Origin of the sequence: Faecalibacterium sp. BIOML-A1 (assembly GCF_009679715.1) — a bacterium.
Classification (GTDB): Bacteria; Bacillota; Clostridia; order Oscillospirales; family Ruminococcaceae; genus Faecalibacterium; species Faecalibacterium taiwanense.
Genome location: NZ_WKZJ01000002.1, coordinates 229,417 through 281,975, shown reverse-complemented (window position 1 = coordinate 281,975; position 52,559 = coordinate 229,417). Strand labels below are relative to the sequence as shown.

At 56.1% G+C, this 52,559-nt stretch carries 67 protein-coding genes, 5 tRNA genes and 1 pseudogene (1 of these 73 running past the window's edge); 4 read left to right on the top strand and 69 right to left on the bottom strand.

Annotation, left to right across the window (positions count from 1 at the left end; translation table 11 throughout):
* Positions 1 to 348: 348 nt before the first annotated feature.
* The 58 genes and pseudogenes from GKG36_RS03685 to GKG36_RS03395 form a co-directional block, all read right to left on the bottom strand.
* Entirely contained in the window at positions 349 to 627 is a 279-nt protein-coding gene (locus GKG36_RS03685; protein ID WP_154259227.1) for a hypothetical protein, read from the bottom strand.
* Positions 628 to 631: 4 nt separating this feature from the next.
* Positions 632 to 937, bottom strand: a complete 306-nt coding sequence (locus GKG36_RS03680; protein ID WP_154259225.1) for a hypothetical protein — start codon at positions 935 to 937, stop codon at positions 632 to 634.
* An 11-nt stretch (positions 938 to 948) separates the two neighbouring features.
* The gene (locus tag GKG36_RS03675) at positions 949 to 1,155 is read right to left on the bottom strand and encodes a hypothetical protein (protein WP_154259223.1); all 207 of its coding nucleotides are present in this window, start codon (positions 1,153 to 1,155) and stop codon (positions 949 to 951) included.
* 13 nt (positions 1,156 to 1,168) lie between these two features.
* The gene (locus GKG36_RS03670; protein WP_154259221.1) at positions 1,169 to 1,393 is read right to left on the bottom strand and encodes a hypothetical protein; all 225 of its coding nucleotides are present in this window, start codon (positions 1,391 to 1,393) and stop codon (positions 1,169 to 1,171) included.
* 13 nt (positions 1,394 to 1,406) lie between these two features.
* Positions 1,407 to 3,053 (bottom strand): collagen-like protein, encoded by a 1,647-nt coding sequence (locus GKG36_RS14665; RefSeq protein WP_194167071.1) that lies wholly within the window; start codon positions 3,051 to 3,053, stop codon positions 1,407 to 1,409.
* 3 nt (positions 3,054 to 3,056) lie between these two features.
* Positions 3,057 to 3,392, bottom strand: a complete 336-nt coding sequence (locus GKG36_RS03660; RefSeq protein ID WP_154259219.1) for a phage holin, LLH family — start codon at positions 3,390 to 3,392, stop codon at positions 3,057 to 3,059.
* Positions 3,376 to 3,765, bottom strand: coding sequence for a hypothetical protein (locus tag GKG36_RS03655; RefSeq protein ID WP_154259217.1), 390 nt, complete (start codon positions 3,763 to 3,765; stop codon positions 3,376 to 3,378). Before GKG36_RS03655 ends, GKG36_RS03660 begins: the two co-directional genes overlap by 17 nt.
* Entirely contained in the window at positions 3,762 to 4,415 is a 654-nt protein-coding gene (locus tag GKG36_RS03650; protein ID WP_154259215.1) for a GH25 family lysozyme, read from the bottom strand. Before GKG36_RS03650 ends, GKG36_RS03655 begins: the two co-directional genes overlap by 4 nt.
* 10 nt (positions 4,416 to 4,425) lie before the next feature.
* Complete coding sequence (locus GKG36_RS03645) at positions 4,426 to 4,572, bottom strand: hypothetical protein (protein WP_243145071.1); 147 nt, start codon at positions 4,570 to 4,572, stop codon at positions 4,426 to 4,428.
* 31 nt (positions 4,573 to 4,603) lie between these two features.
* On the bottom strand, positions 4,604 to 4,996 hold the full coding sequence (locus GKG36_RS03640; protein WP_154259211.1) for a hypothetical protein: 393 nt from the start codon (positions 4,994 to 4,996) through the stop codon (positions 4,604 to 4,606).
* An 18-nt stretch (positions 4,997 to 5,014) separates the two neighbouring features.
* Positions 5,015 to 5,920, bottom strand: a complete 906-nt coding sequence (locus GKG36_RS03635) for a hypothetical protein (protein WP_154259209.1) — start codon at positions 5,918 to 5,920, stop codon at positions 5,015 to 5,017.
* An 18-nt stretch (positions 5,921 to 5,938) separates the two neighbouring features.
* Positions 5,939 to 7,426 (bottom strand): phage tail protein, encoded by a 1,488-nt coding sequence (locus GKG36_RS03630; protein WP_173012871.1) that lies wholly within the window; start codon positions 7,424 to 7,426, stop codon positions 5,939 to 5,941.
* Between the two features lie 152 nt (positions 7,427 to 7,578).
* Positions 7,579 to 8,319, bottom strand: a complete 741-nt coding sequence (locus GKG36_RS03625) for a hypothetical protein (RefSeq protein ID WP_154259205.1) — start codon at positions 8,317 to 8,319, stop codon at positions 7,579 to 7,581.
* Positions 8,319 to 11,090: a tape measure protein gene (locus tag GKG36_RS03620; protein ID WP_154259203.1), complete on the bottom strand. Its 2,772-nt coding sequence runs from the start codon at positions 11,088 to 11,090 to the stop codon at positions 8,319 to 8,321. Before GKG36_RS03620 ends, GKG36_RS03625 begins: the two co-directional genes overlap by 1 nt.
* An 11-nt stretch (positions 11,091 to 11,101) precedes the next feature.
* Complete coding sequence (locus GKG36_RS03615) at positions 11,102 to 11,386, bottom strand: hypothetical protein (protein ID WP_154259201.1); 285 nt, start codon at positions 11,384 to 11,386, stop codon at positions 11,102 to 11,104.
* Between the two features lie 23 nt (positions 11,387 to 11,409).
* A complete protein-coding gene (locus GKG36_RS03610; protein WP_154259199.1) occupies positions 11,410 to 11,775 on the bottom strand; it encodes a hypothetical protein in 366 nt (121 codons plus the stop codon).
* 16 nt (positions 11,776 to 11,791) lie between these two features.
* Positions 11,792 to 12,382: a hypothetical protein gene (locus GKG36_RS03605; RefSeq protein ID WP_154259197.1), complete on the bottom strand. Its 591-nt coding sequence runs from the start codon at positions 12,380 to 12,382 to the stop codon at positions 11,792 to 11,794.
* A gap of 13 nt (positions 12,383 to 12,395) precedes the next feature.
* Positions 12,396 to 12,779 (bottom strand): hypothetical protein, encoded by a 384-nt coding sequence (locus GKG36_RS03600; protein WP_154259194.1) that lies wholly within the window; start codon positions 12,777 to 12,779, stop codon positions 12,396 to 12,398.
* Positions 12,779 to 13,147, bottom strand: a complete 369-nt coding sequence (locus tag GKG36_RS03595; RefSeq protein ID WP_154259192.1) for a hypothetical protein — start codon at positions 13,145 to 13,147, stop codon at positions 12,779 to 12,781. Before GKG36_RS03595 ends, GKG36_RS03600 begins: the two co-directional genes overlap by 1 nt.
* 1 nt (position 13,148) lies before the next feature.
* On the bottom strand, positions 13,149 to 13,559 hold the full coding sequence (locus GKG36_RS03590) for a hypothetical protein (protein WP_154259190.1): 411 nt from the start codon (positions 13,557 to 13,559) through the stop codon (positions 13,149 to 13,151).
* A 27-nt stretch (positions 13,560 to 13,586) separates the two neighbouring features.
* Positions 13,587 to 14,480, bottom strand: coding sequence for a hypothetical protein (locus GKG36_RS03585; RefSeq protein ID WP_243145070.1), 894 nt, complete (start codon positions 14,478 to 14,480; stop codon positions 13,587 to 13,589).
* Between the two features lie 3 nt (positions 14,481 to 14,483).
* Positions 14,484 to 15,071, bottom strand: a complete 588-nt coding sequence (locus tag GKG36_RS03580) for a hypothetical protein (RefSeq protein ID WP_154259188.1) — start codon at positions 15,069 to 15,071, stop codon at positions 14,484 to 14,486.
* A gap of 75 nt (positions 15,072 to 15,146) precedes the next feature.
* Positions 15,147 to 15,223, bottom strand: a tRNA-Lys gene (locus GKG36_RS03575).
* A 46-nt stretch (positions 15,224 to 15,269) separates the two neighbouring features.
* Positions 15,270 to 15,587 (bottom strand): hypothetical protein, encoded by a 318-nt coding sequence (locus GKG36_RS03570; RefSeq protein ID WP_154259186.1) that lies wholly within the window; start codon positions 15,585 to 15,587, stop codon positions 15,270 to 15,272.
* A gap of 2 nt (positions 15,588 to 15,589) precedes the next feature.
* Positions 15,590 to 16,042 (bottom strand): HK97-gp10 family putative phage morphogenesis protein, encoded by a 453-nt coding sequence (locus GKG36_RS03565; RefSeq protein ID WP_154259184.1) that lies wholly within the window; start codon positions 16,040 to 16,042, stop codon positions 15,590 to 15,592.
* Positions 16,043 to 16,045: 3 nt separating this feature from the next.
* Positions 16,046 to 16,456 carry a hypothetical protein gene (locus tag GKG36_RS03560; protein ID WP_154259182.1) on the bottom strand — a complete coding sequence of 137 codons (411 nt, stop codon included), beginning with the start codon at positions 16,454 to 16,456 and terminating at the stop codon, positions 16,046 to 16,048.
* A complete protein-coding gene (locus GKG36_RS03555) occupies positions 16,440 to 17,078 on the bottom strand; it encodes a DUF4417 domain-containing protein (protein ID WP_154259180.1) in 639 nt (212 codons plus the stop codon). Before GKG36_RS03555 ends, GKG36_RS03560 begins: the two co-directional genes overlap by 17 nt.
* Positions 17,079 to 17,094: 16 nt before the next feature.
* Positions 17,095 to 17,241, bottom strand: coding sequence for a hypothetical protein (locus tag GKG36_RS03550; protein ID WP_154259177.1), 147 nt, complete (start codon positions 17,239 to 17,241; stop codon positions 17,095 to 17,097).
* Positions 17,238 to 18,266, bottom strand: a complete 1,029-nt coding sequence (locus tag GKG36_RS03545) for a phage minor head protein (RefSeq protein WP_154259176.1) — start codon at positions 18,264 to 18,266, stop codon at positions 17,238 to 17,240. The genes GKG36_RS03550 and GKG36_RS03545 overlap by 4 nt, the downstream gene beginning before the upstream one ends.
* Positions 18,247 to 19,080 carry a hypothetical protein gene (locus GKG36_RS03540; RefSeq protein ID WP_154259174.1) on the bottom strand — a complete coding sequence of 278 codons (834 nt, stop codon included), beginning with the start codon at positions 19,078 to 19,080 and terminating at the stop codon, positions 18,247 to 18,249. Before GKG36_RS03540 ends, GKG36_RS03545 begins: the two co-directional genes overlap by 20 nt.
* Complete coding sequence (locus tag GKG36_RS03535) at positions 19,067 to 20,449, bottom strand: phage portal protein (RefSeq protein WP_154259172.1); 1,383 nt, start codon at positions 20,447 to 20,449, stop codon at positions 19,067 to 19,069. The genes GKG36_RS03540 and GKG36_RS03535 overlap by 14 nt, the downstream gene beginning before the upstream one ends.
* Before the next feature lie 2 nt (positions 20,450 to 20,451).
* On the bottom strand, positions 20,452 to 21,699 hold the full coding sequence (locus GKG36_RS03530) for a PBSX family phage terminase large subunit (protein WP_154259170.1): 1,248 nt from the start codon (positions 21,697 to 21,699) through the stop codon (positions 20,452 to 20,454).
* Positions 21,686 to 22,180 (bottom strand): hypothetical protein, encoded by a 495-nt coding sequence (locus tag GKG36_RS03525; protein WP_154259168.1) that lies wholly within the window; start codon positions 22,178 to 22,180, stop codon positions 21,686 to 21,688. Before GKG36_RS03525 ends, GKG36_RS03530 begins: the two co-directional genes overlap by 14 nt.
* Before the next feature lie 43 nt (positions 22,181 to 22,223).
* Positions 22,224 to 22,297 (bottom strand) — tRNA-Ile (locus GKG36_RS03520).
* A gap of 76 nt (positions 22,298 to 22,373) precedes the next feature.
* Complete coding sequence (locus GKG36_RS03515; protein WP_154259165.1) at positions 22,374 to 22,601, bottom strand: hypothetical protein; 228 nt, start codon at positions 22,599 to 22,601, stop codon at positions 22,374 to 22,376.
* Between the two features lie 52 nt (positions 22,602 to 22,653).
* A tRNA-Lys gene (locus GKG36_RS03510) sits at positions 22,654 to 22,789 on the bottom strand.
* A 122-nt stretch (positions 22,790 to 22,911) separates the two neighbouring features.
* Positions 22,912 to 22,984: transfer RNA gene (locus GKG36_RS03505), tRNA-Trp, on the bottom strand.
* A gap of 485 nt (positions 22,985 to 23,469) precedes the next feature.
* A complete protein-coding gene (locus GKG36_RS03500) occupies positions 23,470 to 23,925 on the bottom strand; it encodes a DUF1492 domain-containing protein (protein WP_154259163.1) in 456 nt (151 codons plus the stop codon).
* Entirely contained in the window at positions 23,903 to 24,181 is a 279-nt protein-coding gene (locus tag GKG36_RS03495; RefSeq protein ID WP_154259161.1) for a hypothetical protein, read from the bottom strand. The genes GKG36_RS03500 and GKG36_RS03495 overlap by 23 nt, the downstream gene beginning before the upstream one ends.
* Positions 24,174 to 24,554 (bottom strand): RusA family crossover junction endodeoxyribonuclease, encoded by a 381-nt coding sequence (locus tag GKG36_RS03490; protein ID WP_154259159.1) that lies wholly within the window; start codon positions 24,552 to 24,554, stop codon positions 24,174 to 24,176. The genes GKG36_RS03495 and GKG36_RS03490 overlap by 8 nt, the downstream gene beginning before the upstream one ends.
* Positions 24,551 to 25,135: an ASCH domain-containing protein gene (locus tag GKG36_RS03485; protein WP_154259157.1), complete on the bottom strand. Its 585-nt coding sequence runs from the start codon at positions 25,133 to 25,135 to the stop codon at positions 24,551 to 24,553. The genes GKG36_RS03490 and GKG36_RS03485 overlap by 4 nt, the downstream gene beginning before the upstream one ends.
* Positions 25,132 to 25,620: a hypothetical protein gene (locus GKG36_RS03480; protein ID WP_154259155.1), complete on the bottom strand. Its 489-nt coding sequence runs from the start codon at positions 25,618 to 25,620 to the stop codon at positions 25,132 to 25,134. Before GKG36_RS03480 ends, GKG36_RS03485 begins: the two co-directional genes overlap by 4 nt.
* A 174-nt stretch (positions 25,621 to 25,794) precedes the next feature.
* Positions 25,795 to 26,175, bottom strand: coding sequence for a hypothetical protein (locus GKG36_RS03475; RefSeq protein WP_154259153.1), 381 nt, complete (start codon positions 26,173 to 26,175; stop codon positions 25,795 to 25,797).
* Complete coding sequence (locus GKG36_RS03470; RefSeq protein WP_154259151.1) at positions 26,172 to 26,363, bottom strand: hypothetical protein; 192 nt, start codon at positions 26,361 to 26,363, stop codon at positions 26,172 to 26,174. The genes GKG36_RS03475 and GKG36_RS03470 overlap by 4 nt, the downstream gene beginning before the upstream one ends.
* Complete coding sequence (locus GKG36_RS03465) at positions 26,360 to 26,929, bottom strand: hypothetical protein (protein ID WP_154259149.1); 570 nt, start codon at positions 26,927 to 26,929, stop codon at positions 26,360 to 26,362. The genes GKG36_RS03470 and GKG36_RS03465 overlap by 4 nt, the downstream gene beginning before the upstream one ends.
* Entirely contained in the window at positions 26,926 to 27,789 is an 864-nt protein-coding gene (locus GKG36_RS03460; protein ID WP_154259147.1) for a DUF6291 domain-containing protein, read from the bottom strand. Before GKG36_RS03460 ends, GKG36_RS03465 begins: the two co-directional genes overlap by 4 nt.
* A gap of 51 nt (positions 27,790 to 27,840) precedes the next feature.
* The gene (locus GKG36_RS03455; RefSeq protein WP_154259145.1) at positions 27,841 to 28,371 is read right to left on the bottom strand and encodes a single-stranded DNA-binding protein; all 531 of its coding nucleotides are present in this window, start codon (positions 28,369 to 28,371) and stop codon (positions 27,841 to 27,843) included.
* Positions 28,368 to 29,222: a phage recombination protein Bet gene (gene bet / locus GKG36_RS03450; RefSeq protein ID WP_154259143.1), complete on the bottom strand. Its 855-nt coding sequence runs from the start codon at positions 29,220 to 29,222 to the stop codon at positions 28,368 to 28,370. Before bet ends, GKG36_RS03455 begins: the two co-directional genes overlap by 4 nt.
* Positions 29,223 to 29,240: 18 nt before the next feature.
* Entirely contained in the window at positions 29,241 to 30,170 is a 930-nt protein-coding gene (locus GKG36_RS03445) for a DUF1351 domain-containing protein (RefSeq protein ID WP_154259141.1), read from the bottom strand.
* Between the two features lie 6 nt (positions 30,171 to 30,176).
* Positions 30,177 to 30,350, bottom strand: coding sequence for a hypothetical protein (locus tag GKG36_RS03440; protein WP_154259139.1), 174 nt, complete (start codon positions 30,348 to 30,350; stop codon positions 30,177 to 30,179).
* A 349-nt stretch (positions 30,351 to 30,699) separates the two neighbouring features.
* The gene (locus GKG36_RS03435; RefSeq protein WP_154259137.1) at positions 30,700 to 30,984 is read right to left on the bottom strand and encodes a hypothetical protein; all 285 of its coding nucleotides are present in this window, start codon (positions 30,982 to 30,984) and stop codon (positions 30,700 to 30,702) included.
* Complete coding sequence (locus tag GKG36_RS03430; protein ID WP_154259135.1) at positions 30,981 to 31,217, bottom strand: hypothetical protein; 237 nt, start codon at positions 31,215 to 31,217, stop codon at positions 30,981 to 30,983. The genes GKG36_RS03435 and GKG36_RS03430 overlap by 4 nt, the downstream gene beginning before the upstream one ends.
* Before the next feature lie 114 nt (positions 31,218 to 31,331).
* Positions 31,332 to 32,198, bottom strand: coding sequence for a hypothetical protein (locus GKG36_RS03425; RefSeq protein WP_154259133.1), 867 nt, complete (start codon positions 32,196 to 32,198; stop codon positions 31,332 to 31,334).
* Positions 32,191 to 32,754 carry a hypothetical protein gene (locus GKG36_RS03420; protein WP_154259131.1) on the bottom strand — a complete coding sequence of 188 codons (564 nt, stop codon included), beginning with the start codon at positions 32,752 to 32,754 and terminating at the stop codon, positions 32,191 to 32,193. Before GKG36_RS03420 ends, GKG36_RS03425 begins: the two co-directional genes overlap by 8 nt.
* A 371-nt stretch (positions 32,755 to 33,125) precedes the next feature.
* Positions 33,126 to 33,827 carry a hypothetical protein gene (locus GKG36_RS03415; RefSeq protein ID WP_154259129.1) on the bottom strand — a complete coding sequence of 234 codons (702 nt, stop codon included), beginning with the start codon at positions 33,825 to 33,827 and terminating at the stop codon, positions 33,126 to 33,128.
* A gap of 25 nt (positions 33,828 to 33,852) precedes the next feature.
* A pseudogene (locus GKG36_RS03405) lies at positions 33,853 to 34,653 on the bottom strand (antA/AntB antirepressor family protein).
* Between the two features lie 14 nt (positions 34,654 to 34,667).
* On the bottom strand, positions 34,668 to 34,874 hold the full coding sequence (locus GKG36_RS03400) for a hypothetical protein (protein ID WP_154259123.1): 207 nt from the start codon (positions 34,872 to 34,874) through the stop codon (positions 34,668 to 34,670).
* 109 nt (positions 34,875 to 34,983) lie between these two features.
* Positions 34,984 to 35,235 (bottom strand): hypothetical protein, encoded by a 252-nt coding sequence (locus tag GKG36_RS03395; RefSeq protein ID WP_154259121.1) that lies wholly within the window; start codon positions 35,233 to 35,235, stop codon positions 34,984 to 34,986.
* A gap of 157 nt (positions 35,236 to 35,392) precedes the next feature.
* On the opposite strand from GKG36_RS03395, the gene GKG36_RS03390 reads away from it, so the two are divergent.
* Both GKG36_RS03390 and GKG36_RS03385 read left to right on the top strand, forming a co-directional pair.
* Positions 35,393 to 35,767, top strand: a complete 375-nt coding sequence (locus GKG36_RS03390) for a helix-turn-helix transcriptional regulator (protein ID WP_154259119.1) — start codon at positions 35,393 to 35,395, stop codon at positions 35,765 to 35,767.
* A 187-nt stretch (positions 35,768 to 35,954) separates the two neighbouring features.
* Positions 35,955 to 36,671 (top strand): SHOCT domain-containing protein, encoded by a 717-nt coding sequence (locus GKG36_RS03385; protein WP_154259117.1) that lies wholly within the window; start codon positions 35,955 to 35,957, stop codon positions 36,669 to 36,671.
* 146 nt (positions 36,672 to 36,817) lie between these two features.
* Here the strand turns inward: GKG36_RS03385 and GKG36_RS03380 are convergent, their stop codons facing one another.
* Positions 36,818 to 37,030, bottom strand: a complete 213-nt coding sequence (locus GKG36_RS03380) for a hypothetical protein (RefSeq protein WP_154259115.1) — start codon at positions 37,028 to 37,030, stop codon at positions 36,818 to 36,820.
* 272 nt (positions 37,031 to 37,302) lie between these two features.
* Between GKG36_RS03380 and GKG36_RS03375 the strand changes: the two genes are divergently transcribed.
* Both GKG36_RS03375 and GKG36_RS03370 read left to right on the top strand, forming a co-directional pair.
* Positions 37,303 to 37,890: a helix-turn-helix transcriptional regulator gene (locus GKG36_RS03375; RefSeq protein ID WP_154259113.1), complete on the top strand. Its 588-nt coding sequence runs from the start codon at positions 37,303 to 37,305 to the stop codon at positions 37,888 to 37,890.
* Between the two features lie 3 nt (positions 37,891 to 37,893).
* Entirely contained in the window at positions 37,894 to 39,027 is a 1,134-nt protein-coding gene (locus GKG36_RS03370) for a tyrosine-type recombinase/integrase (protein WP_154259111.1), read from the top strand.
* Between the two features lie 111 nt (positions 39,028 to 39,138).
* Here GKG36_RS03370 and GKG36_RS03365 read toward each other — a convergent pair.
* The 10 genes from GKG36_RS03365 to GKG36_RS03320 all read right to left on the bottom strand — a co-directional run.
* A tRNA-Thr gene (locus GKG36_RS03365) sits at positions 39,139 to 39,213 on the bottom strand.
* 324 nt (positions 39,214 to 39,537) lie between these two features.
* A complete protein-coding gene (rsmA, locus tag GKG36_RS03360) occupies positions 39,538 to 40,392 on the bottom strand; it encodes a 16S rRNA (adenine(1518)-N(6)/adenine(1519)-N(6))-dimethyltransferase RsmA (RefSeq protein ID WP_044954033.1) in 855 nt (284 codons plus the stop codon).
* Positions 40,393 to 40,736: 344 nt separating this feature from the next.
* Entirely contained in the window at positions 40,737 to 42,080 is a 1,344-nt protein-coding gene (locus tag GKG36_RS03355) for a S41 family peptidase (protein ID WP_154259109.1), read from the bottom strand.
* Between the two features lie 150 nt (positions 42,081 to 42,230).
* Positions 42,231 to 43,547, bottom strand: coding sequence for a M23 family metallopeptidase (locus tag GKG36_RS03350; protein ID WP_154259107.1), 1,317 nt, complete (start codon positions 43,545 to 43,547; stop codon positions 42,231 to 42,233).
* 16 nt (positions 43,548 to 43,563) lie between these two features.
* Positions 43,564 to 44,472, bottom strand: coding sequence for a permease-like cell division protein FtsX (locus GKG36_RS03345; protein WP_120020906.1), 909 nt, complete (start codon positions 44,470 to 44,472; stop codon positions 43,564 to 43,566).
* On the bottom strand, positions 44,469 to 45,236 hold the full coding sequence (ftsE, locus tag GKG36_RS03340; RefSeq protein ID WP_120081169.1) for a cell division ATP-binding protein FtsE: 768 nt from the start codon (positions 45,234 to 45,236) through the stop codon (positions 44,469 to 44,471). Before ftsE ends, GKG36_RS03345 begins: the two co-directional genes overlap by 4 nt.
* Before the next feature lie 108 nt (positions 45,237 to 45,344).
* On the bottom strand, positions 45,345 to 46,430 hold the full coding sequence (locus GKG36_RS03335; RefSeq protein WP_005944450.1) for a helix-turn-helix domain-containing protein: 1,086 nt from the start codon (positions 46,428 to 46,430) through the stop codon (positions 45,345 to 45,347).
* 264 nt (positions 46,431 to 46,694) lie between these two features.
* Entirely contained in the window at positions 46,695 to 47,396 is a 702-nt protein-coding gene (locus GKG36_RS03330) for a pseudouridine synthase (RefSeq protein ID WP_154259105.1), read from the bottom strand.
* A gap of 251 nt (positions 47,397 to 47,647) precedes the next feature.
* The gene (gene purB, locus GKG36_RS03325) at positions 47,648 to 49,093 is read right to left on the bottom strand and encodes an adenylosuccinate lyase (protein WP_097775220.1); all 1,446 of its coding nucleotides are present in this window, start codon (positions 49,091 to 49,093) and stop codon (positions 47,648 to 47,650) included.
* 167 nt (positions 49,094 to 49,260) lie between these two features.
* Positions 49,261 to 52,559 carry the 3' portion of a phosphoribosylformylglycinamidine synthase gene (locus tag GKG36_RS03320; RefSeq protein ID WP_154259103.1) on the bottom strand. 394 nt of this gene lie beyond the right edge of the window, so the window shows 3,299 of its 3,693 coding nt (coding positions 395-3,693); the start codon falls outside the window, past its right edge — the gene reads right to left on this strand; its stop codon occupies positions 49,261 to 49,263.

Sequence of the window (52,559 nt, the reverse complement as noted above, 5' to 3'; positions counted from 1 at the left end):
ACAAAGGCTGTAGCCTTTCAAACATCCACCCTAATGTGCTTCTTCGAGAGGCCGGGTGGATTTGTTGAGATAATTATACCACAAATCGTGAAAAAAGAAAAGCGGCAGACCCGAAAGCCTGCCGCTTCAATGCGTTTCGTGAGAAATCGCACCCAATTAGGATTATGATATCACACATCCAGCATTTTATCAATAATTTTCAGCCTATTGCCGATTGATGTCCGACAATACGGCACACGCGCTGCAATATCAACTTGGCATAGCTGGTCAACGTACCGCAACCGGGCGATTTTCCGGTCATACCTCCCAAGCGGCGCACGTTTTATCACAGCTTTTATCTGTTCTGCATTAAGCCCTTGCAACGCTGGCGGAAAGACTACACGAGCCGCCGCCACAGGCAGCACCGAGCCAAAAAGGCTGCGGCAGCTGTCCGGCGTTGCGCACCATATTGCCAATGACGGCGAAACGGTGACAAAACGTTACCAGTTTGTTGACATTGCCGAGATGGTATGTTTTCGTAAGGCCACGAAAACGTGCGCAGACCATTTTCGTGATGTCACGAAATTGCTCTTGTGCGGCGAACATCCCGGTGACGTCACCGAGATGACGGTATGTAGTGCTTGCCATGATATCACTCCTTATTGTGAACAATGAGATAACGAATTGCGGAAATTTTGACGATAACGCCATCATTCGGGTTGTTTTGTTGCACACCGCTGAACGCAACGTATTCGCCATTTAGCCACAAAATATTTCCTTCCAACCGCATGAGCCATTTTCCGCTGCCATCGAAATCAGCGGCATGATTATCCAAGTCGATTTCGAGGTAAAAACCATCGTTCTGTTTTGCAAAGTATTTTTGCAGAACAGAAGTGATTTCTTCCGTACTCATGTTTTCGGAATCAGCAATGACTTTAATGTAGTGATAATGAAACATTTTTTGTCTCCTTACTCCTTGCTATCCAAAACGGTTACTGCATACACGCGGAGGTTTTCCAACTTTTCGATAACAGCCATATAAGTTGCTTCCGTTGCGATGTGCGCGATGCGCTCCAGCTCGTTGTTCTCCTTTGATGCAGCGATAATTTCATCCGCAGATATGCGTTTCATGGATTCAATCAGATCGAGCAAATCTTCGATATTTACTGCGTTCATGCGTTATGTCTCCTTACTGCGTAATTTCCTCAGCGTTCGCCTTGTCCTCAGCATCCAGCGCATCGTAGTACGCCTGCGCAAGGGCTTCCACCTCTGCGATGTCGCCCTCCGTCAGCAGGCCACTGTCCAGATGGGTGTACGCCTTGTCCAGCCAGTATGCCACGTCGCGCCCTGCGGAAATCTCCCGTTTGATGGAGCGCAGGGTCAGGTCATGCCGGGCTTTGCTTTTGATAGCCATAGTCAGTCCTCCTTTAGGTCGTTGTCATGGACGCAATGGCGTCCTCAAGATTTTTGACGACGATATTCACATCCCTCTGATACTCCAGCTTGACCCCCGCACCGTCACTCGCCTGCACCACAGTATCAGGGCCGTACACTGTGAGGGCTTTGTAGGCGGCAATTTCGTCAGGGGTGAGCGGGGTTTCGATAGGGGTGGCTAGTATTGCATTCTGCTCAGTCAACGGTTTTGTGGCATCGAAAGCCGCTTTATCCACCCTCTGCACCTTTACATTCTTGCCAAAGTCTACCTCGTCGCACACCCACTGCTGGCCCTGCGAGTCAGTGTAGTTGCCGCCAGAGGTGACAGGGATGCCGGGCAAGCCGTTGGGAGTGGAGAGGGTAAGGAGCTGTTCACGGTAGGGGGAGTAGGCAGTGGATGAATCCAACGACACCATTAACCCACTAAAAGCTGCTTCATCCTCACATTGAATGACCATGTACTTGGATGTCGCAAAAATTTCTGCTTGTCGTTTTGAATCTGCATTTATAGCGCTGGACGGACGAACCACAGAGCCTTTAGTGGGTAGTGCATCTACGACCGCAACACGGAATTTAGTTCCAATTTTGTTTCTCGTAACATAGTATTTAGCTCCTGTAACCACTTGCAAAACACTTGATACATTTCCGACGGCCAAACCAACACTGTCTGCTGCCGAGTTGATAAAATATTGTTGAAACCCCTGTTCATAAAACAGATTCTTCCCCGTCACCTTCACCGCCACGCTCCCGCCGTCGCCTGCGCTCACGATAGGCACAGGCGCATCTGGCGTGGGTGTGCCGTCCTGCGTGCTACGACCGTACACGGTCAGACCACACAGCGGCGCAGGGAAAGCGTCGTCAACGCTGAGCGGGTTGCCTGTCTCACTGCCAGCAAGGACGTTCTGCCGCGCCTTTACTGCGCTGATCGCGTCACCTGTGGCTTTTGCGTCAGCGGCTTCGCCCTCGTGGGTGAGGGTGGTGTCCAGTGCTACGGCAGGGCCGGTCTCGCCTTTAGGGCCTTGAGGGCCTGTCTCACCCTGCGGGCCGACCGGGCCGATGGGGCCGGTGTCGCCCTTGTCACCTTTCTCGCCTTTGAAGTCACCGCTTGCGATACCGTTCTTCAGCTCCTGCAAGCTGTCAGCGGCTTCCTGAGCGCTCTGGTCTGCATTGCCCGCACTGGTGGCAGCTTGCTGCGCGGTGGCCTGTGCATCGGTCTTGGCCTGCTCTGCGGCGGTGGCATCGGCGTGGACGGCATCCACCAGCTGCTGCCATGCAGGGGTGCCCGGCTCCGGCTCTGTGCCGTCCTCTGTGCCGGAGTTGGCACTCACACGATACCGCAGGTCTGCGCTGGTCACGGTCTTGGTGCCGTTGCTGCCCTCAAAGGTGATGCAGCCATTGCCGGGCTGTGCGGTCACGCTGGCGGGCACGTCCACATAGCCGTCCACCAGCGAGGATGCCGGGTCTTTACCGTCCGGGACGTGCCAGAAGCAGCGGATAGCCAGCCCTTCCCACTCGCCGGAAGCGGTGACGGCAAGGCGGTACACGCCCCGGTTCTTGGTGTAGCCAAAGCGCACCAGCTGCTCATAGCCCGGCACTTTGACAGCTCCATTGGATGCGAGAGATACGCTTTGCTCGATCATAAATTACTCCTTGTTGATGGTAGGCTTCTTGCTTTCCAGTGCCTTTTTCATCATGCTGACGGCCTTTTCGATCACGCTGTCCAGCACTTCATCGGTGATGAAAGGCTTCAGCCAGTCCGGCAGTGCGCCGCGCAGCGCAGCAAAAACCTGAGCCTTTTTCTTTGCGCCTTGACCGCTGCCCATGATTCTGTCCTCAGCGATGGTCACGAGTTCCAGCGCCCACTGCTTGACGTACTGCTTGTAGCCCAGCCGGATGGCACCAACGGCCAGCGCGGCAAAGCCGATGAGCATCAGTACCAGTGCGATGGGTGCGGGGATAAAGTTAAACATTGCTTCCATGATTTGTTACTCCTTTCAGTAGGTAGTTGTTGATATCGGATTTGCTTTTTTGCATACCTTCGCGGTTATTGCCGGACAGCTGCGAGTCCAGAAGATTTTGCACGCCAACAAGGACGAGACGCATCTCTTCATCGAGGCCGTCAAAGCGGCGCAGGTCTCTTGCAAGGGCCTGTGCGTGCTGAAGCTGTCCCTGTTCCAGCACGCCAAGCCTTTTTTCGAGCGTATCCATTCGCTTGTTCTGCGCATCGTCGGGGGCCTGTGCCTTTTTGATGTACTTGTGGATGATGTCCAGCACCTTGTCGATCGTGATGGCCGCAGCGCACAGGCTGCCCAAGATGCCAAGCACCCACAGTAAAGCTTCTTTTTCGGTCATTTACCCTCCCGGAGACGGGTCAGACCCTTCTTGCTGATGATACCCGCATAGTCCTTGTATGCGTGGGACATGTCCACGTTAGTGGCCACACCGGGTACACGCGCCTTGCTGGTGTACTGCCACATGCCAAAGGGCCAGCCCGGGGCGGGCTTCTTCGTGCGGTAGGCAGCCAGCCACACGTCGTAGGGCTTCAGCGCCGCGCCGCCCATGTACAGGAAGGTGTTGCCGAACCACAGGCCGGCGTACAGCATGGCGTACACGCCCCAGCTTTCCACCGTGCTCAGCATGTAAGCTGTCAGGTCGGTCAGCGCGGCCTTGCCTAGAGGCTTCTGCACCTCGTCCTCGATGTCCACCGCCACCGGCAGCTCAAAGCTCCGGCCGGTGAGCAGCTTCTTGAAGTAGGCCAGTTCCTTGTCGGCCTGCTCCCGGTTGACCGCCTTGAAGTAGCCATACACGCCGCAGGGGATGCCCAGCCGCTTGCACTTGGCATAGTTGCGGGCAAACTGCGGGTCAGTGTAGGGGGCGCTGGGCCGGCCCGCTGCGCTGTTGCCCATGGCGCGAATCATTACGCCGTCTACCTTGCCGCTCGCCTTGACCTTCTCCCAGTTGATCGTGCCCTGATGCCGGGACACATCCATGATTTCAGCCATAGCGTCCTCCTTACTGCGTGATTTCCTCAAAGCCGCTCTTGATAAGAATCGCCTTGACCTTCTCCTTCAGCAAGCGGGGGCAGCGCTCATACAGCGCCTTTGCATCCTCCATAGTCTCAGCAGACATGATTTCCTGTGCCCACAACATTGCCATCATACGTACCATCCTTTCTAATTTTTGTGTGATTTTATGCATAAACAATCTCGCTCATTTCAAGCAAGCATTGCCTGAGCATCTTGTTTTCTTCCTGCAGTGCCGCCACTGTCTCCGGCAGCTTCTTCCGGGCTTCGGCCTTTTTGCGCTCTTCTTCCTGCGCGGCCAGCTCTTCGGCGGTGTAGCGGATGTATCTCTGCACCGGCACCTGTTCCACCCATTCCTCCTGCGCCTTTACGCCGGGGCGGTCAACGATCTTCTGCACGTCCTTGCCACCGTTCGGATACTCGGTCACGGTCTCCCAGTGCCACTGCTCCTCCACGCCCTCTACGGCGGGGTGGGTGACTTCTTCAGTGTCGTCCACCAGATACCCAAGGGTCAGGTCGGGGTTTTCCACGACCGCGCCGGTCTCGTCAATGATCTTCATGGTTCAAAACCTCCTTTCTCATGCCACGCGCCGCCAGATGTGCACATAGTAGGCGGCAGGTTGCACGGTGGCGCTGCGGCCGTAGATCGGGTTCGAGCGGGAAGCGTCGAAACAAAGGTCTTTGCCGGGGGTGCTAGTGCCTGAAGCAGCCCAGTCGTAGGATTTTCCACCTCCATAAAATGCACCGTATGCATTTGGTCTATTGACGTTATAAAAACCAGCTTGCTCATCTGGGCCAGCACGGCCTGTGATGTTGGGCAGACCGGCTTCCACGGTGGTGCCCGCTGCGTGGGCGTAGGACGCACCCATCAGCACCCGGTTCTGCGCGATCTCCTGCCATGTACCTCCAAACAGTGCGGCGGGGCTGGTCGTACTAACTGTTTGAAAAATACTGTCCACGGGGTAGGCAGCCAAAGCGCTGTCCGCAGAAAGTGTTCCGTCCGCATCGACCGTCAGACCGCTGCCCACCTTCACGCCGCCCAGCGTGGTGGCGGTGGCAATAGGGAGCTTGATGCCTTTCAGCGCATCGCCAACAGCCTTTCCGTCAGCCGGAGCACCCTCAACGCTCAGCGTCTTATCAGTGCTTACAATGGCCGCGGCCTTGTTCGCACTGTCTTCAGCAGAAGCGGCAAAGTTTTCCGCTTTCTTTGCGTCTGCAGATGTTGACTGTGCGTTTTTGGTTGCGCTGGCGGCGGCAGTCTGGGCCACGCTTTCGCTCTCTGCAGCTGCTGCGGCCTTTTTCGTCGCGGTGCTGGCTGCTCCGGTGGCGGTCTGAGCGGCTTGCAAAGCAGCCTGCTGCTGGCCTGTCACTTCCTCGGCATACTGCTTGACGTACTCCATGCCCTGTGCGATGTCCTCACGGACTTCCACGCCGCGCTCAGCCTTACGGATTCCCGCAATGGCTTCATCAAAAGTTTTATCCATAAAACACCTCCTGTCTTATTAGCCTGACATGTACCCTTTGAGCGATCGACTCAAATCGTAAGCATCGGACGCTTTGCGTGCACTCAAAGCCTGCAGGTCGCTGATGCTGGAAAACTCAGTGCCAAATGTAAACTCCTTTTTATCCGGCGAATCCAACGGCTCAACAAGCTTGGAACACAGCAGCCAGGTATCTACACCATGCGGTGCAGAGAAAATGTGCGTTTGCTTTCCAATTGCAATACGGCTGACATCAATATCAGCGTCTTTCAAATCGACCGCTTTGACTGTCATGCCGTTCAGATAGCGCAGATTTTTGGCAAGTTCTTCCTCTGCCGCATCCAGCAAAGACTGCGGCGTGCTTTCGATGCCTTCAATAAAGATCACTTTTGTGATGATGCCAAAAAGCTTTTGTGCAGCCAGATCGTTTGCGGTTTCTGTAATGGTTTCTCCCCATGAAAAAACAAGCCATGTTATCTTTTTGGCACCTACCGCGATCACCCGCGTGTAGATATCCTCTGCTTTGACGTTGTTGGTCAAATCCAGCAGGTTTGTTCCAAAAGCCACCGTCTGGCTGTTTTTATCGGTGATCGCCTGCAGATAGTCCAGATACCGGCGCGGTTTTCCGTCAGGATCTTCTGCATGGCGCAGCACCAGATATCCGCCGTACTTTTCCACCAGCTCACTCTGCAAGATGTCCCATGTAACGCCATAGTTTTTTCCATCGCCAAAGCTGTATGTAGGTTCCTTCACATCAAACAAAAAGCGAGAATCAGTCTTGCCGTTGATAGCAAGGATGTATTTCCCGTTTTGCTCGGTGATCTTAAAGGTCTTGGATTCAGATGCCTGCTCAACGTTGTAAATGGAGTACGTGCCAAAATTCTTGTTGCAAGTACCGCAGACGATTTCGGCTTTTTTCACTTCGACCTTTGCAGCGTACGTTTTGCCCTTTACATAGGCTGCAAACAGACGCACGCGGAAATTGTTGCTTCCAATCCGTGAAATAATGCGACCTTCCGCAATGTGCTCTTCATCGATTTCCCAGCTCAGGCAGGAAGCTTTGTTGATCTCTGTTTCCTCATAGAAAATATTCGTCTTTCCATCCACGGGGTCTACAATTCCCCAATGGTAAATGTAATCTCCATCATTAGAATCGTAGCTGTAACCCACCTGCACGACTTTGATGCCGTCGATATAGGGCACGATCATGGGAATGTCCATTTGCACATTGCCAGGAGTAAAAGCTTTGTATGCATCTACCATTCCGTTGTGGTTATCGCAGATCCATTCCAAAAATTGCGAAAAGCTCACATTTTTTGCAGCGTACGGCGCAATGCCGCTATCATTCAGATATGCAAGCTCCCCTTCGCAGTAGATTTTCTGACGCATCAAAAAATCCTGTTCATGGCTCATGGGACGGCCCTGCCAGATGGAAACGCCGTCCTGTTCCACCTCTACCGTAGTGCGCAGCTTTTGCAGCGCAGAGTGTGCCACATTGCCCAGCGGCATGGTAAACTCAAAAGAGCCAGCTTTACCCACTTCGCGGGTCAGCGTGGGGCTGATGAGCTTTTTCGTGTCGGTAATGTCGCTGATATCGTGGATACAGACCCTAGTTTTCCATGTGTCTACATCCGTCTGCACACCAGCATAAACTTTATAGCTCATAGGCTTGCCCCCAGATATTTAATACTAATGCTGCAGTCTGCCGATGCAGCGAAAACAAGGGTGCCCACCACACCGTCCGGCATAGTAAGCCCCTCGATATACTGCCAGTCGGTGGACTTGGCCAGAATGCCCACCTCAAAGCCATTGAGAGACACCGCGATGTTTGCGGCGGTCTCGCTGCGCTTGAAGTAGATACCGGCCGCACGCGGTGCACCGGTGATGGACACCTCTTTGTCCTCGCCCGCCTTGAGCGGGATATTCGTGTAGTTGCGCACGATGTCCGTTTCAAAGTTGAAGTCATCCCACAGCCAGTCGTTGGTGCCGTCGTAGACGCTGCGCTTGAAGGGGTTGCAGGTGCCGGTGATGGTAAAGGCGCTGGAAAGCCGGTCGCGGGATGGTGTGACTTTCCAAAGCCCTTCCCAGTACCACGCCGGGTCTTCATCAAAGCGGCACTGCAGCCACTTGCCATGAATGGCATTGGCAATGGTGCTTTCGATGCTGGGCCACTTGCTTTTTGGCGCGTTGCACAGCAGTTCCATGGTGATGGTGCGCTTTTTATAGTGCACCTTGCCATCGTCCCATGTGGTCAGGTTCAGCAGTGAATCAGATCCGGTGACCTGCACAAGGTATTCTTCCGGTTCTGCCGCGCCGATTTTAGGGCTGCCTACCTTGAGGTACAGCCCCCAATCTGTCAGGGTGTGAAAATTGCCGATTTTTGCCCCCAGAAGCTTTGCCATTACACACCCCTCGCTTTCCGTTCCACTGTCACGCCGATGCGTGCATCTACGTTGGTCGCCATGCGGGTCGACAGCACGCCCACCAGTTCACCGGAGTCCATGACCACCTGACCCTTTCCGATGTCAGGCAGATGCTCGTCCAGCATCCCCTCGATGCGTTCCAGGATGCTGGTCTGCCGGTCAACAATGGACTGCTGGCCGGTGACGCGGTACTGCAGGGCCGCACGGGTGGAGAAGGTGCCAAGACTGTCATACATGCCGGTTTTGTCAAAGGGGCTCTGGTAGTGGCTGACAGGCTTCTGATTATTCTTCTTGTCCATCCACATGGCAAGGCCAATGCCGCCAGCGACAGTGCCAACGCCCAGGATCAGGGCAAGAATGGGATTTGCTGCAACGAAAGACACGATAGTGCCCAGTGCAGAGGTGATGCCACCAGCCATGCCGGAAAAACTCTGCACGATGCTGCCCAGAGCGCCTCCCACGCCGCCGGACTTTGCAAGACCGTCGATGATCTCGCCAAAAGCCTTGACCGAATTGGTCACACCGTCGATATCGGATTTTACCCCGCCGTCAGAAAAAAGCTTCTGGAAGATATCAAATGCCTTTCCGATGCCACCGCTGAAGTAGCCCTCATTGACCGCGGTCAGTGCGTCCGTAAGCCACTTAGAGATCACGTCACGCTGCCCCTGCGATACCTCGCCCCAGATCAGATTGACAAAATCCAGCCCAAGACTTGCCCAGTCGCCGTTTTTGGCATCACTAAAGGCGCTTTTTACCAGCCCGAAAATGCCCTTATCCAGCTGGCCGGAAGCCTCGCTCAGCTGCTGGTCAATGCGGCTTTGGGTACCCTTTACGCTCTTGTCGATCTCGTTGGAGGTCTCCGTCACCTTGTCTTGAATGCCGTCGATGTAGGTGATGATCTTCTCGTAGGTCTCCGCGCCGTTCTCGCCGATGCGCTGCCCGGTCTCTGTGACGGTCTTCTTGATATGCTCGCTGCCGTCCGCGTACTTTTCCACCGCCTGTTGCACCTTTGTGGTGATGCCGTCAACGGTGGTTTCAGAAATGTTGGTAAAGGTGCCCAACAGCGTTTTCGACATGTCGTCATAGGTCTTTGTGACCTTTGTGACCGTGCCGTTGACTTTGGTCTCGACCTGCTTAAAGGTCGTGGCAACACCGTTCACCATCTCCTTGCCGGTCGTGGTGGTGGTCTCGGTGATGCGGTCTTTGATCTTGCCCGCGCTGTCCTTGACCTTCTCGGTAAGGGTCTGGATGCTGGTGGTCACAGCGCCCAGCGCATTCTGCGCGGTGGTGGTAGCTGTGCTGGAGATGGACGAAATGACCGTTTCGGTGGTGGACTTGGAGCCGGAGGATCTGGATTTTTTGCCAGCGGAAGAGCCAGACGGGCTGGTTGTAATGGAGCTGCCTCTGTTGCCACTGGCTGCTGCCGCTTCCGCCTGACGCTCCGACCAGCTCTTGTTGCTGATGCCAATGCCATTTAATGCATTTTCCCGCATCCTGTTACGGTTGCTCTTCCGGTTATTTGCATCCGCGTACTCTTCGTAGGTATTGAAGTCTGCTGTGGCGGCTTTTCCAAGAAAACGGTTGAGTTTATAGCTCAGCTGATCCAGCCATGTGGTGGCTTTGCTTGCGAAGTCCCTGAGAGCGTTTTTTGCCGTGTTGATAGGCTCCGTCAGGCCGGTGATCGCGCCTGCGAGACCAATCCAGCCGTCCGTTTTGTAGGCTTCCTGCGCCTTTACGATCAGATCATTCAGATTGCCGATTACAACGCCGATGCCGCCGGATAAATCGCCGGTCAGCAATCCGGCCAGCTGGCTCACGTTGTCCTTCAGGGTGGAAACGCGGCCATTCATGGTCTGGCTCTGGGTGTCCATGCTGTTGTAGTAACGCCCGCCCTCTTCGGATGCGGCCTGCAAAGCCTGCGTCAGCAGATCATAACTGATGGTCATTTTCTGCACTTCAGCAGTGGACTTGCCTGTGTAGTCGGCCAGAATGCCGTACACGTCGATGCCGGCATAAGCAAACTGCTTGATATCGGCCGCGGTAGCCTTGCCGGTGTTGGCGATCTGCTGCAGGTTCTGCGCCATGCGGTTCAGCTCGTCGTTGCCGCCACCGGTCGCAGAAACCGCGTCGCCCAGCGCCATGATGGTACTGCGGGCATAGGAAGCGTTCTCGCCTGCAGAAATCAGGTACTGGTTGGCCTGTGTCAGGCTCTCCACGTCAAAGGGGGTTTTTGCCGCGTCTTCCTGGATCTGGCTCATGACCTGCTGCGCCGCTTCCGCGCTGCCCAACATATTGGTAAAGCCGGTGGTGTATTTCTCGATCTGGGCGTTGTACTCGATGCCGGAAGAGATGAACCCCTCTGCGGCACTGAGCGCAGCAAAGCCGAGCTTCGAGAAAACGCTCGCCATGACCGTGCCCTGCGCAATGGCACCGGCCAGAGACTTCCCGGATGCCTTATCCGTGGAGTTGGCAAAGCCCTCCATGCCGTTGTTTGCAGCTTTCAGCGCGGTCGTGGTTGCCCTGAGCTGCGCTTCTGCCTGTGCCAACATGGTCTTGAGATTTTTGGTCTCAGAGGACGCTTTGCCGGTCCTGCCCACCGATTCGTTGTAACGTCTGGTCAGCTCTACTACGGCCTTTGCGGCCTTGCTGTACTCTCCTGACAGCGAAGAAACGGTTTTTTTCGTCTCGGATTGCACATTCTGGATGCCCTGCCGGTAGGCGCTGTCGTCCAGCCCGATGGTGGCGCTCAATTCAAAAAGTTTCAGGTTCCATCACCCCTTCCGCACAGCTCTTCAAGAGCCTTTCTGTTTTCTTCCGTGATCTCCGCCGCAGATCGCTTGTCGATCTGCTTTACATAAAGCGGGAATGTATACGAAGCAACGTAGGAATAAAGAGCGTTAGCTCCCGCAAGACCGCCAACGGCATCTGCTACGCAATCGCGGTAGAATTGAACTTCATCGTGGTTTCTGATCTCTTTTTTGATGTGGTCAAGGATATAGGACTTGCCGAAAAGTTCCAGTAAATCCAGACGAATGGTCGAGACCATCCGTTTATATCCTTCCACGCCGATCACATCAAGGATTTCAAAAAAGCCATGAAATCGTCATCAGACAGCGCGCGGGACATTGCTGCGGCCAGCTTTCTGGTGGGCGGAAGCTCTTCACCCTTATCCAGCACCACAAAGAGCGGCAGGACCTTTTCGGTCATGTCTGCGTGCTCTTCGTAGATCATGCGCATCATTTCTTCTGCGTTTTTCGCACCCTGTTCTGCAATCTTCTTGGCCTTCTCCTCCGGGGTTTCGTTGCCAGTCAGCGGCGCGGGCTGAGTTGCCGCTGCCACTGCGCCCGTGTCAACGATGCACTGCTTGTATGCCTTTGCCAGCTTATAAGTTTTTGCAAGGTACTCCTTGCCTTCCAGATCAATGATTTCCTTCATGTCTTTCCTCCTTACATCAGGACGCGGCCTTTGTGATAGAGTAGAACTCCATCGGGGCCTGTTCGGGGTTCTCAAGGTCTGCAAAAGCGGTCAGCGTGATCTGCATCGAGCCGCCGCCGCGATGCTCAGATTTCAGGTTCAGGCCGCCGGTGGACATGGCATTATAGAGCTTAACCGCGATAAAGCCGCCGCCGATCATGGGTCCGACCCACCAAATGGGCTTGAAATCCGTCAAAGCGGTTTTCAGGCGTGCAACCACGTGGGTGGGGTCTTCCGGGTCGATGTCCGCAGTGCCAATAGCGAGCTGGATGCTCTTAGGGTCTGCGTTGGGAGTCGTGTAAGAGATGGTTGCGGTGGTTCCGGTGACTTCCACGCCCTGCTTTGTATTGGTGGGGGCGTTGTCGATTTCGGAAAGAGTATCCTCGGTGGAGTTCTGATAGGTAATAGTCACGCCGCCCTGTGTGGCGTGAATGACGTTTGTTTCATCGATTTTCGGGGTCTCAAGCGAGAAATCGGACAAAATGTTGCCCGAGCCCTTGGGGATGCTCTTGAAAGCCTCCGCTGTCAAAACGTTGACGTTAAACTTCTTTGCTAAAGTTTCAGCCATATTGCTCCTTTACTCACGGTATAAGCCGTGTAAGTTCAAAAATAAGGTATTCACACAGATACCCTTCAGGCGTGTTGTTGAGTGGCTGTGCCCAATCTTTATCGTCTTTGTCCAAAAGAATAGCGCCGCCCTCGCACTCGATTTTTAAGCCACCTCTTGGGATGGCCGCGCTGATCATATCTTCGGTTTGCAGGATGGGGGCCCTGCCGCCCTTGCTGGGGCACCACAGCCGGGCGTGGAAGGATGTCGCTTCACTCCACCCGCCGGGGATGGTGGGCTTGTAGGTCAGATACGGCAGTTCTGCGCCGGGAGGGATGTTATCTTCCAGATAGCCCGGGATGCCAAAGCCGTTGAAAAACGTGTTCAGCGCCCGGTTGATGCTCTCAGACGGCCCCATTACGGCAACACCGCCTTTTTGCACTTGACGGCTCGCAGTCCCATGCCGGATTCCGGCGGGGCCTTGCCCTCATCTGCCGCGCTGGTGATCTGGAAAGTCTGCCCGTCGCTCACCCGCTTGATGTAGTCCGGAAAAGCCAGAGGCACACCGGTATTGACCAGCAGCGTATAGGTGGACGCTGTAGCTGCCTGCTCTGCAACCTGAGCCTCCACGGTGGTATCGTGGCGCTCTACGGCCTTAAATTCCGGGCCGTCCTGCCAGCCGGACACAAAGCCGCCCACGCCGTCCGGCTCATAGCTGCGCGTCTGAAAACAGTATTTTTGGGTAAAGCTCTGCATCACGGTGGATGCAGTGAACGCGTTGACCATGTCACATCTTCCTCCAATGATTGATCTCGGATTTATAGCGGGTCTTGCCGTCTGCAGGCAGGCCGTCCGCGCCTGTAGCCATCGTGCCGGACCACCCGGCAAAGGATTGGGACACATACACGCCGCCGGACGGCAGTGCTTTGTCGTATGCGTCGATTTTTTCAGCCAGCGCCACGAAGTCAGGTGGCACGCGCATGGGCTGCACCGTGCCGGTGAAGGTCTCGGCGGTCAGATCGCCGTCCCCGGCCTTGTGCACGCCGTCATTGAAGATGGATCCGCACACGAGGAAATACTGCCCCGGCACTACCCCGGCGGGCACTGTGTCCGGCTCAAAGGCGAACTCCCCGGCAACGGGGTCGTCCGCCCGGTCAAAAAAATTGTGCGTGTAAACGCACAGCTCGGGGACGGTCATTGGATGCCTCCTACTCAAAAAGGGCGATTACTCGCCCGGAGTGATCGTCTGGACAGAGATGCCGTCCAGGTACTCAGCGAACAGGGTCACGCCGGTGATGGCAAAGCTCTCAGAGACGGCGGTGGTGTAGTTGCCCTGGGTGTGGAAGCCAATCAGGTTGCTGGCCTCGCCCGCGGTGGTGTACACCAGCCCTGCCTTGGCGTAGTCGCTGTCGGAGGGGTCAACGTAGTACATCACGATGTTGTCCACGGGGGTGGCGATGACCTTGCCCTTTGCGATCTCTCCGTCAGACAGCAGGAAGATGGTGTTGTAGCCCATGAAATCCTTGATGTACTGGAAGCCATACTGGTTCTGGATGGTGATCGGGGCGGTGCCAAGGTACTCCGCCACGTCCAGGACGTTGGCAAAGCCCACAACGCCGGTGACGGTGCGGTGCATATTCTTGAACTTGTTCTCCACGCTGCCCTTTGCCATGGCCAGAGCCATCTGGAAGGTCTTGGGGGTTCCCTTCAGGCTGCCGGTGTTCAGGTACTTGTAGAACTTGTCCGTGACCTTTGCGGTCAGATCGAACAGGAACTCGTCATCGGTCTTCTGCACGGCCACATCATAGCCATAGTTCTGGATTGCCTCCAGGGAGACGGCCTTGGCGTACTTTTCGATTGTGATCTTGCCGTAGTCCTTCTCCTTGACGGTGTACTGGCTGTAGGGGATCTCCTCGCCCTCTGCCACGGTGCCGCTCTGCAGGGTGCCCTGGGCGTACTTGCTCTTCAGCACGGTGCCGGGCTGCATCCGAATGGGACGCATGATGCCCATGATCTCCCGCAGGTGCTCCCAGTTGCGCTGGAAGCGGGTGACGAAGTCGATTTCCCGGGGGTTGACGGTGATCTCGGTAGTAGTGGTCAGATTGGTCTTTGCTGCCATGTGTTAGTCCTTTCCGCCGCCTGTAAACAGGTCGGCATTTGCTGCAATGGCCGCCTGGCGCTCGCCGGCGTCCTTGATTGCAAAAATTTGGTCTTTGGTCATTTTGGAGCCGGTGTTGGTGGGCGGGGTGTCCACCTTTGCGCCGGTGGTGGTCGTAGTGCCTACGAAATCGCTCCAATCAGCTTTCAGGCTGTCGGTGTGCTTCTTGGCGTCCTTGACCTCGCCCTTATCGTCCAGCTCCAGCTTGTCGATGTCCTCGCCAGACAGCCGCACGACCCGATCAGCATACTTGTCCAGCACCCCGGCGGACTTGAGCAGCTCCCGGAACTTTGCTTCCTTGGCTGCGTGGGTGTCCTTCTGGGTCTGCTGGGCCTTGTAGTCGTTCAGCGCCTTTTCAGCGGCTTCCTTGCCGCCGTTGGCTGCGTCCCGGTCTTTTTCGGCTTTGGCGAGGGCTGCGTTCTTCTCATCGAGCTGGTTCTGCAAGGTGTCCGTTTCCTCATGCAGCACGTCCAGAATTTTCTTGAGCTTGCCGCTGGTGTCGGTCGTTTCATCTTCCAGAATCGCCCGGAGAGTCTTGCGTTCGAGTGCCATGTGTTAGTCCTTTCTGCCCTTGCTCGGGCTGCCATGCTTGGCAATAAGGTTTATTTGCCGGACGTGCTGCCGGCGTGGTGCCGCTTGTGGGGCTTGAACCCACGGCCCCCGGATTAAAAGTCCGGTGCTCTGCCAGACTGAGCTAAAACGGCATAAAAAAGCGGCTGACGCTGTGCGCCAACCGCTGAGTATTTAGTTTTAGAGCGAAAATTCACAGTCTGTGGCTGTCGGATAGTCCTGCGCTTCGGACGGAACATAGACCAAAACAGAAATTTTGGCTTTACCCTCGCCGTATGCGTCATCACACATCTCCTGAAGCGCCTTGCGTGACTGAACACCAGCCGCAAACAACTCTTCGACTTTTGCAGCCTTGGGCCTGTTCTTTTTCTTCACCTCAAGCATCTGCATTTTGAGTTTTTCAATTTTTTCGGCAGACTTATGATAAAGCCTTTCTGCGTTTGCCTGCATTTTCACAGCAGCTTCAAGCTGCGCGCTCAAACTTTCAAGCTCTGTCATCCTTATATCTCCTTGTTTCCTTCTTCCACTGCGATTTCTCGCAGTTCTTCAATGTGATCTTCCACCGCTGGGCGGAGGAACGGACGGGGGGCCATACCCCGGGTAAAGTGCCACTTGCCGTTGAAGTCTTTCCAGACCCATGGCGTTTTGCGTCCGTTGCCCTTCTCGGCAAAGATGCCCGTGCCCAACTCCACATAGACGCTGTAAAACAGGTTGCTGCCAATGGTCACGGTCTTTTTGGCAAGGTCTACGGCATAGGTCAGGCTCTGCTTGAGCGCACCGCCCACATAGCCCTCAATGCCCGTGCTGTCTGCCGTGCCAGTAGGCACAAGCAGCTGGGCGTAGTCCTGCACTTTCATGCCCCAGATGGTCAGCACCCGCTCCGCCCACGAGTCCAGCGCCTCATGCAGCTGCTGGGTATTGTCGGTGAATTTGATGTCGTACTCAAATTTCATGGCTCACTTTTTCTTCTTTCGCCTTGTTGTTCCGCCCTCTTTGCGAGTTTTAATCACTCGTTCAGTTGAAACATTTTTGGGATTAAGCGACCCTGTATCAATATGGACAAGCTTTCCTTTTTGAAAAAAGAGCACATTTTCTCTGTGTGCAACAGTTTCAATCGTGTCATAATAGGCATTCATTCTGCCCATTCTGTAATGCTCTCTGGTCTTTTTTGCATCATATGAAATATCAATACGGTCTTCATGTGTTTTTGTGATTTTTACGTTGTCCAAAGAATCCCAGCGCTTTTTTATGACTTGGTCTATATATCCTTGGGCCGTTTCTCTTTCCTTTTTTGTAATTTTGAATCCGCCGCCCGCTCTCGCGGAGCTGCCCCCGGCTCTGCCGGATGCTCTACCACCGCCGCTCATCGTGACACCTCTCTCTCACTTCCGCATACTGCGGCTTGATTATTGTTGCGTTAAAGTCCATTCCCGGTAAAGGTTTGCCATACCAGAGAACTTGCGTAGGATTCAAGCGCCACATAGCTTCCTTGCACCCCATTGTAAAAAGGGTTGTAGCCAAGCGCTCATTCATCAGCCCAACGGACGAAATGGAGATGATGGAGTTTCGCGGCTCTCCGTCAAAACACCACTCGTAGCTTTCCGGCCAGACCCATTCGATGGTGGGAATGACTTTGATGCAATGCATCTGCCAGTAAGCAGCCAACCAGTGCCGTTTATAGGCGCTCCAAATCTGCACCGCTTCCGGGTGGTCTCGGAACATGGAAAAATCAGGGGAAAGCACCGCCCCGAACTGCTGCAAAAGCGGCACATACTTGTCAGGATTGCGCCAAACACGTTCAAACTGGTAATCATCACAATAAAAGTGGACGCCTTTGCTCCCTCTATCTTTGGCAGACAGGGCGTAGTTGAAAGGAATCCATTCCAGCTTGTCAATGCGGATGTCCGTTTCCGGCTTGATGATAGGGATATGGAACTTTCCTTCGCCCGGAAAAATCATTTTCTCGGTGTTTTCCATCGGCAGAATCACGGTTCATCCCTTTCTTTCACTTGCGCTCAAAATAAGTTTTCGGCCAATCGGGTCGGTTCGCTACCTTTTCAGCCTTCCTGACCGCTTCGGCGAAATTTTTAGCAGTTCCGCCGGCATTGTAAAATGCCTTTGCAAGCTTCTCAAAACTTTCTGCAGAATTCATTTTTTTGCCCTCTTCCTCTTGCGCTCTTCTGCCCACCACATTTGCTCGGCTTCTGTGCCGCCCTTGGATTTATACCACTCGGTGTAATCCATGACGGGGATGGTCTCTTTGGTCACATTGTCCCGCTGCATGGCGTTCTGCCTTGGATACTTGCCCAGCGCAGAGGACAGCACACAGCGGCAGTGGTAGACCATCTCCGGCGCTGCGTTTGGGTCGCCGGGGCGCTGAATCTCGTAGCCCATGACTTTGAACGGCTCGTCAAGCTCTGCCGTCTGCTGGTCAAGCAGGCGGTGCATTTCACGGGTGCGGTAGTCGTGGGTGGAATTCCACCGCTTTTTGACCTCGATGCCCAAAGCCTTGGCGTTGCGCATCTGCTGCAAAGCCCCGGCGTTCTGGGCGCTGGTAAGGGCTGTGATGGCGTTGTTCATGGCCCAGTGGATCTCTGTGTCAGCCATGCCGTTGACGGCCTGCACGGCGATGTCGTGGACGCTCTTGCCCTGCACGATGCCCTGCATGACGTAGCGGTTGAACACCCGGGCGTCATAGGTGCGGTTGCTCTCGCTCTTGATGCGCTTGTTGGGCACCATGCGGGGGTTCTCTTTCAGCAGGAGCTTGACCGCTTCGGTGTTGTACAGGGTCAGCCCGAACGTCACGCCTGCGGCCTGTTCCAGCTCGTAGAAAGCCCAGTTTGCGCCAAAGGAAAAGATGTTGTATTGCTCGTCCCTGGCCAGCTTGTAGGCCGTCTCTTGGGCTGTGGTGCAGGTCTGGGTGATGCCGTCCAGCTTGGCGTGCATCAAATCGGACTGAAAGACCTGATTTTGCAGCCAGATGCGGTAATCGTCCTCGGTGATCTCGCCTGCGTCCAGCTGTGCCCGCTTGCGCTCGTCCAGCGCTTTATACTTTGCCAGAAACTCGGTAAGCTGATCCTGCATCTCCCGGCGGGCAGTGCCGTACACCCGGAGGATGAGGCGGCGCAGGCGGTTCAGCTGGCGGGTAGAAATGCGGTCACGGTCTGTTTGCTTCATGGCTGTTCAAATACTCCACAATGGCACGCTCCCGGGCGGACAGTTCCCATTTTGTGGCCGCAGCCCTCTCAGCCGCAGCCCTCTCAGCCGCAGCCCTCTCAGCCGCAGCCCTCTCAGCCGCAGCCCTCTCAGCCGCAGCACGATCAGACAGCAGCAGGCCTCCGCCAAAAATTGCTTTCTTCGTGGAGCGTTGTGCATCCAGCGCATAAATCGGAGCGCATTCCTTTTTGTGAATTTTGAAATCCACACCGTAATGACTGTATCGTTGAAGCAATGCAGCCGTCACGATATGATCCGGGTATGTATACTTTGGCAGCTGTACCGTTTTGGTGCGGCGCAGGCGCTCCACCTCATCGTTTACCAGCTTCGTCAGGCGAGGCTCGGTCTGCGCTATGATGTCCCCGCCGTAGCTGGTCACAAAACTTGTTCGGACGATTGCGCCGTTTTCGTACTCGATACTACAGTCGCAAACGATATGGTTCATCCGCATATTATTTGCCCTTCCAGAAAACGCTGTCAAAGATGGAGCGAACAGGAAGAACGGAATGCCACGATCGAGATAGAATCCGCAGATTCGGGACAGGATTGAAAACGGTGGGTTGTCCAGAACAACAGCGCCCTCCTGGTAGTCGAATTTCTCATAATCGCTGCCGGGGTAAAATGGGCGCACAATTTTGGCCGGGTCGATGCCGTACTCCTTGCAGGCCCAGTCCTTGATGACTGCGTACACACTGGGCGGTGTATAGCAGTCGTCCGTGGTCTTTTTCGGCTTGAACTTCTCCACGAACTCTTCGTAAGACTCACCTGCTGCCATCGTCTTCATCCTCCTCGTCCGTGGTCTCTCTCGTTGCGCTCTCAGCCATCAGCGCGGCCTTGGCCTGCTCCTTTTGTTCCGGGGTCAGGTTGGGCAGCAGGTCAATGGCCATGTCCTGCCCGATAATGGGCGCTTCGGAAATCACCATGCTGACCTGTTCGGCGGTGTTGGTGATCTTGCTGCGGTTGAATGCCGGCATAGCGTTGTCAAAGCCAGCCAGTGCGCAGATCTGACGGATAAACGGCTTGACCTGCGCCTCGAAGTCGTCCGCGTTCTGGTTCAGCGGCTCATAGGCCGCGTCCAGATGGTCGTTGGTGCTGTCCGCGCTGACACAGTGCACGTCCAGCCCGCCGAAATCCTCATACACCCGGGTGTGGAGCAGCTCCAAAAGAGCCTGCCGGGCCGTCACAGGGATCTCGGTGGTGTAGGGGGTGATCTTGCCGCCCTCGCTGGTGTCTGCGCCTGCAATGTGGTACAGATTCAGCTTGACGAGGAACTCCTGCAGCTCGTCATCGGTCATGCCGTTGAAGTTCTCGCACAGCCAGTAGATCTGCGAAAAGTCCTGCAAGTCATTGCAGAAGCCGGACATCACCAAATCGGTGTTGTCAATGTAGGCTTTCAGCCCCACAAGGGTGCTCTGGTGCAGGTCGGAACCCCACAGCGGCACAATGGGAAGAGCACTGTAGTTTTCGCCCTCCACGCTTTCCAGCCCGCCGCCGGGTGTTGTGACGGTCACGCTCTTGTATGCCTGCTTCGTCACGGTCTCCTTCATCACATTGCCGATTTTGCTTTCCGTGTACTCGGTAAAGCCGTCCAGCTCGTACAGGATGTAGTGCATATCCGTGTCCGGGTTCAGCCTCCAGAAACGCACGCCTGCCTGCAAAAGGCCCGTCTTTTCATCGTACAGAGGCGCAAACTCGGTCAGCTTGAAAACCACCAGATGGTCGTTGTTCCAAAAGCCAAAGCTCTCTCCGTGGATCAGGGCGAAATATCCAGCCTTCTGGATCTGCTCATCAAAGTTCTGCCCCAGCCTGTCCTTGTCCACACCATCGTCCGCAAAGACCACGCCGTTGCCGAGGGAGTAGGTCGCCCGCTGCTTGTTGAGCCTCCTGAAAAGATTGCTCTTGACCATATCGGGGTGCAGGATGTCCTGCTTGGTGTTTTTGGATAGGCGTTTCAGCATCAAAGCGTAAGCCTGCGCGAAGCGTTCAGCCCCCGGGTTTTTCTGGGCATCGTACAGGTCAGCGTCCAGCGCCATCTTGTACGGCCCGGAAGTACAGTGCTGCTGCACGAAGTGCCGGATGAAATCAGGCTGTTCCCCGGCGGCTTGCGCCTGCTGAAAAGTCTGGAATGTGTATACAGTGCTCAAAATCAATCCCTCAGTTTCACAAGGCGCTTTGTGCGCACGAAGTAGCGGATAGCGTCCATGCAGTGGTCGTTGACCTTCAGCACGGTGTCGTCTTTATCCGGGTCCCAAGCGTATACGCCGAACTCTTCCAGCGTGTGCTTGCAGTCTTTGTAGATCTTCAGTCTCCCGGTCTGCAGCATGGTCTGCACGTCCAGAATGCCGCTCAGAACGTCGTTGTTTGCAGGCGTCTGGGTAAAGCCGTTCTTGCGCAGCTCTGTAATCAGGGGCAGGGCAGAGGGGTCAACGATGATCCTTTCCGGCTTGAGGCCATTCAGCCACGCTTTCAGGTCTGTGACATACTCGCCAACGGTCTTTTGCCGCTTCTGTTCGCGGCCGCTGTAGTAGTACTCCCGGGTGACGATCCAGCAGTCTGCATCTGCCTGCTTTTGGAACAGCAAAAAAACCGTGGCGTTCTGGGTGCCGAAGTCGCACGCCACATAAGCGCTCTTTGGAGACAGCGCCGGGAGCTTGTCAATGACGTGCTTCTTGCGGTCGAACATGTCATAAACAAGGCCCTCGGCTACCGTCCACAGCCCCAGAATGTAGCGCTGATAGAAAACGCCGCTGTACTGGCTGCGGTATCTGGCCTTGATGTCCTCGGAAAGCGACAGGTTGTCGTCCATCGTGAAATGGAGATACATCATCTTGCGGGAACGGCACTTGCGCACCCACTCCAGATAAAACCAGTGCTGTGGGCTGCCCGGGTTGCAGTTGAACCAGAACTTTGACCCGGTGACAGAGCAACGGGCTGTGGCCTGATTGACGAAGCTCTGCGGCATCAGGGCCGCCTCGTCGAAGAACGCCCCGGCAAGAGTGATGCCCTGGATCAGGTCTTGGCTGCTCTCGTCTTTGCCGCCGAAAAAGTAAAACTCGTTAACTTTGCCACCCTTGCTGACGGTCATGCAGTTTTCGGCACGGTGTTCCTTGACGTTGTAGCCACGGGCTGCAAGCTGCTGCTTGAGCGTGCCCAGCACGTTGCGCCGGAAGCTGGCAATGGTCTTGCCACACATGGCAAACTGTTGGCCGCTGTAGCAGGTCATAGCCCACTGGACAAAAGAGAAGCTCATGGCAAAGGTCTTGCCCGAGCGGATAGCGCCGTCTGCAATGATGCCGTTGTAACCGCTGTATGCGCTTTGCGGTGTCCACCAGCTCAAGACCTGCTTTTGCCGCTGGCTGAGGGCTTTCCAGCGAAAACCGTTACTTTTCCGCATGGTCGTCCTCTTCCTCTGGCAGCATCTCCACGTCATCCGGCGGACTGATATCTGCGGCAGCGCTCAGGGCCTCAAGCAGGCCATCGTCCGGGGCTTCTATGCCGCTCTGGTCTCCCAGCATAGCAAACTTGTCCACGATGGTGCCAAACGCCGTGGACAGCTGCGGCAGCGTTGCCTCTGCGATCTTGTCCGGGTCTGCCATCGCCTGAAGGTACAGCCCGAGAAGATCCTGTGCTTCCCCGCGCTTGCTTCCTAAGTAGGAAAGCATGTCCTGCGTGTTCTGCTCTTTTTTTAAGGCGCACAAATCCGCGCACTTGGGATTATCTTTCACGATTTTCCGCACAGTGCTTTCTGCCACGTCGTTCAGCTTGGCGGTTCTGGCGTAGCTCTGCAGCTGCACATAGTCAGCAATGATCTTCTTTTTTTGTCTGTCTGTCAGCCGCTTTGCGCTCACCGCCACCACCTCTCTAAACTCGTGCAAAAGAAAAACCGCCCGGAAATCCGAACGGTCAAAATATCGAATGTGCCGCTTGCAGGGCTCGAACCTGCACACGTCCGGTTATGAGCCGGATGCTCTGGCCGACTGAGCTAAAGCGGCATAAGAAAAACCAGCTTTGCTGCATGGAGCTCATCATGCAAAAAGCTGGTTTTTAATTGTATTGTATCAGCAGCGGTTAATCCGCACGGATAGCAGGCCGTGCTCCTTGGATACAGCCACGGCCCCCGATCTCTGCCCGAGGCTCGCGTTTTGTGTGGTCTGCACGGAAACCGAAACGCCGCGCATAGCGCACAAGGTGGCTTTCTTTGTTGCTGATCGGTAAGGCCGAGAGGATAAGGCCAGCGCCGAGACGCGTCAAAAACTTTGCCATGTCGCAAATCAGTTCTTTCAAGCGCTCAAACATTTGTATGCCTCCTCTCCAAAAGTGTCCACTGTGGACACTCTAAAATCACGCTAGCCGCCAGCTGGATTTGAACCAGCACCCACGGAATGGATGTGCGCAGTGGTTGGCTGTGCAGTGATGTTCCCGTGGTGTCACCAACGTTGTCCCGCCTTAAATGGGCGGCGCTCTGCCAGTTGAGCTATGACGGCATATAAGCAGCACCCGTGCATTCAGTTTGTTGGACATGCGTCAAACGGTGGGCGCTGCTGCATCCGGAACTTTTGCGGCCAGATGCCCCGCTATTGCGCGGCCCCCTCATAGGGCACGCAAGCACTCCCGGCAGGGCTCGAACCTGCAACATGCGGTTTTGGAGACCGCCGCTCTACCGCTTGAGCTACCGGAGTATAAAAAAGCCGCCCTTGGAATCGAACCAGCCGTGTCTACACACACGCGCCGCGCTCCAAACTGCGCTCAGGCGGCATATAAAAACAGCTCCGGTTCGCCGCCGGGGCTGTTGGTTGGCGCACATCCTGTCAGGAAAGCTACACCTTGGCAAGGATTCTAAGGCCTTTTCTTGGCACGGGAGGTTACACGTGCGACCTTGCGGGTTGTCTAGTCCATGCGCCATACGGTGCGATACGGCGGAATCGAACCGCCTCCTGTCTCTCATGAGCGGCAGGCTGCCTTTGTGTCAGTGTATCGCATAGAAGCAGCCCGCGAAACGTGAAGAGAGAGCAAAGTCCGGTACCTGCAAGCAAAAAAGGAGGAAAATGCCAAGAAGGGACACGTTTCGGAGGCTGCGTGCATCGGTTTGCCTTTTGGCTTTTCCGATGATACAATTTTACACCATGCGATAGTGAAACCGCAATGTAATGACAGTGCAATGTTTTTAAAGGCTCAGTTCCTCCATTGCTTTGCGCCGCAAGACATAGACCATGCGCAGAGAGTAATTCATATCTTTTGCGACCCTGTCCCACGTGAGGCAATCGAGATAGTACTTGTACAGCACCGTGTATGCTTTTTCGTTCTGGATCCGGTCAAGTGCGCTTTTGATCTCAAGAAACAGCCTGTCGCAGACCGCTCTTTGCTCATAAGCGCGTCGCTTCGCTTCCTCCTCGCGTTCCACTGCCCGGGCAAGGCTCTGGCCATCTTTGCTGCCGCCCGGGGCCGCGCTGAGGCTCTGGGTAATGTGCCGGGTGGCCTCCTGTGCTTCGGCCAGACGGTCAGACAGCAAGTAGTATCTTTTTTCTGCTTCGCGGTAGCGGTTCAGCCATGCCTTGACAGACCGGTAATCGGTTCCGTCCGGCTTTGGCGTGTCGGTTTCAGGTGTCCATGTGCGTGTCATTGTTTTCCTCCTTGCTGGCGAAAATCTCAAAAGTGACTTTTAGCTTCCTGTTTCCGATAACGCCCCACACCTTTTCGAGCTTCGTTTTGTCTGAATTCCCCATTTCAGTAATAAAATGAGTCAGAACAGCGGAAACTGCTTCGTCGGTCACATCAGACTTGCTTCTCCATAACTGCAATCCATCTTTCCGCTGCTTCATCATCGTTCCGGCATAGATGGTTCCGAATAGCCCACATCCAACATGATATTCAGCCATTTTCGTCCTCCATTTCTTCAATCCAGATCTCCACTCTGGGGTTTTGTTTGTCGTAATCCACCCGGCTGCCATCGTGGGCAGACACGATCTTGCTGTTGTCGTCCTCCAGCACGCGGGCTTTTACCAGAATGTCCGTGGTAGCCTCGATGAGGTTTGCCAGATCGACCCGGCGGGCGGTCTTCATGTAGTATACGCACCGCACGTTCACACGGGCAGAGATAGGGCTGTTCGGCCTTTTGATTTGCCGCAGGCAGTCCGTCTCATAATCCACGTAGGCCTTGCTAGGGGCCACAAAGCGCCCACCTGAGCGGCTTCTGAGGATGCGTGCGGAGTTTTTCTTTGTGCGCGGGTCGCCGTAGAGGGTCAGTTTCATCTGCCGTCCTCCACGTAGCACCAGCTTTGGGGTGGGTGTTCGATTCCGAATGCTTCTCCCCGGCAAATCAGCTTTTCTGCGTCCCATCTGCGGCAGGTGCAACAGTCTCCGCGATGCGTACAGGGCTGTATTGCCCAGAAATCTTTAAGCTTTACTGGCTTTTTGTAGAGTTTGAAGTTTGAAATATGCCAGCAGTACGCATCGCGGCAGTCAATCAGCCTCCGTCCTTTCCAGCCAGCATAAGCCTCTACCTGCTGCGGTGTAAGGCAGCTTCCCAAAATCCTTTCTTCGAGATTCCCCGGAATAGAGCTTGTAAGCGGAGTAATTCTATCTATATCGTTGCAGGTGAACTCGCCAATGACGCGCCCCATTTTCCCTGGCCAGCCGCCGTGGACCTTCGCGGACACGTCCCAGTTACGGTCGTCCGAATTAAACTCTTTACTCGCCGTCCGGGTGCAGTAGATATACGCCCTGAACGGCGTTTCCAGCTTCGGGCGGGTCTTGCGCACCTCAATGGTCTTTTGCCCCCGAATGATGAGGTCGCACCATTCAGGCCGAATGCTCATCAAGATAGCCTTCATTTTTTCACCATCCCTTCCATTGCCAGCTGCTCGCACTGCTTTTCAGCTTCCCGGCGCTGCTGTTCATACTCAAACAGCATATCTGCGTACTCATTGCCCACCCGGCGGATGGCCGTTTCCAGCATCTCCGTCACAAGGTCGTGGTACTTGTCCGCGCCCTTGCGGCTGTTTCTGGCAGCTTCCCGGGCTTCCCACAGGTCGGTGAGCTTGTCCCGCCTGTCGGCGGTGATCTCGCCATAGCCGTAGGCATCCTGGATCTGTTCCATGCTTTCCCAGCCTTCCAGCTCAGCAAATGGGTCAGCTTCAGCCTTTGCCATGCTGCGGGCTTTGGTCTTTTTCTTGACGTACCGGGTCAGACCGTCCTGCATCACGGCGCGGGCGTCGTCCATCGCCTTGCGGATGGCCTTGACTTCCCGCTCTCTTTTGAGCTGGTCGGGCTGGCTGGCCCATTCGGCCATCAGCTCGGATTTCGTTTTCGGTTTCATGTTCTTCCTCCGTTCTCACAGCTTCCCGAATGCGCAGTCTGGCAAGCTCAGCTTTCGCATACCACAGCTGCCAGTTGCCAAACCATCCCTTGTGGAGCAGTTTCCCGCCGTAATAAATAAGCTCCTGCTCCATCAGGTGGTCGAGAAAGACGATGTAAGCGCCGGGCTTGTACCTCATTTGCTCACCCCCTGAAATAAGCTTGTCTGTTCCGCCACCGGCATGATGTACTCCGCCCACGGCCTGCGCAGCGGATCACTGCACCAGATCATTTTCTCTTCGTTCTCAGTCATTCGCTTTGCAAGCCGGGCGGCCTCTTCTGGCGTGTAAAACAGCTTTTCGCCGATGTCCTTCAGTGGATAGGAGTACGGCGTCATAAACCCGCCCGCATTCTTTCCCGTCAGCCTGATCTCGGTGTAACCGCCCTGAAAATATCCGGTCACACGGGCTTCGCGGATCACGTATTCCATCAGCGGCCCCGCGCGGGTCTTTTCGTAGTACAGGTGTTCCAGCACATGCCACATGGGCGTGCCGATGGGCGGCTTATGGGTTCTCACCGCTTTCTTCCTCCCATCCATCCTTCTTTGTCGAAGTCGTTGCGGCTGATCCGCTCCGCCGCATGGTTCCCGTTGGTGTAGATGCGCTGCGCTTTCAGCTGACGCTTGTACTCGGCGTACCGTGGGCAGCTGTCGGGGCAGATCGGGTGCCGGTCGGGGCAGTCTTTGCAGGGTTCAAGAATCATCATCTCTCAAGCTCCTTTCTTGTCGGCTCGCTCGCCCGCAGCCTTGCAGCTTCACGGGGGGCAGTGGTGATATCGGCCTGCGCCTGCTTCAAAAATTCGGCACGGCGGTATGTAAGATCCGGCATTTCAGCCAGCTCCGCAAGCCCTCCCACGCTCCCGGCATAGGATTTTGCTGCCGGGGGGAGTTGGTCATACAGGGCTTTCAGCTCTTTCTGTCCGTCACTACGCAGCAGCCCGCCATTTTCGTCAATGCCGATCACCATCGGGAACTTTCGCCAGCTCAAAAATGTCTGTGCCTTGCGTGCCGCTACAGCCAGAGCTTCCCATTCAGCGGACGGGTCAAGACACTGGGAAAGCTGCTTGAAGATGTCGGCCACCGTGACCGGATAAACGCATACCCGGTTTGCCGCCAGAAAAGCCCGCTTGACAGTATCGCCGTCATAATCGCCAAACTGGTACGCCCACACATCGATGGTGGTCTGCATCTCCTCATCGGTCAGTGGCTTAGACCCCAGCTTGTACAGCACAAAATTCATGCGGATCAGCTTTGCCACGTCTTCCCGTGTCATGTCTCAAACCCTCTTTCTCTGTCCATCTTCGCCAGCACCCGTGCAAGCTGGTCGTCTACGGTCTCGGTTGGCTGCTTGCCTCTCGGTCTGGCTTGCCGGCTTTGCTCGTTGGCTTCCACATCCCCCGGTGTGCGCAGGCCGTCCCGTTTCCATCCGGACAATATGCCGTTGATGTAGTTCCACGAGCGCTTTCCAGCTTCTGTGGCCTTGTCAATCGCCAGCAGGATCATCTCTGTGCTGTACTCCTGCCGCCACTTCTGCAGCTTGTCCAGTGCAGAGCGCGGGAAGTCCCCAACAGCCTGCTGATAATGCTGGACGATTTTTGAAAGTTCTACGTCAACGGCGGCGGGGGCGGCGCTATTATATATATCCCCGTTAGGGGATATAACAGTTCCAGTTCCAGTAACAGTTCCAGTTCCAGTAACAGTTCCAGTTCCAGTAACAGTTCCAGTTCCAGTAACAGTTCCAGTTCCAGTAACAGTTCCAGTTCCAGTAACAGTTCCAGTTCCAGTAACAGTTCCAGTTCCAGTAACAGTATCATTATAGTTACCACTTGCTTGCACTTGGTAGCATGTGCTAGCATTTGCTGATTTTGCTTGCATTTGAGCAGCACGGGCTTTTCCGGCTTCCCGGCGCTTTTGCTTGACGTTCTCGTACTTTTCTGCAGCCGAATCCACGCCATTGCACATGAATCGGAAATTTCCGCGCATTCCACGGTCGGAAAATGTTGGTTTTTCGCCTGTTCGGACGTACTTTGCCAAAGCCCGCATTAGCTGTCCTACTTCGGCATCCGTGTACTCTTCCAGCGCGTCGAACCAATCCAGATACGCTACAAACGACTTTTTTTCTTCTTTTGCCACTTGCTCACCTCCTTTGCCCGCCCGTATAGCCGGATAGCACAGCTTGCGAAATCAGAAGGGGAGATCTTCTGCGTCTTCGTTGATGGGGTCATACTCGGTAGATGGAGCCGGTTCTGGCGCGGCAGTGCTGTGCGGTGCGTAATCCGCAAGCGTTTCATCGGGATACATCTGCGCACCCTGCAGATCTGCCGGGTTTGCTGCCGGTTCTGCAGGTTCCGGCGGAGGACCGGGGTGTGCCATCAGGTCGATCATCTGTTGCAGCCAACGGAATGTCACAAGCCCACCGGGCTGAACATCATCCGCGTCCACATCGTAGTAGGTCTTGCCGTTGTACTCCCGCTCTTTCAGCTTCTGGGCAAAAACCGTGACCTGATCGCCTTTCTGCAGCATGCCGTCCCACTGGTCGATGCCGTGCCAGAGGTTCACGCCTACAAAAAAGCTCTGCCATTTTCCGGTCTCGTCCTGTGTGCGGCTGGCTTTCAGGTCGAACTTCAGCACCCGCTTCTGCCCGATGTCCCGGAGTACCGGGTCTTTGGCAATCTCACCGTGCAGCATGATGCCGTTCTTGGTCTGGACGATCATGCATCATCACCGCCAAACGGGTCATCGGCGGGCGGCTCTTCCGCAGGCGCTTCCGGAGCGGGGATCAGCGTGCCTGCCGTCTTGCGGTGGCGGTGGGAGCCTGCGAAAGGATCCAGCACCGGAAGCTCTTCGGGCGGCACCTCGCGGGCGGTGCTTTCAGCGTCCACACGCACCTCGCTCTCATCGTACAAAGCGCCAAAGGTAGACGGGAACGCTTCACGAAGGGCGTGCACCAGCGCTACCTTGCGGATCATGGTGGCCTTTTTGCCGTTCCAGAGAGATTTGCCGGTGTCATACTCGCTGAGCTTGACTTCCTCATAGCTGGCGCGGGTGCGATCCTTACGGTAGACCTTCGCCCAGCCGCCGAGAAGGGTCTCGCCGCTGTCTCCATCATAGACGATAGATCCCTCACGGTTCAGCAGCTGGCCATCTGCGGTCAGGACGATCACGCCAGCTTCAAAGCCGTCAAAGTTGGGGTTGCGCTCGGCCATCTGCAGATAGCAGTTTTTGCCCAGCACAATGGTGCTGGCAGTGTCATCGTTTTTGTTATCGTAGTGGATCAGGTAGGCTTCTTTGGTGAAGGGGTTCAGGTGGTACTGCTTGCAGGTTTCCAGAAAGATTTTGCATTCAGCATCGGTGGCCTTGGGGCAGATGAAGTCGCGCACGTCTCCAAAACTCACAGTGAAGTGCTGACCGTCAGCACCGGTGATCTCCACCGGCACGGACGGGGATGCGGCCTGCATAGCGGTGCTGCCTGCACGGTTGGCATTCTGAATGGAACGGTTTGCCAGAGACTGTGCGTTGGAAACAGACGAAGTAGGCGCGGGTGCGCCGGGACGAGTAAATGCCATAAGTAAATACCTCCAAAATTATTTGATAGAACCATAGCGGAAACCGCGCTCTGCGGCTCCCTGCTTGAACCATGCAATATCCTCGCGGGTGAACTCTACCCAGAAACGATACTGTTTGCGGGCAGGAGCTTCCGGCTGGACAGGTGCTGCAAAGCGCTGCAGCACTTCACAGTCCAGTCGTCCGGAAGCGGTGATAAAGGCGTTGCGTTGGGCGCTCTGTTCAGCTTCCGCCTTGAGCTGACGCTCTTCCTCGGTGGGAGGGATGATTACCGGTGCGGCTGCGCGGGCACGTTCTGCGGCCTGCCTTTCTGCTTCTGCGCGGCGCAGCTTTTCCCGGTTGTCCTGCAGGCGCAGGTGTTCGGCAAGCGCGGCGTTCAGATCCAGAACACGAAGATATCCCAGCTTGCAGGCTTCAGCATCTTCGCCGCAGGTGTCCTGAATGATTTTCAACTCTTTCCGCCGTGTTTCAACATCCCGGCGCAGCTCCCGGCTGGCCTTTGCCAGATCATAGGTCTTGTTGAGCCACTGGGGCACAAGCAGGCGGTCAAAGGGGATAAGCTCCCGCAGTTCTCCGATGCAGTCGGCATAGACAGCCCGCAGCGCATCCTGCTTATCCTGCCTCTCGGCTTCCTCCACAGCCTTGACCTGCTGGTCAATGGCACCGGAGACGGCCTTACACTGGCCCTGCATCTGCTTGGCGCTCTGCAAGAACTCTTCCAGCGGCTTCATGTAAAAGGCCTTTGCACTGCGGGCAGCATCCGAGAGCTGCTTGTCCAGCTTGTTCACGGCTGCGCGGTCGGCCTTGGCATCCTTGATGGTCTCCGGGGTGTAGACGCGGCCAGTGTAGGCGGCCAGCATCTCGGTCAGGTTCTGCTGCACCTCGGCTTCATTCCACCGGATCGCGGGCAGTTCCGGGTGCTCCACCCGGACGGTCAATTCTTCTTGCATAAATATTCACCTCGCATACACAACGTTCATATCAGCGTCAAACACCCTGTACAGCCGTTCGGGCTTTCTCTTTGCCAGTTCATCGGCAATCACAATTGCATCCGAAGCAACCGGAAATTGCTGTTGCGAAACAAGCGCTGGCGGCTCTTGCTTCACATCGTAAATTCTCAAAAGTGCCACTTGTAAAACCTCCTGTTTTATGTTATTTTTGTGGTGATGGGCGGCGAAACTCATCATCCCTCGGGCTTGTCCGTGTTGGCGCACGGGCAGGCTCTACTTTTTTTGTGTCATACACGGTGTACCACATGACATGGTGGACAGCGTCAGGCATACGTGATCTCTCCAGATTCCTCTTGCAGCATCTCCCGCACGTTGTCCATTTCTTCGGCGCACATCTCCCAGACGTTTGCCCGTGCGGAGTATCCGGCCCGGACGACAATGTCATCTGAGGTTTAGGCTTCTCGCCTGCAGCGTTCAGCAAGCCGCGTGTAGGATTTGACTTTGTCCTCAACGTACTCTTTAGCCGTCATCATGCCCCGCGCTCCTGATTCTCCGGATATTCCGGGTTGCGGGCGTGGGTGCGGTTGATCTTGCCATACTTGCGCCGCTTTGCGGCTCTCTCCCTGTCCTCTGCGGCAAAGCCCAGACGAGCCAGCAGAACAGCGGCCAAAATCAGCACCAGCGACACCGCAAACAGCGTGCCGGAGATGTATCCGGTGGTCTGCGCAGTGCCCTCTGCGCCCATAGCTGCGCCCATTCCAACGCCGCCAAAAATGACGGCCATCCAGTAGTAAGTAGTGGATTTGAGCTTCATTCTTTCGGGTCCTCCTTTGTGTAAACCTTTTCGAGCTTGTAAAAGTCCTTCACCCACGCCATAAATCCGGCGCGTGAGATCAGCGGAGCGGCGCTCTTGGTGCCAATAGACGGCACCGCCCATGCCGGGAAGCTGCCGGCCTGAATCATACCGGTAAAGATCGGCTCGCTCACCGAAATGTTGTTGTCACGCATGATCTGGCAGCACTCTGCAATTCCCATGCTCTTCTTCACTGCCGCACCCCTCCTTTTTTCCTCTCAGCTGCCGTTTCAGCTGGATGTGCTCCAATCGTTCCGGCTGCCTTGCATCCCAGCGCTGTTCAAGCCAGCGCTTTTTGTAGTGCTTCTTCACGGCTTGGCCTCCACAAACTCACCATTTTTGAGGGTATAGTAAACGTTTTCTCTGATGGCAGAACCGTCTACGCGGGCCATTTTGGCACAGATCATGTGGCCGTCATCGTCATACTCTGTCAACACGAGATAGCAGCCCAGTGTGCCGCGCGCCTTGCTGTGTGCGCCGTTTGCAACGGCAATGTTATCTTTGCCGTCTGCTTTTGCTCTGCAATAAGCCCCAGTGGCTGCCGCCGTGCTGTAACAGCCGCTGGAACCCGCCGTGCTGTAATAGCCGCTGGAACCCGCCGTGCTGTAATAGCCGCTGGAACCTGCCGTGCTGTAATCGCCGCTGGAACCCGCCGTGCTGTAATAGCCGCTGGAACCTGCCGTGCTGTAATAGCCGCTGGAACCCGCCGTGCTGTAATCGCCGCTGGAACCCGCCGTGCTGGAATTGCCGCTTGAACCTGCCGTGCTGGAACAGCCGCTGGAACCTGCCGTGCTGGAATTGCCGCTGGAACCTGCCGTGCTGGAATAGCCGCTGGAAAAAGGTTCTTTGCCCTTCACCCGATTAAAAACGGCATTCACCGTAGCTCTTACCAGCCCTGCAAAATTCACCTCACCTTTCACCGTAAGCTCAGTGCAGGACAGCTTACTGCCATTTCCGCTTTTATCCACGTTCCCGCCGCACTCGACCTCAAAAAAGCGCGGGCTATCCTTCAACGGGTAGTAGTGCAGCACATCCAGCGGGTTCTCGCAGGCGTGCATACCAGCATGGCAGCAGTCGGCCTCCGGCTCTGTGTAGGTCTTGCCCACCTCGTACTGCTTGTCACGGCACATCATGTTTTTGTCCATGGCCTTATATGCGATGATCTTCTCACTCATGTGCGGTGTCCTCCTCAAACGTCTGGTCGATGGCCTGCATGATGCTTGCAAGGCTTGCCAGCGTGCTGTATTTCTGCTTGTAGGTCTGAGCATCCCGCCGGGCGTCGGCCATCATCTGGTCGCGGAGGTCCGACTTTTGCAAAACCTCTTCCAGTGGCATATAGCAGCGGCCCTCGTTCTCTTCCTCGGTGGTCTGCTCCGGCTCTTCATCCACTTCCAGGATGCAATCGGCAGCTTTCAGCGGCAGGGAAGAAACCACCTTGACGTTGACGTATGCCCGCACCGGCGGGCGCTCCTCGCGGATAATGCGCACCGCACCGACCATCTGGCGGGCCTGCCCCTGCCGATACTTCTCGGCGGCAACATCGTCCCGCCACTCGAAGTCCTCATGCAGCACCGATTCCTGCGGCCTTGCGCTGTCCACCACCGCCGCCGGGGTCAGTTTGCCGTCCCGCCTGCGGATTTCTTCAAACGCATCATGCGCCTGTTCTGCGGTTGCGTGGTAGAGCGCTGCGGTGCGCTCATTTTTCCACGCATAGCCTTTAATATTTTTCATATGCAACCTCCTGTTTTTGATTTTGGCATTCCATGCCAGCCGAAGCACGACAAAACCCAACTCACCTCACCTCGCCAGCCGTACCTCATCATGACTTGCCTCAACACACGTCACCAAACCAGCCACTCCATAAGTACCTTGCCACAGCTCGCGGAACCTGACCGTGCCAAACCAGCCTAACCTTACCTCGTCTCGTCCAACAAGAACGCACCGTACCTTGCCAGCCGAAACATACCTAACCGGAGCCTTCCTCACTCCGCCGCTCCTAACCATGCCTGCCGTGCCTAGCCACACAACGCCGTAGCTCGCCTAACCGGCCCTGCCGAAGCTTAACATGCCAATGCCCGCCTTGGCTCACCTAGCCAGCCAGATCAATCAAAGTTCTTGTTGACGTGGAACTTGCCGCAGCTGCCGCCCTTTTCAATGCGCCACTCGCCCAAGCCGCACATATCGCCGCCCAGCTCGATCATGTTTAGGATGCTGTCCAGGTCGATCATGCCGCTGCCGCTGTTGTACTCAATGCGCAGGTCTGCGTACCAGTTATAAAACTTCGGGCGGTAACGCAGGTCAGAGGTACCCATGCCGATTTTCACCTCGTCCTCTGCCATCTCAAACTTCGGCTTGCTTTCATCGAAGGTCTTGATCTCGATAAATTCCGGGTCATCGATGCCAAAAACGTGAAACAGACCGTTGCCGGTGACTTTATTCTTCATCGCGCCAATGCGGTATGCTGCGGAAATGGCAGCAGCCTTGACGGCACAGGCCGGGAAGCCAAAGCGAGCCGTCTTTCCGTACTGGTGCAGCAAATCTTCCGTCCAGTCGCTGTAATCAATGTCCGGCTTGCCATCCAGCCAGTAGAGAGCTTCGGCACACTCGCCCGCCGGGTTCTTGGCGACCTTGTCCTTCTTCAAGAGCTTTTTGCCCTGCTGCGCCTGCAGCATTTCCTTCTTGGCCTTCTCGCTCCATGCATGCACCAGCAGGGGGCTGTCGCCCACAATGCGGATGGTGTACTCGGCCTTGATGATGGGTTTGACGCAGATAAACGTGGTCTCGTTAGTAGTAGCTTTTTTCATCTTTGTAACCTCCAAAATATATTGCTTACGCCACGCCGTCCTGGTTATGCTGCCGGGCGGCAAGCTCCATCTGCTCCACGCTCTGCCTGCGCTCCACGCTGGGCAGCATTCCCACGGCCTTGAGCTGCTCATAAATGAACCGCTGGCCCGCTTCCGTCCAAACGGTGGTGTTTGGCGTGGTGATCTTGCCACTGTTGTGCTCAAACGGACGGCCTTTGCGGTTTTTGGTGTAACCTTTGCCGCTATACTTTGCGTATAACACCCACTGCCCGTCGCTGTTCTTCCACTAGATTTTCAGCCCGTGCAGGATGCTGTTCAGCTTCTCGCCGCTCATGCCGTAATCCTTTGCAATGCTGGTAGCCGTCCGGCAGTTATCGCCAATGCACACGGCCCTGGCATACTCTGCATCTGGCTTCAGATCGCTGTTCTCTGCCAAAAGCTGTTTGTTTACGGCCTTGAGCTGGTCGTTCTGCTTCTGGGCGATAAGCACCGCCCGGCGCATGACCGCTTCCGGGCTGTTCCACTGCGCCTCCACGGCCAAGAAATATTGCCGGGCCTGCTTGCCACGCTCGTTGCGCTGGATCATGCACAGCTCTTTGGCCATTGGGATGGTGAGTTGGTGGTCAATCGACCTTCCGCCGTTTTCTAAATTTTTAGAAAGCGACACATAATCGATGTTTTCAGTGAATCCGTATGCAGACATATTCTTGAACCAGTCTGCATACTTGGATTTGACTTCCAAGAATTCGTGCAGCTCCCGGCCGCTCACCGTGGGGCGCTCCGGGTTATCGTAGCTAACTGGAATCAGTGTTTTCAGATCGTCCATGTCCTTCCCTCCTATCACGCCACCCCGTCCTGCTGGTTCTGGCGGTCGTTCTTGCGTACCGCTGCCATGCCCATGCCCATCCAGAGCAGAGTCTGCTTGTCCCGGGGGTCCAGCGAGTCAAACAGCTCGTTGACCAAAGCGTCCGCAGCGTGGGCCCCGTCAATGGGGATGCTGTACCGCTCTGCGGCCAGATCTGTGCGGTTCTTCTTTGCCTTTGCCATAAAATCAACTCCTTCTGTGGTTGGCACCCACGACCTTGCCCGGCTGGCTGCCGGGTGGTTTCGACCCTTGCCACAGGGTCATCATCGGGTGGGTCAATAGATTTCCCTCTCAAGCCTGAAATGCCGGGCACACAGTGCCGCGGAAGTGGGTGAGACGGATCGCGTGCTTCAGCTCCTTCTCGCTCATGCAAGCGGCAGGAATCTTGCTGACAAAGCCAATCGCCCACCAAAGGCCCTGCACCGTCTGGCGGTCCAGAACGGCCCGGCGCTCGGCGTCGGTCTGGGCGGCGTTGTACCGCTTGAGGGTGTTATTGCAGTCTGCGGCGAAGTTTGCCGGGATGTTAATAGAAAGTGCATTCATGTTTTTGCCCTCCTGTTTGCTTTCGTTTGCTAACCTTGTGAGATTAGTATAGCACACATAGTTAGATTTTGCAAGCATTTTTTCGGATTTTTTTCAAAAATAAGTTGACATAGTTAGAATTTTGCACTATAATATGAAGCGTAAGGAGGGCAAGTAAATGAACGAACGAATCGCACTTGTCCGCAAGAGCTTAGGCCTTACGCAAGAGAAGTTTGCAGAGCAAGTAGGTCTATCCCGTAACTTTATGTGGATGATCGAAAGCGGTACACGAGTCCCCAGCGACAGAACAATTTCCGACATCTGCCGCGAGTTTAACGTCAATGAGACGTGGCTGCGCACGGGTGAAGGGGAGATGTTCAACCAGATCACCCAATCGGAAAAGCTCGCAGCGTTCCTCGCCGACATTACGGCGGATGAGGGAGACGACTTCAAGCGTCGGTTTGTGGAGATGCTGGCAGAGCTGGAGCCCGAGGACTGGAAGCTTTTGGAGCGGATGGCTGAAAAGCTGCAAAAAAAAGAGGGAAACCCGTAAGGGTTCCCCTTCTTTTGTTACCTTGATTTATTTAATCAGCTTGCTGGCGTAAACCCAGACCAGGCGCAGCTTGCGCGGATCTGCCTTTTCCAGCAGTTTGATAATTGCGTCAATGTAGCCTTGTCGGTCTGTGGTGTTCATTCTGATTCCTCCTGTGTAATGTAAAATCAAAAGATGAGGTATAAACATGGCAAATATCTGTCCCGTCTGCGGTGGCAAGTTGGGTCTGCTGAACCGTGAGAAAAGCGCTGACAGCTTGATTTGCGCCAGCTGCAGCAACTTTTTCTTTTCAAAATTGGGTATCCGGGCAGCAAAGCAACCGACAGCCGCCCTTGCTGATTACTGGGCTACACTGGAACAGCGTCGGAAGGTGTTCAAAGAAACCGATTCCATCTATGATGGAGACGCTCTCTTTGTGTCGATTGACAAACCCAACCGGCTGTTTTGCATTGGACACCGCAGTGGTGATAAAGGCCCTCGCATGATTTACAGCTTTGATGAAGTCGCTGGGTATGATTCTGATACTCCTGACGATCTGACGGTGACAGAGACAAAGGGCGGTATCGGCCGTGCCGTGATCGGTGCAGCCGTTGCCGGGCCTGTGGGTGCGATCGTGGGCGCTACCACCGCTAAAACAGAGACCCGCAAGGGCCGCAGTAAAGAGAGCGTGTCTATCCACTTTGCGCTTCCACTAGGCGAAAGCAACTTGCTGACAACGGTTTATCCAGGCGGAATGACTGCGTTTCTCAAGAGTTGCAAAGGCTCTTCAGAACAGCCGCGGGGCACCGCTCCGGCTGCCCCCAGCTCCGCCGATGAACTTTTGAAGTTTAAGCAGCTACTGGATATGGGGGCCATCACGGAAGCGGAGTACAACGCAAAGAAATCTCAGTTGCTTGGCCTGTAAGCCTGTTCACAACCATATTATAAAACCGCTGGTTGTTGACGTCAATCCCCATTCGAGCACTGTTTTTAGTGAAAAAATCCACAAAAAAATGCGTATTTGCAAGATGCGCGCGGCATGCACGAGCAATGTGCAAAAAATGCACGTTGCTATTCGCGGTTGCAAGGATGTTGCAAATTTTGCAACAGGTCAGCAGCCAGCGCCCCGCCCTGCGTACCGGCTGCGTTACGCAGGGCTTGCACCTCCGGCAGGGCCTTATCTTGAATGTAAGCGCGAGCAAGGCGCTGCTGCTCCGGGGTCATATCCAAATAGCAGGCCAGCAGGGCACGGGCATGGGTGCGAAAGTGTGACAGCTTTTTCATAACTCATTCCTCCCAAGGTGCAGGGGTGTGGTCGGTGCCGGTCAGGATGCTGGCGGGCATTCCATCGATGATGGTCATTTCAGCTTCTTTGACGTTTCTTTGCTCAAAATCCATTTTGTTTTCTCCTTTCTTTTGTGCACATCTACGATTTATAATCCAGATTTTACCATGCGCCGTTGGAAAACAAAATACGGATAAAATTTGTCGAATGGCGCAGACTTTTTCTGCGCCATTTTTTGTTAAAAACACACTGGTTTTATGGGGGTGAAAGTATGAGTTATTTTACGGCGAGCCAAATCGGAAAGGCACTTGCAAAAACGCGGGTGTCTGCTGGCCTGAGCCAAGCGGAGATCGCAAGGCGCATCGAAAAAGGAGAGCGCACCGTGCAGAGCTGGGAAAAAGGATGCACCAGCCCGGACAGTGACGAGATCATGGACTGGTGCACGGCGTGTGGGGTGTCGCCCATCACGGTGTTCATGGAGATGACTCACCCGGATCTGTACAAAGTGCCGGATAACGGAAAGGCGGACGATGAGCTAAACGCGGAGTTGCGCCGTCTCGTGGTAAGCCTGCCGCCACTGACGAAAAAGCTGCTTCTCTTCATACTGAAGGGCAGTCACGGAAGCAGCCCGCCCGCGGTGATCTCCGAGGTGGCAGCGAACTTGCACTGTCCGCTCAATAACCGGGTCAGTGTATGCGGAACAATCATCGACCAATACAACTTTGCCCAGAGCATGGGCCTAGATCCATGCCCGGACGCTCCGCAACCTCCCATTGACGACCTGAAGATCAACTACAAGGCCGGAAGGACCGCTGCTGAAAATGGTGCCTTCGGATATATCGGGCAGAAAAAGGAGTAAGCCATGAAATGCGTGAGACCATGCTGCCGGAAGGAGATCCCGGATGGTGCTTCTTTTTGTCCGTGGTGCGGGAAGAAGCAGCCGGAAGCCTCCCCGCAGCAAAGAAAAAAGCGCCGCCGTCCCAAGGGCAGCGGCAGCGTGTATAAACTGAGCGGGGCACGGGCAAGACCGTATGTGGCGCTTACAGCCCAAAGGGACGTTCTGGGGACGTTTGAAACGGCAGGCGAAGCCGTACAAGCACTGGACGCTTACAACGCCCAGAACACCCCCGCAGCGCGTCTGAAATGCACCTTTGCGGATGCCTATGCCCAATGGAGAATGCAGCCAAAGTTTGAAAAGCTCAGCACAGACATGCAAAAGGGGTACGAGCTGGCCTATGCAAAGGCTGCGCCGTTATACGACCGACAATTGCGGGACTTGAAAGCGGCAGATTATCAACAGGTCATTGACGCAATGGTGGAAAAGGGGCTCTCCCGCAGCTCTTGCGAAAAGCAGCGCACACTTTTCAGCCAGATCTGCGAGTGGGCAATGGCGCAGGACATCATAAACAAAAATTACGCCATGCTGCTGCAGCTCCCAGCGGCTACAGGCAAGGAAGAACGCACCCTGACCGCCCAAGAGATCGAGCGGATCAGCAGCCGACAGAATGACCCGAAGTTTGGGCAGACGGCGCAAATCGCAATGGTGCTGCTTTATACCGGTATGCGCATCGACGAGCTGCTTTCCATGCGATGCGAGGATGTGCACCTGAAAGAGCGGTACATGCAGGGCGGTGAAAAGACAGAAGCGGGCAAGAACCGCATTATCCCCATCCTTGAGCCCATTTACAAGATCATTGCCTTTTGGATGCTGGACAGCGGGTGTGAATGGCTGATTCCATCCAAGGCCGGCACAAAGCTGGATAAGCGCAACGTGGCTACAAAGTTCCGGGCGTTGATGCAGGAATGCCATATAGAGGGCGTGCATCCACACACGCTGCGCCATACAGCCAGCAGCAAGATGGTGGAGTGTGGTCTGGAAAAGACCGCGGTGCAGGCCATTCTTGGGCACAAAAATTTCTCCACCACGGCAAACAAGTACGTGTCACACAACGATCCAGCCTATTTGTTGCAGGAAATGCAGAAGATGAAGTACTGATTTGTTAGATTGTTTGTTAGATTATCACGTTCATTCAGGATATTTTAAGGCATTTCAAGCAAAAAGAAAAACGCACGGACGATTCTTTTTCATCGTTCGTGCGTTTATTTTTGGAGCTGGTGACAGGAGTTGAACCTGCAACCCACTGATTACAAATCAGTTGCGCTGCCATTGCGCCACACCAGCATGGACCAAGCGGTCTTTTGATAGAATACCAAAAAACGCGCGGCTTGTCAATATCTTCTTGACGCGCAAAAAAACAACCCATTCCCCAAGCAGTATACTATACCGTTTAACAAATGAGGTGCCATTGCCATCAGTTCATGCTTTCGTCTGCTTTTAGCATTCTTTTCTGTTGTATCACGTTTTGATACCAGGAATTTTCAACGCAATACATCGATAATAAAATCGAACCATTCGATTCTATTATCATAAAAACCCCACAGGAACCGCGGACGGCTCCTGTGGGGTTCAAAGTCTGTTGTATTCTTTTTTGAGCAGCGGGCTGCTTCAGCGGGCAAGGGCCTGCTGGATCTTTGCAAAATCCTCCAGTGTGAGGGCTTCCGGGCGGATGCGGGCATCAAAACCGGCGGCTTCAATGGCGGCTGTCACCGCGTCCTTGGGCATCCCCAGGCCGCTGGCAATGGCGTTTGCAGCCGTTTTGCGGCGCTGTCCGAAGGCGGCACGCACCAGCGCAAAATAGCCTTCTTCGTCCTCCACCTGCACAGCGGGCTGCGGACGGATCTCCATGCGCACCACGGCGCTGGTCACCTTGGGGGCCGGGTAAAAACTGCCGGGCGCAGCGGTGAACATCATTTTGGAGGTGGCATAGTAGCTCACCGCGCAGCTGATGGCGCTGGATGCACGGGTGCCGGGCGCAGCAGCCAGACGGTCGGCAGCTTCCTTCTGTACCATGACGGTCAGGCTTTCAATGGGCAGGCGGTCGCCCAGCAGCTTCATGACGATGGGACTGGTGATGTAGTAGGGCAGGTTGGCGCACACAGCCACCGGCATACCGGGGAACTCTTCCGCAATAAGAGCCTTCAGGTCAACTTTCAGTACATCCTGTAATACCAGTTTAAAATTGTCCACTCCGGCCATCGTTTCGGCCAGCAGCGGCGGCAAGCGTTCGTCCACTTCAATGGACACCACCTTGGCGGCGCGCTTTGCCAGTTCCCGAGTCAGCACACCGATGCCGGGGCCGATTTCAATGACACCATAGCGCTTATCCACGCCGCTGGCATCCACGATCTTGGGCGGCAGACCCGGGTTGATGATAAAGTTCTGTCCAAAACCCTTGGAGAGTGCAAAATCGTATTTTTCACACAGGGCGCGGATCACCGAGAGGTCGGTCAGTTCGGGCATAGATTCCATCCTTTTTCATAGTACGATTTGAATGCCCTCCGCGTCGCTTTGGGCATATTCAGCGGAAATATTATTATAATATGGCAACCCAGCCAGACCTGCGGGTCTGGCTGGGTTGCATTTTCACGAGAAGGGATCAGTACGGTAAACGGGAGCGCTGCGGGGCGCTCCAAAACGCCTTTTTCACGTGAGGAGTCGATACGGCAGGCAGCATCACCGCGCCCTACGGGCGCGATCAAAAGCCGTTTCAAGAAAGGAACATGCGTACGGCAAACAGCACCGCAATCAACCGGGTTCCTTTTTGCAAAAAGAAGCCCATGCAGCATTTCTGCCGGTTTTACCCTTTATTCTGCGCTGGATGCTGCTTCGGTGGAGGAAGCCGTTTCCTCAGAGGAAGCGTTCTCCGGCTCAGTGGCAGCGCTGTCGGCTTCTTCGGAAGCAGCAGCCGAAGAAGCTGCTTCGTTGACACCGCCCAGAGTCGTGGTACCGCTCAGCTGCTGTGCTGCGCTGACCGCACGCTGGATCTGCGGGTCATCCTCGGGGGTATAAGCGTAGAAATTCGTGGTCTCTTCGGCACTGAGGGCACGCTCCACATCCACGCTCAGGCCGGTGCCATCAAAGCAGGAGCCGTCGCCGCAGATGAGCTTTGCCACCGTGATGCTCACGGCGCTGCCATCCGAAAGGCGCTGCGGGCTGCTCTGGATGGTTCCCTTGCCCATGGTGGTGGCGCCCACCAGACGTGCGCCGTTCATAGTGCGCAGGCTGGCAGCAAACAGCTCTGCTGCGCTGGCGGTGTTGCCGTTGACCAGACAGACGATGGGCAGCTCCACCTTGCTTTCATCGTCGCTGCTGCCAATGATTGTACGGTTTCCGTTCTTATCCTCGGCATAGGCCACAGTGCCTTCCGGGGCGATCAGGTCGATGCAGCTGATGGCGTCATCCAACACGCCGCCGCCGTTATCGCGCAGGTCGAACACAAGGCTCTGGGCACCGCTGGTAGTGAGAGACCGGATGGCATAGTCCAGCTCGCTGGGCGTGCTGCCGTCGAACTGGCGGATCTTGATGTAACCCACGCTGTCCAGCATCTGGTAGTCCACGGTGGTGCTGGTGTAGCCGGAGTGGGTCAGGTCCGTCGTCCGGGAAGCAGCCTTGCTGTCGAGCCATGTAACATTGACGATGGTGCCGGCTTCGCCCTGCAGGCGGGACTGCACGGCATCCACCCCGGAAAGGCTCTTCACATCGGTGCCGTCAATAGCAGTGATGTAATCGCCCACCACGATACCGGCTTCCTGCGCAGGCGAGTCCTCATACACCCTGGTCACTCTGGCATAGCCGGTCTGGTCCATGCCAAGTTCCACGCCAATGCCCATCACCTTGCCGCTCTGCTGGTTCATCAGCTCGGTGTAGGCGTTGGCGGTGTAGTATCGGGCGTACTTGTCGCCGGTGCCCAGCAGGTAGCCTGCGGTCAGGCGGTCGTACAGCACCGTTTCATCAATGGTGTAGTAGTCGTTGCTGCGCACATAGCGGTCCACCTCGGCCACTTTGTTGTACATGCTCTCCTTTTCCTTCACGCTGCTCACCGTGCTGTCAAACAGACGCATGGCAATGAGCATGGTAATGGAAAAGGTCACGGTCATGGCAAGGATCACAATGGTGACAGCCATGCCCACAGAGATTTTACGGTTCATGCTTGCCCCTCCCTGTTAATACAGCAGCATCATGATCACACTGCTCAGCAGCGAGAGTGCAAACACGCCTGCCAGAACAAGGCAGCCGATACGCAGCCAGCGCTTGTGTTTTTGTTCGTTCATAGAATACCAGACTCCTTATAAACACACTCAGTTGTGCGGGAACGGGATATAACCGCGCGGATTGACCGCATTGGCCTTTTTGCCGCCCTTCCAGACCTCCAGATGCAGGTGGTTGCCGGTAGAGTTGCCGGTAGAGCCAACGTAGCCGATCAACTCGCCCTGCTTGACATACTTGCCTGCGCTGGTGGCGACCGACCTCATGTGGCCGTACAGGGTGCTGTAGGCGTTGCCGTCCGACATGCTGCCGTGATAGATGATGACGTAGTTGCCATAGCCGCCGCTGGACCAGCCTGCCACCTGCACATAGCCACTGGCGGCTGCATAGATAGGCGTACCGCCCGGGGCCGCCAGATCAATGCCGGCATGCAGCCTGTTGACACCGGACACCGGATTCTTACGCCAGCCGTACTCGCTGGAAACGCGGGTATAGCTCTTCAGCGGGCAGGCAAAGCCGGTAAAGCTCAACTGCGGCTTACTGGATGCAGCGGCCGCGATCAGCTTTTGGATCTCTTTCTTGACGGCCTCATAGTTCAGCTCGTCCGATTCAATAGCGGCCTGTGCCGTCTGCTGGGCCTTCTGGGCATCCTGTGCAGAAAGCTGCGCCGCAGAAATGCTGCTATTCAGCTCGCTCTGCTTTGCCTTCATCTGGTAGTTCTGGGTATCCAGCTCCGCCTTCTGGCTCTGCAGTTCCTTGCGCTGGGCCTCCAGCTCCACCTTGTCCGCTTCCAGTTCGGACTTGGCCGCCTTCATGTTGTCCATGATCTCGGTATCTTTGATGGAGATATCCTGCATGACCTCGTTGAAGGTGAGCAGCTCATACAGGTCGTTCACTGCGCTCAGCATGGCCACGCTTCCGCCGTCGCGCAGCTCTTGCATGGCAGCCATGTGCTTTTTAAAATCGCCCCACTGGCTGTCGATCTCGGCCTGCTTCTGGGTGATCTCGCCTTCCTTAGCGGTGATCTTCTGCTCGGTCTGGCCAATGTTATTCTGCACAGCAGCGATCTGGGTGCTCAGCACACTGATCTGAGACTGAATGACGCCCACGCGCTCCTTTAGCTCACTTTCCAGCGCCTTTGCCGCAGTTTCCTTTTTCTTTGCGTCCGAAAGCTCCTTCTTGTGCTGGTCGATGGATTTGGAAAGGCTGTTCAGCTTGTTCTGCAGGCTGGCCATGCTGGTGGCTGCCGTGGCCGGCTGGAAGCTGACGCTTGCCGCAAGGCATACCGCCGCCAGGCACAGACTCACGCCGCGCAGCAGCTTGCTGCGGGCAGGCTCCGGCCGTGCATGGCGCGGCGTATGGCCGGGCATCTGCAGCCGGAAGGGCTTTGCATGAAGTGCTTTTTTCATGTGCGGCTCCTTTCGATCACACGTTCAGGTGCTTGCGGATGGAGAACATACTGCCCAGACCACCCACAACGGCACCGCCGATGAGGCTGTACGGGATGATAGTGGACCAGACGGCGCTCACCGGCACCAGTGCCTGACCCATGATCATTTCCCACACGCCACCCAGACCGTCGGAAGCCTGCACCATGTAGGAGTAGCCGCCCAGACTGATCGCTGCAGTGAGCACGCCGGAGATCAGACCCATGGCCAGACCTTCCACAACGAAGGGCAGAGTGACCAGACCGTTGGTGGCGCCCACGTACTTCATGATCTCAATTTCGCGGCGGCGCGCAAACACGCTCAGGCGGATGGTGCTGCCCACCGTGATGATGCTGACGACCATCAGCACCAGCACGATGCCGCGGCCCACTTTGGTAACAGAGCGCTGCACCTGCACAAAGACGTTGGTCATTTCCACCGGGGCGGTAACGCTGTACACGCCCTGAATGGCCTGCATCTGCTTGCTCATACTCTCCATCTGGCTCAGATCCGCGATGGAAACGCGGTAGTTGGCCTTGAAGGGGTTGTCATTTTCAAACTCATCCCACAGGGAGGAGTAATCTTCCATGTAATTGCGATAGGTGTTCAGCACGTCCTGCTTGGAGACGAACTGCACATTGGTCACGCCGGGCATTGCCGCCAGCTTTTCGCCCACGGCCTGCGCAGTGGCATCATCACACTCCGGGTCCAGATAGACCACGGTCTCGTTCTGGCTGCCCAGATAGTTCACCATGCTGTCCACGTTCACCTCGGCAAGACTTGCAAAGGTGTTCAGGGTCATACAGACACTGAGGGACAGGATGCACACAAAGGTCATGGCCCAGTGCTTGCCCAGATTGCGGATGCCGCGCCGGATCAGAAAAAAGAAGGTAGAAGGTCTCATCATACGGTGGCCGCCTCCTTTTCTGCGGTGTCAGCAGGTTCCAGCTCGGTCTCGAACAGACGTTCTTTGCGCTCTGCGCGTGCGCGGATGGCTTCCTTGTCGGCAGGCACATCCGAAATGATGCGGCCCTTTTTCAGGGTGACGACGCGCTGGTGGAACTGGCGCACCAGCTCGTGCTCATGGGTAACGACCACCACGGTGATGCCCGTTTCGCTCACCCGCTCCAGCAGCTCCATCATTTCCAGGCTCAATTCCGGGTCGATGTTGCCGGTGGGCTCGTCCGCAATGACCAGCTTGGGGCCGTGGGCAAGGGCGCGGGCCACAGCCACGCGCTGCTGTTCACCGCCGGAAAGGGTGTCCGGATAGGCCTTGGCCTTATCCTCCAGATGCACCAGCTCCAGCATGTACTCCACACGGTCGCTGATCTCCCGGCTCTTGACGTTGGTCACATGCATGGCAAAGGCGATGTTTTCGTACACAGTCATGGTGGGGATCAGCCGGAAATCCTGAAAGATAATGCCCATCTGACGGCGCAGATACGGCACCTGATGGCGGTGCAGGCTGGCAACATCCTTGCCCAGCACGGTCACCTTGCCCTCACTGGGCAGCTCTTCGCGCAGCAGCAGCTTGAGCAGGGTGGATTTGCCTGCGCCGGAATGGCCCAGCAGGAACACGAACTCGCCGTCGTCCACATGGAGGTTGATATCGTCCAGTGCCAGCGGTCCGCCCCGTTTATATTCCTTGGAAACGTGTTCTAAATCGATCATAGGGTAATATTAGCTCCTGACATTAAAATCTGTTTTCACAGCAAAAAGAACCGGCCAGCATCGGTTTCGAGCGGCCGGTTCTGCACTGCAGGCAGAGCCTGCAGCTTATTAGTATTTGGCCGGATTGTTGGACAGGTACTTCTTGACCATCAGTGCTACCTTAAAGACGATAGCATCGTCGAACTCACGCAGATCCAGGCCAGTCAGCTTTTTGATCTTTTCCAGACGATACACCAGCGTGTTGCGGTGCACAAACAGGCCGCGGCTGGTTTCAGACACATTCAGGTTATTCTCGAAGAAGCGCTGGATGGTGAACAGGGTCTCCTGATCCAGGCTTTCGATGCTGCCCTGCTTGAACACCTCGCGCAGGAACATCTCGCACACGGTGGTGGGCAGCTGATAGATCAGGCGTGCAATGCCCAGATTATCGTAGCGGATGATCTGCTTTTCGGTGTCGAACACCTTGCTCACTTCCATGGCGATCTGTGCTTCCTTAAAGGAGGTAGCCAGATCCTTCACGTTGGAGATGGGGGTGCCGATGCCCACCACAGCCTTGATGTAATGCTCGCCGGACAGGGTATCCACGATGCTGGCAGCCAGCTTTTCCATATCGGTGCGGTCGATGCCCTTGCGGATCTCCTTGACCAGCACGGTATCCGTCTCGCTGATATTGAACACAAAGTCTTTCTGCTTGTCGGGGAACAGGCTGCTGACCACATCGTAGGCGGAGATATCGCCGCCGCTGGTAACACGCACGATGAACACCACGCGGGAAACATCGGTGGCAAAGTGCAGCTCACGGGCCTTGGCATAGATATCGCCGGGCAGGATGTTATCCAGCACCACATTCTTGATAAAATTGGACTTATCAAACTTTTCGTCGTGGTACTGCTTGATGCTCTGCAGGCTGATAGACAGCATGGCGGCAAACTGACCAGCCGTCTCGTCCACGCCTTCCACGAATACTGCATAATCATTATGCTTGGCGCTGGAGAACTGCTGATAGGTGTAGCCATCGCGCACAAAGCGGTCGCCTGCGGTCAGACGCTCCGCCATGAAACCCTCGCGCACTTCGCCGATCAGGTTCAGTTCCGAGCAGGAAATAACAGCGCCGGTCTCATCCACCACGCCGACCACCCGGTTGATCGCGTCTTTCATCTGGTAGATCACGCTTTGAAATACTCTATTGGCCATAATGGATACCCCTTTTCCTCGTTTGTGCAAACCGCAGCGGCAGCCGGTCGTGATTTTTAACAATTTAGCTGCATTACATTTTATATTTTACACAAAAGAATTTACTTTTGCAACATATTTCAACAAAAAAGATAGTTTTTTCTTGTGAATATTATCTTTAGGGGCCATTCTGAACCAAAAAAGTGCCTTTTTGCGTGGTTCTGCCCCCTATTCTACCGGAAAAATGTGTTGCTTTTTTGAAATTCGGGTGAAAAGCCGACCCTGTCAGCTGGAAATTTTTGACACTTCTTCGGCAGAAAGCTCCCGCCACTGGCCCGGTGCAAGGGCCGGGTCGAGTGCAAGGCCGCCGATGGCATCCCGGTGCAGGCCGTTCACACCTGCGCCGTACACGCCGAACATCCGCTTGATCTGGTGGTATACGCCCTGCTTGAGCACCACCCGCACGGTCAGACCGTCGGCCGAAAGGGCTGTGACCTCCGCAGGCGAAAGTGCGGTGCCGTCGGCAAGGGTCACGCCCGCCGCAAAGCCGGTGCGCATCTGCTCGGTCAGCGGCGTATCCAACACCACGGTGTAGGTCTTGGAGACGTGGCGCTTTGGAGCAAGGATGTCGTGGGCAAAGGTGCCGTCATCGGTCAGCAGCACAAAGCCAGTGCTGGTCTTGTCCAGCCTTCCCGCCGGGAACAGCTGCCGCCGGGGATAGGCATCCCCCACCAGATCGACCACGGTAGTGTCACGCTTGTCCGTGGAAGCGCTCACCACGTCCTCGGGCTTGTTGAGCATGATGTACACGAACTGCTGATAGCTGAGCGCCCTGCCATCCACAGCCACAGTGTCACTTTCTTTGAGCTGGGTGTCCCCTTTTTTGCAGACAGCACCGTTCACCTGCACCCGCCCTTTGGAAAGCAGCGCCTTAGCCTCGCTGCGGGTGCACTGGGCCGTCTCGGCTAAGTATTTATCCAATCGCATACGCGGTTCTCCTTTGTTGATGATGCTCCCAGTGTAGCATGACAGCGGATTTTTCTCAAGGGGGGACAGGCATCAAAAAAGGCCGCCGCCTTTCGGCGACGACCTTTTAATATTTACTGCAGCTACCCGGCAGGACGGCAGGAAGTTTCTCCAGCGAATGTCCTGGGGGTGGGACCCTGCCGCCGCAGGCGGTAGGGCGGGACTGGAGTCCCGGGCTGTTCGCGGAGAAAGCTCCCTGATGGCCTGCCCTATTACACACTCAAAGATGCGTGCTGCTCCACGGCATCGGGGTTAGCATCGAAGATGGGCTTGAGCACATTGGCGATGAACTCCTCCACCTGCTGCGGTGCACGGCCCACAAAGTTCTCCGGCACAAGGCCCGCCACGATCTCCTCGCGGGTCAGGCCAAAGGCAGGGTCGGCAGCAATACGGTCCACCATATCGTTGGGCAGGCCCTCTTCCTTGACCTGCTTGCCGGCGGCGATGGCGTGCTGGCGCAGACGCTCGTGCAGCTCCTGACGGTTGCCGCCCTTTTCCACAGCCTGCATCATGATGTTCTCGCTGGCCATGAAGGGCAGCTCTGCCATCAGACGGCTGCGCACTACCTTGGGATACACCACGATGCCATCGGTGACGTTGAGCATGATGTTCAGGATAGCGTCGGTGGCAAGGAAGCCCTCAGCCATGGCGACACGCTTGTTGGCGCTGTCGTCCAGCGTGCGCTCAAACCACTGGGTGCCGGTGGTGAAGCTGGGGTTCAGCACATCTACCATCAGGTAGCGGCTCAGCGCGCAGATACGCTCGCAGCGCATGGGGTTGCGCTTGTAAGGCATGGCGGAGGAACCGATCTGGTTCTTTTCAAACGGCTCTTCCATCTCCTTGAAGTTAGCCAGCAGACGCAGGTCGGTGGCAAACTTCATGCAGCTCTGGCCAATGCCGGCAAGGGCGTTCAGGATAAAGGCATCCACCTTGCGGCTGTAGGTCTGGCCGGACACGGGGATGACCGCTTCGGGCGCAAAGCCCATCTCCTTGGCGATGGAAGCATCCACGGCGCGGATCTTATCGGCATCGCCCTTGAACAGCTCCATAAAGGAAGCCTGCGTGCCGGTGGTACCCTTGACACCGCGCAGCTGCAGAACAGCAAGACGGTGGTCGATCTCCTGCAGGTCCATCACCAGCTCGTTGGCCCACAGGGTGGCGCGCTTGCCCACGGTGGTGGGCTGAGCGGGCTGGCAGTGAGTGTAGGCCATGCAGGGCATGTCCTTGTATTCCTCGGCGAAGCGGCCCAGCTTTGCCAACACACCGATCAGCTTTTTGCGCACCAGTTCCAGACCCTGACGCATCACGATGATGTCGGTGTTGTCGCCCACATAGCAGCTGGTGGCACCCAGATGGATGATGCCGGCCGCCTTGGGGCACTGCTGGCCGTAGGCGTACACATGGCTCATCACGTCGTGGCGCACCAGCTTTTCGCGCTCGATGGCCACTTCATAGTTGATATCGTCCACATGGGCTTCCAGCTCAGCCACCATATCGGGGGTGATGTTGGTCAGGCCCTGCTCCATTTCGGCCCGGGCCAGCGCCACCCACAGGCGGCGCCATGTGCGGAACTTGTTGTCGTCCGAGAAGATATACTGCATCTCGTCCGAGGAATAGCGGGTGGAAAAGGGGCTGATATAACGATCATGCTGAGACATTGATTGTTTCCTCCTGAAAATAACCCTCTCAGTCTCGCTTTGCTCGCCAGCTCCCCCGAGGGGGGAGCTTTTTGCGCTCTGCCGGTCAGCACCAGAAAGCCTCCCCCTTTTTCGGGGGAGGTGGCACGCCGCAGGCGTGACGGAGAGGGTTTTTCTCTATTCTACCATCAAATCTTGAAATAGTCCACGCCGCCCTCAAAGATCGGCTGATATTTGTCACCGGTAACGTTCTTGTACAGGTACTCGCCGCTGCGCTCCGAGTGGCCCATCTTGCCGAACACACGACCATCCGGGCTGGTGATGCCTTCGATCGCCAGCACAGAGCCGTTGGGGTTATAGCTCTGATCCATGGTGGGATTGCCCTCGATGTCCACATACTGGGTGGCGATCTGACCATTCTTCATGAGGGTGTCCAGCACCTCCTGCGGAGCCACGAAGCGGCCCTCGCCGTGGCTGATGGCAACGGTGAACTGTTCGCCCACCTCGCACTTGGAGAGCCACGGGCTGCCGGTGGATGCAATGCGGGTGCGCACCAACATGCTCTGGTGGCGGCCGATGGTGTTGAAGGTCAGGGTGGGATCGTAAGCGGTGATGGGGCGGATATCGCCGTAGGGGACCAGACCCAGCTTGATGAGGGCCTGGAAGCCGTTGCAGATGCCCAGCATCAGGCCGTCGCGCTGCTGCAGCAGACGGCGCACCGCCTCGGTGACTTCCGGGTTGCGGAAGAAGGAGGCAATGAACTTTGCGCTGCCGTCCGGCTCGTCGCCGCCGGAGAAGCCGCCGGGCAGCATGACGATCTGGCTGTTATCGATGGCCTTGACCAGTGCCTTGCAGCTCTCGGCCACGTCGGCGGGGGTCAGGTTGCGGATGACCAGGATCTCCGGGTCGGCACCGGCGCGGGCAAAGGCCTTGGCGGTGTCGTACTCGCAGTTGGTGCCCGGGAACACCGGAATGATGACCTTGGGCTTTGCCACACCGATCTTGGGTGCGGCGGGTGCGGTCAGCTTGCCGTTGATCTTTTCCACGGTGGGGCCTGCCTTGCGGTAGGGGTACACCGGCTCCAGCTTGCCTTCCCAGATCTCCTGCAGCTGGGCCATATCCAGCTTTTCGCCGCAGGCTTCAAAGACGTATTCCTTGGTGGTCTCGCCCAGGATCTCACCGGCGGGCGAATCGGACACCATTTCCAGAACAATGGAGCCGTACATAGGCTGGAACATCTCATGGGTGGTCTTATCCGCACGCATCTTGAAGCCGATGTGGTTGCCAAGGCCCATCTTGAACAGAGCCTCGGCAATGCCGCCGTAGCCCACAGAGCAGGCGGATGCCACCATGCCCTCTTCGATCATGTCCTCCACAATCTTGTAGTTGGCCTTCAGGGAGAAGAAGTTGGGGCAGCCGGTCTCGGGGTCGATGATGGGCCGGATGAGCACCACCGTGCTCTCCGGCTTCTTGAATTCGGTGGAGACCACCTTGTTTGCCTTGCCGATGGCGGTTGCAAAGGAGACCAGCGTGGGAGGCACATCCAGCTTTTCAAAGGAGCCGGACATACTGTCCTTGCCGCCGATGGATGCAATGCCCAGGCCCATCTGAGCATCCAGTGCACCCAGCAGAGCGGCCAGCGGCTTGCCCCAGCGCTCCGGGGCGGTGCCCAGACGCTCGAAATATTCCTGGAAGGTGAGGTAAGCATCCTCATAGCGGAAGCCGGAGGCCACCAGCTTGGTAACGCTCTCGATGACAGCCATCTGAGCGCCCTTGTACTGGTCTGCGCTCATCAGGAAGGGGTTGAAGCCCCATGCCATACCGGAGCAGGTGCTGGTCTCGCCGTCCACCGGCAGCTTTGCCACCATGGCGTTCTGCGGGGTCAGCTGATAGGCACCGCCAAAGGGCATGAGCACGGTGGCGGCACCAATGGTGGAGTCGAACCGCTCAGACAGGCCCTTCTTGCTGCAGATGTTCAAATCGCCCACCATGTTCTTCATCTTCTGGCTGAAGGTCAGGCCCTCCCACTGGGGCTGCCAGACCGTGGCCTTTTCCACATGGACCTTCTGGTGCTTCTCGGCACCGTTGGAGTTCAGGAACTCGCGGCTGATGTTCACGATGGACATGCCGTTCCACACCATGTTCAGGCGGGGCTCAGCCGTTACCTTTGCCACCGGAGTGGCCTCAAGGTTCTCTTCGTTGGCGAGAGCAATGAACTTGTCCACGTCCTCGGGGGCCAGCGCCACAGCCATGCGCTCCTGGCTCTCGCTGATAGCCAGCTCGGTGCCGTCCAGACCCTCGTACTTCTTGGTGACCTTGTTCAGGTCGATGTACAGGCCGTCGGCCAGCTCACCGATGGCAACGGACACACCGCCTGCACCAAAGTCGTTGCAGCGCTTGATCATCCTGCAGGCATCCTCGCGGCGGAACAGGCGCTGCAGCTTGCGCTCGATGGGAGCGTTGCCCTTCTGCACCTCGGCACCGCAGTGCTCAAGGCTGTCCAGCTTGTGGGCCTTGGAGGAGCCGGTAGCACCGCCCACACCATCACGGCCGGTGCGGCCGCCCAGCAGAACGATGACATCGCCGGGGGCGGGGCACTCGCGGCGGACGTGGGAAGCGGGGGTAGCGCCTACAACGGCACCGATCTCCATACGCTTTGCCACGTAGCCGGGGTGATAGATCTCGTCCACCTGACCGGTAGCAAGGCCGATCTGGTTGCCGTAGGAGGAATAGCCGGCGGCAGCAGTGGTCACCAGCTTGCGCTGGGGCAGCTTGCCGGGCAACGTCTCACTGACCGGCTTGAGCGGGTCGCCTGCGCCGGTAACGCGCATGGCCTGATAGACGTAGCTGCGGCCGGACAGCGGGTCACGGATGGCACCGCCGATGCAGGTAGCTGCACCGCCGAAGGGCTCGATCTCGGTGGGGTGGTTGTGGGTCTCGTTCTTGAACAGGAACAGCCAGTCCTCATCCTTACCGTTCACATCGCACTTGATCTTGACGGTGCAGGCGTTGATCTCGTCGGACTCGTCCAGATTTTTCAGGATGCCCTGCTTCTTCAGCTCCTTGGCGCCGATGGTGGCAAGGTCCATCATGCAGCGGGGCTTGTTCTCGCGGCCCAGATCGGCGCGCATGGCCATGTAGCGGTCAAAGGCCTTCTGCACCACGGCATCGTCGATCTGCACATCGTCCAGAATGGTGCCGAAGGTGGTGTGGCGGCAGTGATCGGACCAGTAGGTGTCGATCATCTTAATCTCGGTGATGGTGGGGTCGCGGTGCTCCGAGCGGAAATACTTCTGGCAGAACTCGATATCGCCAAGATCCATGGCAAGGCCGTTGTCCGCAATGAACTTTTTCAGCTGCTCTTCGTCCAGCTGGTTGAAGCCCTCCAGAACCTTGACCGGGGCGGGCACGGGGTACTCCATTTTCAGGGTCTGCTTGGTGTCCAGCGAAGCCTCGCGGGCCTCCACCGGGTTGATGACGTATTTCT

Bases quoted from the DNA above. Each gene is read 5' to 3' on its own strand.
- GKG36_RS03605 (WP_154259197.1), bottom strand. From the start codon at position 12,382: ATGGCTGAAACTTTAGCAAAGAAGTTTAACGTCAACGTTTTGACAGCG.
- GKG36_RS03390 (WP_154259119.1), top strand. From the start codon at position 35,393: ATGAACGAACGAATCGCACTTGTCCGCAAGAGCTTAGGCCTTACGCAA.
- GKG36_RS03650 (WP_154259215.1), bottom strand. From the start codon at position 4,415: ATGGCTGAAATCATGGATGTGTCCCGGCATCAGGGCACGATCAACTGG.
- GKG36_RS03485 (WP_154259157.1), bottom strand. From the start codon at position 25,135: ATGAAGGCTATCTTGATGAGCATTCGGCCTGAATGGTGCGACCTCATC.
- GKG36_RS03395 (WP_154259121.1), bottom strand. From the start codon at position 35,235: ATGAATGCACTTTCTATTAACATCCCGGCAAACTTCGCCGCAGACTGC.
- GKG36_RS03645 (WP_243145071.1), bottom strand. From the start codon at position 4,572: ATGATGGCAATGTTGTGGGCACAGGAAATCATGTCTGCTGAGACTATG.
- GKG36_RS03380 (WP_154259115.1), bottom strand. From the start codon at position 37,030: ATGAAAAAGCTGTCACACTTTCGCACCCATGCCCGTGCCCTGCTGGCC.
- GKG36_RS03560 (WP_154259182.1), bottom strand. From the start codon at position 16,456: ATGAGCGGCGGTGGTAGAGCATCCGGCAGAGCCGGGGGCAGCTCCGCG.
- GKG36_RS03590 (WP_154259190.1), bottom strand. From the start codon at position 13,559: ATGACCGTCCCCGAGCTGTGCGTTTACACGCACAATTTTTTTGACCGG.
- GKG36_RS03550 (WP_154259177.1), bottom strand. From the start codon at position 17,241: ATGAATTCTGCAGAAAGTTTTGAGAAGCTTGCAAAGGCATTTTACAAT.
- GKG36_RS03540 (WP_154259174.1), bottom strand. From the start codon at position 19,080: ATGGCAGCAGGTGAGTCTTACGAAGAGTTCGTGGAGAAGTTCAAGCCG.
- GKG36_RS03375 (WP_154259113.1), top strand. From the start codon at position 37,303: ATGAGTTATTTTACGGCGAGCCAAATCGGAAAGGCACTTGCAAAAACG.
- GKG36_RS03465 (WP_154259149.1), bottom strand. From the start codon at position 26,929: ATGACACGGGAAGACGTGGCAAAGCTGATCCGCATGAATTTTGTGCTG.
- GKG36_RS03350 (WP_154259107.1), bottom strand. From the start codon at position 43,547: ATGAAAAAAGCACTTCATGCAAAGCCCTTCCGGCTGCAGATGCCCGGC.
- ftsE (WP_120081169.1), bottom strand. From the start codon at position 45,236: ATGATCGATTTAGAACACGTTTCCAAGGAATATAAACGGGGCGGACCG.
- GKG36_RS03400 (WP_154259123.1), bottom strand. From the start codon at position 34,874: ATGGCAAAGGCAAAGAAGAACCGCACAGATCTGGCCGCAGAGCGGTAC.
- GKG36_RS03480 (WP_154259155.1), bottom strand. From the start codon at position 25,620: ATGAAACCGAAAACGAAATCCGAGCTGATGGCCGAATGGGCCAGCCAG.
- GKG36_RS03470 (WP_154259151.1), bottom strand. From the start codon at position 26,363: ATGATGATTCTTGAACCCTGCAAAGACTGCCCCGACCGGCACCCGATC.
- GKG36_RS03425 (WP_154259133.1), bottom strand. From the start codon at position 32,198: ATGAGTGAGAAGATCATCGCATATAAGGCCATGGACAAAAACATGATG.
- GKG36_RS14665 (WP_194167071.1), bottom strand. From the start codon at position 3,053: ATGATCGAGCAAAGCGTATCTCTCGCATCCAATGGAGCTGTCAAAGTG.
- GKG36_RS03630 (WP_173012871.1), bottom strand. From the start codon at position 7,426: ATGCCGCTGGGCAATGTGGCACACTCTGCGCTGCAAAAGCTGCGCACT.
- GKG36_RS03385 (WP_154259117.1), top strand. From the start codon at position 35,955: ATGGCAAATATCTGTCCCGTCTGCGGTGGCAAGTTGGGTCTGCTGAAC.
- GKG36_RS03580 (WP_154259188.1), bottom strand. From the start codon at position 15,071: ATGGCACTCGAACGCAAGACTCTCCGGGCGATTCTGGAAGATGAAACG.
- rsmA (WP_044954033.1), bottom strand. From the start codon at position 40,392: ATGCCCGAACTGACCGACCTCTCGGTGATCCGCGCCCTGTGTGAAAAA.
- GKG36_RS03455 (WP_154259145.1), bottom strand. From the start codon at position 28,371: ATGATCGTCCAGACCAAGAACGGCATCATGCTGCACGGTGAGATTGCC.
- GKG36_RS03530 (WP_154259170.1), bottom strand. From the start codon at position 21,699: ATGCGGAAAAGTAACGGTTTTCGCTGGAAAGCCCTCAGCCAGCGGCAA.
- GKG36_RS03685 (WP_154259227.1), bottom strand. From the start codon at position 627: ATGGCAAGCACTACATACCGTCATCTCGGTGACGTCACCGGGATGTTC.
- GKG36_RS03420 (WP_154259131.1), bottom strand. From the start codon at position 32,754: ATGAAAAATATTAAAGGCTATGCGTGGAAAAATGAGCGCACCGCAGCG.
- GKG36_RS03600 (WP_154259194.1), bottom strand. From the start codon at position 12,779: ATGGGGCCGTCTGAGAGCATCAACCGGGCGCTGAACACGTTTTTCAAC.
- GKG36_RS03615 (WP_154259201.1), bottom strand. From the start codon at position 11,386: ATGGTCTCGACCATTCGTCTGGATTTACTGGAACTTTTCGGCAAGTCC.
- GKG36_RS03610 (WP_154259199.1), bottom strand. From the start codon at position 11,775: ATGAAGGAAATCATTGATCTGGAAGGCAAGGAGTACCTTGCAAAAACT.
- GKG36_RS03570 (WP_154259186.1), bottom strand. From the start codon at position 15,587: ATGACAGAGCTTGAAAGTTTGAGCGCGCAGCTTGAAGCTGCTGTGAAA.
- GKG36_RS03435 (WP_154259137.1), bottom strand. From the start codon at position 30,984: ATGAAGCTCAAATCCACTACTTACTACTGGATGGCCGTCATTTTTGGC.
- GKG36_RS03495 (WP_154259161.1), bottom strand. From the start codon at position 24,181: ATGGCTGAATATCATGTTGGATGTGGGCTATTCGGAACCATCTATGCC.
- GKG36_RS03515 (WP_154259165.1), bottom strand. From the start codon at position 22,601: ATGTTTGAGCGCTTGAAAGAACTGATTTGCGACATGGCAAAGTTTTTG.
- GKG36_RS03355 (WP_154259109.1), bottom strand. From the start codon at position 42,080: ATGAACCGTAAAATCTCTGTGGGCATGGCTGTCACCATTGTGATCCTT.
- GKG36_RS03670 (WP_154259221.1), bottom strand. From the start codon at position 1,393: ATGGCTATCAAAAGCAAAGCCCGGCATGACCTGACCCTGCGCTCCATC.
- GKG36_RS03675 (WP_154259223.1), bottom strand. From the start codon at position 1,155: ATGAACGCAGTAAATATCGAAGATTTGCTCGATCTGATTGAATCCATG.
- GKG36_RS03415 (WP_154259129.1), bottom strand. From the start codon at position 33,827: ATGAAAAAAGCTACTACTAACGAGACCACGTTTATCTGCGTCAAACCC.
- GKG36_RS03660 (WP_154259219.1), bottom strand. From the start codon at position 3,392: ATGGAAGCAATGTTTAACTTTATCCCCGCACCCATCGCACTGGTACTG.
- GKG36_RS03595 (WP_154259192.1), bottom strand. From the start codon at position 13,147: ATGGTCAACGCGTTCACTGCATCCACCGTGATGCAGAGCTTTACCCAA.
- GKG36_RS03655 (WP_154259217.1), bottom strand. From the start codon at position 3,765: ATGACCGAAAAAGAAGCTTTACTGTGGGTGCTTGGCATCTTGGGCAGC.
- GKG36_RS03345 (WP_120020906.1), bottom strand. From the start codon at position 44,472: ATGATGAGACCTTCTACCTTCTTTTTTCTGATCCGGCGCGGCATCCGC.
- GKG36_RS03500 (WP_154259163.1), bottom strand. From the start codon at position 23,925: ATGACACGCACATGGACACCTGAAACCGACACGCCAAAGCCGGACGGA.
- bet (WP_154259143.1), bottom strand. From the start codon at position 29,222: ATGGCATTTACTCGTCCCGGCGCACCCGCGCCTACTTCGTCTGTTTCC.
- GKG36_RS03640 (WP_154259211.1), bottom strand. From the start codon at position 4,996: ATGAAGATCATTGACGAGACCGGCGCGGTCGTGGAAAACCCCGACCTG.
- GKG36_RS03445 (WP_154259141.1), bottom strand. From the start codon at position 30,170: ATGCAAGAAGAATTGACCGTCCGGGTGGAGCACCCGGAACTGCCCGCG.
- GKG36_RS03335 (WP_005944450.1), bottom strand. From the start codon at position 46,430: ATGGCCAATAGAGTATTTCAAAGCGTGATCTACCAGATGAAAGACGCG.
- GKG36_RS03370 (WP_154259111.1), top strand. From the start codon at position 37,894: ATGAAATGCGTGAGACCATGCTGCCGGAAGGAGATCCCGGATGGTGCT.
- GKG36_RS03330 (WP_154259105.1), bottom strand. From the start codon at position 47,396: ATGCGATTGGATAAATACTTAGCCGAGACGGCCCAGTGCACCCGCAGC.
- GKG36_RS03545 (WP_154259176.1), bottom strand. From the start codon at position 18,266: ATGAAGCAAACAGACCGTGACCGCATTTCTACCCGCCAGCTGAACCGC.
- GKG36_RS03635 (WP_154259209.1), bottom strand. From the start codon at position 5,920: ATGGATAAAACTTTTGATGAAGCCATTGCGGGAATCCGTAAGGCTGAG.
- GKG36_RS03625 (WP_154259205.1), bottom strand. From the start codon at position 8,319: ATGGCAAAGCTTCTGGGGGCAAAAATCGGCAATTTTCACACCCTGACA.
- GKG36_RS03680 (WP_154259225.1), bottom strand. From the start codon at position 937: ATGTTTCATTATCACTACATTAAAGTCATTGCTGATTCCGAAAACATG.
- GKG36_RS03490 (WP_154259159.1), bottom strand. From the start codon at position 24,554: ATGAAACTGACCCTCTACGGCGACCCGCGCACAAAGAAAAACTCCGCA.
- GKG36_RS03585 (WP_243145070.1), bottom strand. From the start codon at position 14,480: ATGGCAGCAAAGACCAATCTGACCACTACTACCGAGATCACCGTCAAC.
- purB (WP_097775220.1), bottom strand. From the start codon at position 49,093: ATGTCTCAGCATGATCGTTATATCAGCCCCTTTTCCACCCGCTATTCC.
- GKG36_RS03565 (WP_154259184.1), bottom strand. From the start codon at position 16,042: ATGAAATTTGAGTACGACATCAAATTCACCGACAATACCCAGCAGCTG.